This is a genomic window from bacterium, assembly GCA_026708055.1.
Taxonomy (GTDB): domain Bacteria; phylum Actinomycetota; class Acidimicrobiia; order Acidimicrobiales; family CATQHL01; genus VXNF01.
The window spans coordinates 1-43,440 of record JAPOVS010000057.1; the positions used below are offsets into that span (position 1 = coordinate 1).

The 43,440-nt window shown below is 70.2% G+C and carries 43 protein-coding genes; 8 read left to right on the forward strand and 35 right to left on the reverse strand.

The features are described 5' to 3' along the window. Nucleotides 1-28: 28 nt before the first annotated feature. From OXG55_12900 to OXG55_12910, 3 genes are read right to left on the reverse strand one after another with little or no spacing between them, the layout of a single operon-like run. Nucleotides 29-1,171 (reverse strand): PP2C family protein-serine/threonine phosphatase, encoded by a 1,143-nt coding sequence (locus tag OXG55_12900; protein ID MCY4104135.1) that lies wholly within the window; start codon nucleotides 1,169-1,171, stop codon nucleotides 29-31. A gap of 57 nt (nucleotides 1,172-1,228) precedes the next feature. Then, nucleotides 1,229-2,617 carry a ribosome biogenesis GTPase Der gene (gene der / locus OXG55_12905; protein MCY4104136.1) on the reverse strand — a complete coding sequence of 463 codons (1,389 nt, stop codon included), beginning with the start codon at nucleotides 2,615-2,617 and terminating at the stop codon, nucleotides 1,229-1,231. Then, nucleotides 2,607-4,016 carry a DUF512 domain-containing protein gene (locus OXG55_12910; protein ID MCY4104137.1) on the reverse strand — a complete coding sequence of 470 codons (1,410 nt, stop codon included), beginning with the start codon at nucleotides 4,014-4,016 and terminating at the stop codon, nucleotides 2,607-2,609. The genes der and OXG55_12910 overlap by 11 nt, the downstream gene beginning before the upstream one ends. A 192-nt stretch (nucleotides 4,017-4,208) precedes the next feature. Here OXG55_12910 and ispH point away from each other — a divergent pair, with 192 nt between their 5' ends. Next, nucleotides 4,209-5,228 (forward strand): 4-hydroxy-3-methylbut-2-enyl diphosphate reductase, encoded by a 1,020-nt coding sequence (gene ispH / locus OXG55_12915; protein MCY4104138.1) that lies wholly within the window; start codon nucleotides 4,209-4,211, stop codon nucleotides 5,226-5,228. 41 nt (nucleotides 5,229-5,269) lie between these two features. Here the strand turns inward: ispH and OXG55_12920 are convergent, their stop codons facing one another. The 8 genes from OXG55_12920 to OXG55_12955 form a co-directional block, all read right to left on the reverse strand. Then, the gene (locus OXG55_12920) at nucleotides 5,270-6,034 is read right to left on the reverse strand and encodes a lysophospholipid acyltransferase family protein (protein MCY4104139.1); all 765 of its coding nucleotides are present in this window, start codon (nucleotides 6,032-6,034) and stop codon (nucleotides 5,270-5,272) included. Between the two features lie 113 nt (nucleotides 6,035-6,147). Next, nucleotides 6,148-6,813, reverse strand: a complete 666-nt coding sequence (cmk, locus tag OXG55_12925; protein ID MCY4104140.1) for a (d)CMP kinase — start codon at nucleotides 6,811-6,813, stop codon at nucleotides 6,148-6,150. Beyond that, complete coding sequence (aroA, locus tag OXG55_12930; GenBank protein ID MCY4104141.1) at nucleotides 6,798-8,093, reverse strand: 3-phosphoshikimate 1-carboxyvinyltransferase; 1,296 nt, start codon at nucleotides 8,091-8,093, stop codon at nucleotides 6,798-6,800. The genes cmk and aroA overlap by 16 nt, the downstream gene beginning before the upstream one ends. A 2-nt stretch (nucleotides 8,094-8,095) precedes the next feature. Next, nucleotides 8,096-9,181 (reverse strand): prephenate dehydrogenase/arogenate dehydrogenase family protein, encoded by a 1,086-nt coding sequence (locus OXG55_12935; GenBank protein ID MCY4104142.1) that lies wholly within the window; start codon nucleotides 9,179-9,181, stop codon nucleotides 8,096-8,098. Nucleotides 9,182-9,187: 6 nt separating this feature from the next. Continuing rightward, a complete protein-coding gene (aroH, locus tag OXG55_12940) occupies nucleotides 9,188-9,559 on the reverse strand; it encodes a chorismate mutase (GenBank protein MCY4104143.1) in 372 nt (123 codons plus the stop codon). Nucleotides 9,560-9,611: 52 nt separating this feature from the next. Then, nucleotides 9,612-10,367 carry a pseudouridine synthase gene (locus OXG55_12945; GenBank protein MCY4104144.1) on the reverse strand — a complete coding sequence of 252 codons (756 nt, stop codon included), beginning with the start codon at nucleotides 10,365-10,367 and terminating at the stop codon, nucleotides 9,612-9,614. Continuing rightward, a complete protein-coding gene (scpB, locus tag OXG55_12950) occupies nucleotides 10,364-11,026 on the reverse strand; it encodes an SMC-Scp complex subunit ScpB (protein ID MCY4104145.1) in 663 nt (220 codons plus the stop codon). Before scpB ends, OXG55_12945 begins: the two co-directional genes overlap by 4 nt. Beyond that, nucleotides 11,026-11,796 carry a ScpA family protein gene (locus OXG55_12955; GenBank protein MCY4104146.1) on the reverse strand — a complete coding sequence of 257 codons (771 nt, stop codon included), beginning with the start codon at nucleotides 11,794-11,796 and terminating at the stop codon, nucleotides 11,026-11,028. The genes scpB and OXG55_12955 overlap by 1 nt, the downstream gene beginning before the upstream one ends. Before the next feature lie 137 nt (nucleotides 11,797-11,933). Between OXG55_12955 and trpS the strand changes: the two genes are divergently transcribed. Continuing rightward, nucleotides 11,934-12,917, forward strand: coding sequence for a tryptophan--tRNA ligase (trpS, locus tag OXG55_12960; GenBank protein ID MCY4104147.1), 984 nt, complete (start codon nucleotides 11,934-11,936; stop codon nucleotides 12,915-12,917). A gap of 43 nt (nucleotides 12,918-12,960) precedes the next feature. On the opposite strand, the gene OXG55_12965 is transcribed toward trpS, so the two are convergent. Continuing rightward, a complete protein-coding gene (locus tag OXG55_12965; protein MCY4104148.1) occupies nucleotides 12,961-13,902 on the reverse strand; it encodes a tyrosine recombinase in 942 nt (313 codons plus the stop codon). Next, the gene (locus tag OXG55_12970) at nucleotides 13,899-15,551 is read right to left on the reverse strand and encodes a CTP synthase (protein MCY4104149.1); all 1,653 of its coding nucleotides are present in this window, start codon (nucleotides 15,549-15,551) and stop codon (nucleotides 13,899-13,901) included. Before OXG55_12970 ends, OXG55_12965 begins: the two co-directional genes overlap by 4 nt. A gap of 192 nt (nucleotides 15,552-15,743) precedes the next feature. Here OXG55_12970 and OXG55_12975 point away from each other — a divergent pair, with 192 nt between their 5' ends. Next, entirely contained in the window at nucleotides 15,744-16,505 is a 762-nt protein-coding gene (locus OXG55_12975; protein ID MCY4104150.1) for a Uma2 family endonuclease, read from the forward strand. Between the two features lie 92 nt (nucleotides 16,506-16,597). Here OXG55_12975 and OXG55_12980 read toward each other — a convergent pair whose 3' ends face one another. The 8 genes from OXG55_12980 to OXG55_13015 all read right to left on the reverse strand — a co-directional run bounded on the left by OXG55_12980 (nucleotide 16,598) and on the right by OXG55_13015 (nucleotide 26,205). Beyond that, entirely contained in the window at nucleotides 16,598-18,199 is a 1,602-nt protein-coding gene (locus OXG55_12980; GenBank protein ID MCY4104151.1) for a DNA repair protein RecN, read from the reverse strand. Nucleotides 18,200-18,294: 95 nt separating this feature from the next. After that, nucleotides 18,295-19,152 (reverse strand): NAD(+)/NADH kinase, encoded by an 858-nt coding sequence (locus OXG55_12985; protein ID MCY4104152.1) that lies wholly within the window; start codon nucleotides 19,150-19,152, stop codon nucleotides 18,295-18,297. 50 nt (nucleotides 19,153-19,202) lie between these two features. Continuing rightward, nucleotides 19,203-20,051, reverse strand: coding sequence for a TlyA family RNA methyltransferase (locus tag OXG55_12990; GenBank protein ID MCY4104153.1), 849 nt, complete (start codon nucleotides 20,049-20,051; stop codon nucleotides 19,203-19,205). Nucleotides 20,052-20,155: 104 nt separating this feature from the next. Then, nucleotides 20,156-20,977, reverse strand: a complete 822-nt coding sequence (locus tag OXG55_12995; protein ID MCY4104154.1) for an HAD-IIA family hydrolase — start codon at nucleotides 20,975-20,977, stop codon at nucleotides 20,156-20,158. A gap of 134 nt (nucleotides 20,978-21,111) precedes the next feature. Next, nucleotides 21,112-22,140 carry a 2-oxoacid:ferredoxin oxidoreductase subunit beta gene (locus OXG55_13000; GenBank protein MCY4104155.1) on the reverse strand — a complete coding sequence of 343 codons (1,029 nt, stop codon included), beginning with the start codon at nucleotides 22,138-22,140 and terminating at the stop codon, nucleotides 21,112-21,114. Beyond that, on the reverse strand, nucleotides 22,130-24,016 hold the full coding sequence (locus tag OXG55_13005; protein ID MCY4104156.1) for a 2-oxoacid:acceptor oxidoreductase subunit alpha: 1,887 nt from the start codon (nucleotides 24,014-24,016) through the stop codon (nucleotides 22,130-22,132). Before OXG55_13005 ends, OXG55_13000 begins: the two co-directional genes overlap by 11 nt. 268 nt (nucleotides 24,017-24,284) lie before the next feature. Further along, a complete protein-coding gene (locus OXG55_13010) occupies nucleotides 24,285-25,337 on the reverse strand; it encodes a class I fructose-bisphosphate aldolase (GenBank protein MCY4104157.1) in 1,053 nt (350 codons plus the stop codon). A 226-nt stretch (nucleotides 25,338-25,563) separates the two neighbouring features. Continuing rightward, the gene (locus OXG55_13015; GenBank protein ID MCY4104158.1) at nucleotides 25,564-26,205 is read right to left on the reverse strand and encodes a hypothetical protein; all 642 of its coding nucleotides are present in this window, start codon (nucleotides 26,203-26,205) and stop codon (nucleotides 25,564-25,566) included. A 72-nt stretch (nucleotides 26,206-26,277) separates the two neighbouring features. On the opposite strand from OXG55_13015, the gene OXG55_13020 reads away from it, so the two are divergent. Then, on the forward strand, nucleotides 26,278-27,351 hold the full coding sequence (locus OXG55_13020) for an Ldh family oxidoreductase (GenBank protein MCY4104159.1): 1,074 nt from the start codon (nucleotides 26,278-26,280) through the stop codon (nucleotides 27,349-27,351). A gap of 192 nt (nucleotides 27,352-27,543) precedes the next feature. Continuing rightward, nucleotides 27,544-28,743: a sugar ABC transporter substrate-binding protein gene (locus OXG55_13025; protein ID MCY4104160.1), complete on the forward strand. Its 1,200-nt coding sequence runs from the start codon at nucleotides 27,544-27,546 to the stop codon at nucleotides 28,741-28,743. 147 nt (nucleotides 28,744-28,890) lie between these two features. Here the strand turns inward: OXG55_13025 and OXG55_13030 are convergent, their stop codons facing one another. Next, nucleotides 28,891-29,709, reverse strand: coding sequence for an ATP-binding cassette domain-containing protein (locus tag OXG55_13030; protein ID MCY4104161.1), 819 nt, complete (start codon nucleotides 29,707-29,709; stop codon nucleotides 28,891-28,893). 246 nt (nucleotides 29,710-29,955) lie between these two features. Here OXG55_13030 and OXG55_13035 point away from each other — a divergent pair, with 246 nt between their 5' ends. Together OXG55_13035 and OXG55_13040 are read left to right on the forward strand one after the other, a co-directional pair. Beyond that, nucleotides 29,956-31,044 carry an ABC transporter permease gene (locus OXG55_13035; protein MCY4104162.1) on the forward strand — a complete coding sequence of 363 codons (1,089 nt, stop codon included), beginning with the start codon at nucleotides 29,956-29,958 and terminating at the stop codon, nucleotides 31,042-31,044. Nucleotides 31,045-31,048: 4 nt separating this feature from the next. After that, entirely contained in the window at nucleotides 31,049-32,041 is a 993-nt protein-coding gene (locus tag OXG55_13040) for an LLM class flavin-dependent oxidoreductase (protein MCY4104163.1), read from the forward strand. A 50-nt stretch (nucleotides 32,042-32,091) separates the two neighbouring features. Here OXG55_13040 and OXG55_13045 read toward each other — a convergent pair whose 3' ends face one another. Together OXG55_13045 and OXG55_13050 are read right to left on the reverse strand one after the other, a co-directional pair. Beyond that, the gene (locus OXG55_13045; protein ID MCY4104164.1) at nucleotides 32,092-33,324 is read right to left on the reverse strand and encodes a cytochrome P450; all 1,233 of its coding nucleotides are present in this window, start codon (nucleotides 33,322-33,324) and stop codon (nucleotides 32,092-32,094) included. Between the two features lie 29 nt (nucleotides 33,325-33,353). After that, nucleotides 33,354-35,039 carry a CRTAC1 family protein gene (locus tag OXG55_13050; protein ID MCY4104165.1) on the reverse strand — a complete coding sequence of 562 codons (1,686 nt, stop codon included), beginning with the start codon at nucleotides 35,037-35,039 and terminating at the stop codon, nucleotides 33,354-33,356. A 235-nt stretch (nucleotides 35,040-35,274) separates the two neighbouring features. Here OXG55_13050 and OXG55_13055 point away from each other — a divergent pair, with 235 nt between their 5' ends. Continuing rightward, a complete protein-coding gene (locus OXG55_13055) occupies nucleotides 35,275-36,030 on the forward strand; it encodes a glucose 1-dehydrogenase (protein MCY4104166.1) in 756 nt (251 codons plus the stop codon). A gap of 134 nt (nucleotides 36,031-36,164) precedes the next feature. Here the strand turns inward: OXG55_13055 and OXG55_13060 are convergent, their stop codons facing one another. The 11 genes from OXG55_13060 to OXG55_13110 form a co-directional block, all read right to left on the reverse strand. Continuing rightward, nucleotides 36,165-36,962 (reverse strand): glucose 1-dehydrogenase, encoded by a 798-nt coding sequence (locus OXG55_13060; GenBank protein MCY4104167.1) that lies wholly within the window; start codon nucleotides 36,960-36,962, stop codon nucleotides 36,165-36,167. A gap of 88 nt (nucleotides 36,963-37,050) precedes the next feature. Beyond that, the gene (locus tag OXG55_13065) at nucleotides 37,051-37,479 is read right to left on the reverse strand and encodes a cupin domain-containing protein (protein ID MCY4104168.1); all 429 of its coding nucleotides are present in this window, start codon (nucleotides 37,477-37,479) and stop codon (nucleotides 37,051-37,053) included. 73 nt (nucleotides 37,480-37,552) lie between these two features. Further along, nucleotides 37,553-37,981, reverse strand: a complete 429-nt coding sequence (locus OXG55_13070) for a hypothetical protein (GenBank protein ID MCY4104169.1) — start codon at nucleotides 37,979-37,981, stop codon at nucleotides 37,553-37,555. Beyond that, nucleotides 37,959-38,195, reverse strand: a complete 237-nt coding sequence (locus OXG55_13075; GenBank protein MCY4104170.1) for a hypothetical protein — start codon at nucleotides 38,193-38,195, stop codon at nucleotides 37,959-37,961. Before OXG55_13075 ends, OXG55_13070 begins: the two co-directional genes overlap by 23 nt. Next, entirely contained in the window at nucleotides 38,192-38,422 is a 231-nt protein-coding gene (locus OXG55_13080) for a ferredoxin (protein MCY4104171.1), read from the reverse strand. Before OXG55_13080 ends, OXG55_13075 begins: the two co-directional genes overlap by 4 nt. 24 nt (nucleotides 38,423-38,446) lie before the next feature. Further along, the gene (locus OXG55_13085; protein MCY4104172.1) at nucleotides 38,447-38,941 is read right to left on the reverse strand and encodes a VOC family protein; all 495 of its coding nucleotides are present in this window, start codon (nucleotides 38,939-38,941) and stop codon (nucleotides 38,447-38,449) included. Beyond that, a complete protein-coding gene (locus tag OXG55_13090) occupies nucleotides 38,938-39,885 on the reverse strand; it encodes an SMP-30/gluconolactonase/LRE family protein (GenBank protein ID MCY4104173.1) in 948 nt (315 codons plus the stop codon). Before OXG55_13090 ends, OXG55_13085 begins: the two co-directional genes overlap by 4 nt. Before the next feature lie 29 nt (nucleotides 39,886-39,914). Next, nucleotides 39,915-40,205, reverse strand: a complete 291-nt coding sequence (locus tag OXG55_13095) for a putative quinol monooxygenase (GenBank protein ID MCY4104174.1) — start codon at nucleotides 40,203-40,205, stop codon at nucleotides 39,915-39,917. A 68-nt stretch (nucleotides 40,206-40,273) separates the two neighbouring features. Then, nucleotides 40,274-41,065, reverse strand: coding sequence for an ATP-binding cassette domain-containing protein (locus OXG55_13100; GenBank protein ID MCY4104175.1), 792 nt, complete (start codon nucleotides 41,063-41,065; stop codon nucleotides 40,274-40,276). Next, nucleotides 41,062-42,021 carry an ABC transporter permease gene (locus OXG55_13105; protein MCY4104176.1) on the reverse strand — a complete coding sequence of 320 codons (960 nt, stop codon included), beginning with the start codon at nucleotides 42,019-42,021 and terminating at the stop codon, nucleotides 41,062-41,064. The genes OXG55_13100 and OXG55_13105 overlap by 4 nt, the downstream gene beginning before the upstream one ends. A 177-nt stretch (nucleotides 42,022-42,198) precedes the next feature. Next, nucleotides 42,199-43,329, reverse strand: coding sequence for a substrate-binding domain-containing protein (locus tag OXG55_13110; protein ID MCY4104177.1), 1,131 nt, complete (start codon nucleotides 43,327-43,329; stop codon nucleotides 42,199-42,201). Nucleotides 43,330-43,440: the final 111 nt, after the last annotated feature.

Here is a 43,440-nt window from a genome sequence, read left to right on the forward strand (position 1 = left end):
CCAGGGCACGGGCGGCGCTCGGGCGGCTCTAAGTGCGGCGGACGGCCAGGATGGCCACGTCGTCGCCGAGGGGGGTGTCGCTGAAGTCGCGGGCCGCCTCCAGCAGGTGCCGGCACAGCTCGCTGGGATCCAGCAGCGGCTCGTGGCGCAACAGCATCGCCACGGCCTCCTCCCCGAATTGATCGTCGCCTCGGCGCGCCTCAATGAGGCCATCGGTGTAGAGGACCGCCATGTCGCCCCGCATCAGGGGGATCTCGCGGCTGAAGTAGCCGCTGGACTGCTCCAGCATGAGCAACGGTCCGGTGGCGCTGAGCGGCAGCACCTCGCGCTGGTGCCAGAGCCACGCCGTGGGGTGCCCGGCGGAGGCGTAGCGCAGCGTCCCGGCGCCCGTGTCGAAGACGATTACGACCAGGGAGATGAACTCCTCGCTGCGTTCGACGTTGAAAATCTGCCGGTTGAGCTCCTCCACGGCCTGGGCGGGGTCGCGGAACTGCCGCAGGAACACCCGCATGAGGTACTTCGCCTGGAAGGCCGTGATGGAGGACTCGATCCCCTTGCCGGCCACGTCGCCGATGACCGCAGCCAGGCGGCCCGGCGTGACCTCGAACACGTCGAAGAAGTCGCCCGCCATGAGGCCCGAACCCGCCAGGTAGACCTGCCCGACGGCGAACCCCTCGAAGCTGGCCAGATCCTCCGGGGCGAGCCGGCCCGCCCAGGCCCGTGGCGCCAGTTCCTCCTGCGCCAGCGCCTCCTGGGCGCGGCGCTCGATGTCGAAACGCTCCCGGGCCATGCGGAACTCGCTGCCCGACTTGCGCCCCCACATCATGGTCAGTGCCGCCGGCACCCCGACGACCAGCATGAGCACGGTCCAGAACTCGGTGTCGGTGGTGACCAGGAATATCGCGATGATCGCCAGCAGGAGATACAGCGAGGCGGCGTGCAGGTCCCGCAGGAAGCCGGACCGCGCCAGGGCCTCCGCGGCGTGGGTCTCCTCCTGGTCGGCGGCACCGTCGGGCTCGGTGGAGTCCTCGGACCCCTCGGCCTCGCGGCGGCTCGCCATGGCCACGCGGACCTGCTGGTAGAAGCGCCACCGGTAGCGGGCGATGCGTCCCCAGCTGAAGCTGGCCACGAAGCAGAGCGCCGCGGTGATGCCGAGGATGATCTCCTGCACGGACCCCGAATCTACTCGCCGCCTGTCACCGGGCCGTTCCCCGCCGGCTGAGCGTGCTCAGCGGAATCGCACGTGGAACTTGACCGGCACCGAGCCCAGGTCGAACGCCTCGGCGAGCCGCCGCTGCAGGTAGCGCAGGTAGGTGGGCGGCAAGCGCCGGTTCACGAAGAGGATGAAGGTGGGCGGATCGGTCGCCCCCTGGACGGCGTACAGCACGCGGGCGCCGCCGGGCGCGGCGTGCGCAGCCTGCGCCTCGCGAATCGCCCGGTTCACGGCCCGGGTGGGGATGCGCCGCCGGTACTGCTCCACGGTGCCGCCGAGGTTCTCCAGGATGCGGTTCACGCCCCGCCCGGTGTGGGCGGAGACGCCGAGCGTCGGCGAACCGCTGAGGAACCCCAGCCGGTCGCTCACCTGCTCGCGGATCGCACGCCGCTGGCTCTCCTCGAGCAGGTCCCACTTGTTCAGCAGCAGCAGGATGGGGCAGCCGGCGCCGTCGATCCGCTCGGCGAGACGCTGGTCCTGATGGGTCACCCCCTGAGTGGCGTCGACCATCAGCAGCACCACGTCAGCCCTGTCCACGGACCGCAGGGCGCGCAGCATGGCGTAGTACTCGGTGTCCTCGTCGATACGGCTGCGACGCCGCAGGCCGGCCGTGTCGACGAGGCGCAGCTGCCCCAGCGGTGTCTGCACCAGCGTGTCCACGGAGTCGCGGGTGGTGCCGGGCATGTCGTGGGTCACCGAGCGCTCCTCGCCGGCGAGGCGGTTGAACAGCGTGGACTTCCCGACATTGGGTCGCCCCACGATCGCCACCGACACGGCGGTGGTGTCGTCAGTGGGCGCGCCGGCCCTCTGATCGCCGCCTTCGGTGGCGGCGCCGGGGGTATCTGGCAGGCCCGCCACGACAGTGTCGAGCAGGTCGGCGCAGCCGCGCCCGTGCAGCGCGCTGATGGGGTGGGGGTCGCCCAGACCGAGCGTCACGAACTCCCAGATGAGAGGCTCTCGACCCTCGTCGTCCACCTTGTTGACCGCCACCAGCACCGACCCGCTGCGCTGCCACAGCAGTTGCGCGGTGGCCAGGTCGGGGTCGGTCACGCCGGTGGTCACGTCGGTCACCAGGACGGCCACGTCTGCCTCGAGCATGGCCCGGGCGCTCTGGGCGGACACTTTGCGATCCAGGGCGGCCGTTTCGCCGCCGCCCTCGGGCTGCCAACCGCCGGTGTCCACCACCACGAACGGCCGCCCCAGCCACGTCGCGGTCCATTCCTTGCGGTCGCGGGTCACCCCGGGACGCTCCTCCACGATGGCGTCGCGCCTGCCGATGATCCGGTTCACCAGCGTGGACTTGCCGACGTTGGGGCGTCCCACCACCGCCACCGTCGGCAGGGCCGAGCGCGCCCCGTCGCCGGCGGCGCCGGTCTCGACTGCGGTGGCGGGTTCATCGGGCATCCAGCGCGCTCCGCAAGGCGATGCCGTCGGTCTCGGTGATCTCCACCGCCCGGGGCAGGTCGGCGATCGAGAGCCCGTCCAGGAAAAGCCCGTTCGAGAGGCAGACATCGGGCAGCAGGTAGCGGCCGTCGGGCGGCTGCTCCGCCAGCACTCGGGCCACATCGGCGCCCACCATCAGCCCGGTGACGCCGATGTTGCCCCCGAAGAAGCGGTTCTCCACGGTGAGCAGCCGCACGTCGTCGTAGCCGGAGGAGGCCAGCATCGGCCCCAGCACCGCCGCCCCCAACTCGCCGGTCAGCACCGCCGTGGCCCCCCGGCGCCGCAACGCCACCGCTGTGGCGGTCGCCTGCCGCCCCGCCCCGTCACCGCCCGACTCTGCGGACGTCCCGTCGCAGCCGCGGCGCGGCGCCCGGTAGCCGGCCGCCGGTGCCCCGTCCACCCAGGCGAAGAAGCCGGACTGGACCCCGGTGGGCTCGCCGGCGCGCCCGGCGAACTCCTCGGTGAAATTGCGGGCGATGCCGATGCCGTCCTCGTGCATCTCGAAGCCCTCGTAGTGCTCCGCCGGTGGCAGCCGGCGCTCCGCCAGCAGGTAGTACTCGTCGGCCGCGAACACCATGCGGCGCCCCAGCACCGACCGGAAGACGTCCTGCCAGGCCTCGGTGGCGTCGAGCACCGCTTCGGCCTCGGCGACGGTGTGGGGGCGCAGCCTTCCGGTCGGGGCGTGGCGGCTCACCCCGAGGGGCACGACGCACAGGCCGCGCAACTCGGCGTAGGACTCCAGCACGCCGCAGAAGGTGTCCTCCAGCCAGGCGCCGTCGTTGACCCCCGGACACACCACCACCTGCCCGTACACCTCCACGCCGGCAGCGAGCAGCAGCCGCAGCCAGCGAAGGCTGGTGGCCCCCCGGCGGTTGCGCAGCATCTCGGCCCGCAGCTCACCGTCGGTGGCGTGGATGCTCACGAACAGCGGTGAGAGCCCCTCGGTGAGGACCCGCTCGAAGTCGGCCTCGGTGAAGCGGGTGAGCGTCGTGAAGTTCCCGTACAGGAACGACAGCCGGTAGTCGTCGTCCTTCAGGTACAGGCTGGTGCGCATGCCGGCCGGAAGCTGGTAGATGAAGCAGAACTCGCAGTGGTTGTCACAGGTGCGTACCTGGTCGAACAGAGCCGAGTGGACCTCCAGACCCAGCGGGGCTCCGGCCGCCTTGTCGATCTCCACGCTGAACTGCAGGCCGCCGCGATCAACCTCGACTTCAACGAGAGGTTCATCGGTGAGGCTGCGGTACTCCAGCACGTCACGGGGCGAGGTGCCGTTCAACGAGACCAGCTCGTCGCCGACGGCCAGCCCCGCCAGCGCCGCCGGGCCCGACGGTTCCAGAGCGACGACACGGGGGCGGGCCATCGCAGAATCCTACCGCCGCACCCCGTGGGGCCTTGACCGCCCAACCACCGCCATCCGGCTCGGTGGGCCCCTCCTCGTTCATTCCAACGCCCCTCCCCGTCATTCCGGCGAAGGCCGGAATCCAGAGCATCAGGGGGTCCGGGCAGAAGACGTCAGGGCAACGCGTCGGCTGCCGCGGGTAGCCTTGGGCCGATGGCTGTGGAGAAGGTCCTGCTGGCTTCACCGCGCGGCTTCTGCGCGGGTGTGGAGATGGCCATCAAGGCTCTGGCTGTCATGGTCAGCGCCTTCGAGCCGCCGGTCTACTGCTACCACGAGATCGTCCACAACAAGCTGGTCGTGAAGCAGTTCGAGGCGCTCGGGGTGATCTTCGTGGACGACATCGCGGAGGTTCCACCGGGTGCCCCGCTGATGCTGAGCGCCCACGGGTCAGCTCCCGAGGTCCAGGCCGCGGCCTACGAGCGCGGCGGCTACGTGGTGGATTCGGTCTGCCCGCTGGTGACCAAGGTGCACCACGAGGTGCGGGTGCGCGCCGGCAAGGGTTACCGCATCGTGTACGTCGGCCACGAGGGACACGAGGAGGCCGTGGGGACGATGGCGGTGGCGCCCGAGGCGATCCACCGCGTGGAGTCCGTCGAGGACGTGGCCGCGTTGGAGGACTTCGCCGAGCCGGTCGCCCTGCTGGCCCAGACCACCCTCAGCCACCGGGACTGGGCCGAGGTGGCCGACGCCGCACGGGAGCGCTTCCCCGACATGTGGACGCCCGGGCGCAGCGACCTCTGCTTCGCCACCACGAATCGTCAGGCCGCCCTCGCCGCCATCGCTGAGCGCTGCGACGCCTTCGTCATCGTGGGTTCGGCCAACTCCTCCAACACGCTGGCGCTCGAACGCGTGGCCAACGACATGGGATGTCCCCGTGTGCTGCGCGTCAACCGCGCCGCGGAGTTGCCCGACGATCTCGGCGGCACCGTCGGGCTCACCGCCGGCGCGTCGGCCCCCGAGGAGTTGGTCAACGAGGTGCTCGAGCGACTGGCGCCTCGCCACGGCACCGAGGAGATCAGCGTCACGACGGAGGACGAGTACTTCCCGCCTCCCCGCCAACTGCGTGAACTGCTGGGCGTCATCACCGGTTTCGCAGCCGCCAGCCTCGGCGCCGAACCACCCGACGGCATCGGCGCCGACCGACTCGTAGAGGCCAGCTCAGTCCTCCACTGACCCCCGCCGGACCGGCACGCGCCGGACCGCAGGGCCGGACGTCAGTCGTCGTCCGGCTGGTGAGGCGGGTTCGGCGTGCCGGCCCAGACTTGGGCCTCGTCGAAGAGTTGCTGGAGGATCGCCCGCAGTTCGGCGCTGGCCTCGGCTCGCTGGGCTGCGGTGACCGTGCGCCTTCCCTCGGCGGGTGCCGGCGGCGGTATCGGCTCACCGAAGATGAAGCGAACCCTCACGAAGCGCGGCAGCAGCGCCCCCTTGGGCATGGCGTGCTCCGATCCGCCGATGCCCACCGGCAGGATCGGCGCCCCGGTCATGACCGACAGCCACACAGGGCCGTCGAACAGCGGCTGCACCCGCGGTCCGGACTTGCGCTCGCCCTCGGGGAAGACCACGAGGGGCTCGCCCCGGCGCAGCACCTCCCGGGCGCAGCGCAGCGCCCGGCGGTCCACGCGGTCCCGCTCGGTCGGGAATCCGCCGATGGCGGTCAGCATCCATGTCCACGAGGGGCTCTTGAACAGCGAGCTCTTGGCCATGTAGTTGAGCCGCCGGGGCGCCACCGCCCCGATGAGAGGCGTGTCCAGGTTCGACCGGTGGCCGGCCGGCGCCAGGATCACCGGCCCATCGGGCATCCGCCGGTGGTTGCGCCGGCGCATCCGCAGGTAGGTCCTGCCGAACACGATCAGGGCGAACCTGAAGAAGTAGTACAGCAGGTTTCCCCACACCGACGGCTTCTTGCCGAACGCAATCCCCCCGTGGCGCGGGTCGTCCGACGGGACCGGCACGAACGGCTTCTCCGCGCCAGTGCTCACTGCTTACCTCCTCCTCGATGAGATGTGTCGCCCCGGGATGGACTCCGGCCCTGGATCGAGTCCAGGGCAGGCTTTCCGCCGGAATGACGGGGCTGGGGCGGGACGGGACGGGTTCATGGGATCGACTCGATCATGCCCATGATCTCGGTGACGACCTCTCCGACGGAGCGGTCTGTCGTGTCGATCTCGCGAACCCCCTCGGCGAGTTGCAACGGTGCGTAGGCGCGCGTGCTGTCCCGATGATCGCGCTCGCGGAGCGCTGCCTGCACGGCCGCCTCGCTGGCGCCGGACTCCCCCGATCTCCGCCGCGCCCGCACGGCTGCGTCGGCGTACAGGTAGACCCGCACGTCGGCCTCGGGCAGCACCACGGTGGTGATATCGCGCCCCTCCATGACGCAGCCGGCACGGGCTGCGGCCCAGGCCTGCTGGCGGGCCACCATGACGGCGCGCACTGCCGGGTTGGCGGCCACGGTGCTGACCGACTCGGTCACCGCCGTGCCTCTGATCTCCTCGCTGACGTCGCGCCCCCCGAGGCGCGCCGCACTGCCCGCGATCTCGATGCGGTCCACCACCTCGCGGGCCACCGCCGCCACCGCCTCGCCGGCGGCGGGGTCCACACCCCGCCGCAGCACCGCTGCCGCCACCGCCCGGTACATGGCGCCGGTGTCGAGACACTCCACCCCCAGGGCGTCGGCCACGGCCCGCGCCACCGACGTCTTGCCCGCCCCGCCGGGACCGTCGATCGCCACTCGGACCGGCCGGTTCACGACGCCCGGCACCTCGCCAGGTCCTCGACGAATCCGGGGTAGCTGGTGGCCACCGAGCGCCAGCCCGAAATGATCGTCTCCTCGCCGGCGGCGGCGAGTGCCCCGATGCAGAACGCCATGGCGATGCGGTGATCGCCGGCTGCGTCGACGCGACCGGCCCGCAGTTGCGCCCCGCCGTGCACGAGCAGCATGTCGCCATCCACCTCGGCGGGCGCACCGAGCGCCGCCAGACCCGCCAGCACGCTGCGCAGCCGGTCGCTCTCCTTGTGGCGCAGCTCGCCGGCTCCTTCGAAGCAACTCGGCCCGTCGGCGACGGCCGCCGCGACCGCCAGGACGGGGATCTCGTCGATCAGATCGGGCACCTCTGCCGCCGCCACGGTCACCCCCCGCAGGGGACCGGACCGGCACGTCAGGTGCACCCGCCGGTCGCCGGCAGGTACCGCCGAGAGGTCGGCGCCCATGCGCTGAAGCACCCGCAGGTAGCCGTCGCGGCCCTGCCCCCGGTACACGTCGCGCACGGTGATCTCGCTGCCGGGCACCAGCGCCGCGCCCACCATCCAGAACGCGGCCGCCGAGGGGTCGCCGGGCACGGCGAGGTCGAACGGCTCCGGCCGCGAGGCCCGCACGGCCACCTCGCCGCCGGCGACGCGCACATCGGCGCCGAACGCCGCCAGCATCTCCTCGGTGTGGGCACGGGTCGCGACGGGCTCGCGCACGACCGTCTCACCGTCGGCGAACAGCCCGGCCAACAGCACGGCCCCCTTCACTTGGGCGCTGGCGACCGGCGGCTGCCAGTTGATGCCGCGCAGCCCGCCGCCGGTGATGCGCAGCGGCGCCCGCCGCCCGCCGTCGGCGCCGGTCACCTCGGCGCCCATGAGCCGCAGCGGTTCGGTCACCCGATCCATGGGTCGCCGGTTCACCGAGGCGTCGCCGCCCAAGACGGTCGTGAACGGGCAACCGGCTGCGATGCCCGACAGCAGGCGGATCGAGGTCCCGGAATTCCCGACGTCGATCGGGCGCCGTGGCTCCCGCATCTCCCCGCCGTGCACCGACAGGACGTCGCCCGAGGATTCCACGGCCACCCCCAGATCCCGCACCGCCGCGGCGGTGGCGCCCACGTCGGCGCCGTCGGAGAGCCCGGCGATCGACGAGACGCCGTCGGCGAGGGCGGCCATCAGCAGCGCCCGGTGCGAGATGGACTTGTCCCCCGGCACACGCAGCTCGCCCCGCAGCGGTCCGCCGGCCCGCACGGCCAGAACGTCGCCGTCGCCGCTGAGGCCTACCGGGCCCACGCTCAGAAACCCAGGTGCCGCACCGAGGAGGGATACCCGTCAGCTGCCAGGGCGGTCTGCAACCGCTCGGCCAGGTCGGCGGCCACCACCATGATGAGCACACCCCGGTCACCCTCGGTCGAGTGGGCGATCTCCAGGTCGTAGATGTTCACGTCGACCTCGGTGGCGAGCGTGGCGATGCGGGCGACCTCGCCCGGCCGGTCCTTCACGGGCACCCGCAGAACGGCCAGCTCGACGTCGGCGGGGATCCCCGAGGGCAGGTTGACTCGTGCGACGCGGGCCCGCTCCAGCAACGTGCGAAGCGTCTCGCGGTCGCCGCGCTCGACCACGTCGCGCATCTCCCCCAGCGCGTCGATGAGGCGTTCCAGCGAAGCGCAGATGGCGAGGCGGTTGGCGTCGCAGATGTCCAGCCAGATGTCGGAACCGCCGGCAGCCACCCGGGTCATGTCACGGAAGCCGCCGGCGGCGAGACGCTGCAGGACGGCCCGCTCGGCGGTCCGTTCATCGGCCAGGCACATCAGGGTGGCGGCGGTGAGGTGCGGCACATGCGACACCACCGATACCAGCATGTCGTGCAGGTCCGGCGACATGGTGACAGCTTCGGCGCCCAACTCGGCCACCACGGCGCGCACCGCTGCATAGGTCTCGTCCAGGGTCGCCACCCCCGGGGTCAGCACCCACACGGCGCCGCCGAACATGTCGGGCCGGGCGCCGGCGATGCCCACCTGCTCACTGCCGGCCATGGGGTGTCCGCCCACGAACCGCGGATGCTCCACGGCCTCGCAGATCGGTCCCTTCACGCTGCCCACGTCTGTTACGACGCCGTTGCCGGACTCGAGGGCCTCCCGGGCCAGCCCGGGTATCGCCGCGGCCGGCGTGGCCACGAAGGTCACATCGGCGTGCGGGTTGTGTCCGACCTCGTTCACCGCTCCGAGGCGCAGCGCCTGGCGCGCCCGCAGTTCGTCGATGTCCGAACCCGTCACCCACCAGCCCGCGGCGCGCAGCCCCAGGCCGATGGATCCCCCGATGAGGCCGATCCCGTGAATCTGGACGCTGCCGGTGTCGGCGGCGGCCGCTCCCAGGCCCATGCGTGCTCAGACGTCCAGGTCGGGGCGCAGTGAGGTCGCCGACCCCAGGTAGACGTGCTGCACCTCGTGGCGCTCCCGATCGGTGTAGAAGTGGATCAGCGTCCGGATCACGCCGGGGAGGGCACCCTCCACGTGCAGTTCCCGGGCGCACAGCAGCGGCACGTCGGCCAGCCCCAGCCGCTCACGCGCCGCCTGCGCGGGAAACGCCGAGTGGATGTCGTCGGTGGCGGTGAAGAAGATGCTGACGAGATCCTCGTTGGCAACGCCGTTGCGGGCGAAGGCCTCGCGCAGCAGCGCTTCGACCTGCGAGGCCACCTCTTCGGGTGTGTCCTCCGTGATGGCGACCGCTCCTCGCAGAGCTCGCAGATGGCGAGGCACGGCGGTGAATTCTACTGAACGCGCCGGCGCGGGCTCGCAGGTGGCCGCGGATTCACCTCGGCGGCCCATCTCCCGGCGCCGGACCGACGAGCGAGGACTCCAGGGCACGCAACTCGGTCCGTGTGAGTTCCCGCCACTCGCCGGGCCCCAGTTGCGGGTCGCGCAACGGGCCGATACGGGTGCGGACCAGGCGCGTCACCGTGAGCCCCACGGCACCGCACATGCGGCGCACCTGGCGGTTGCGGCCCTCGGTCAGGACGATGCGCAGAAGCCCCCGCTGCGGGCTGGAGACCCGCGCCGGCGCGGTGAGGCCGTCGGAGAGTTCCACCCCGCTGCGCAGGGCGCGCAGCGCACCGGCACTGACGCGGCCCTCCACGGCCACGAGGTACTCCTTCTCGCATCCCGTCGAGGGGTGTATGACCCGCCGCGCCAGATCCCCGTCGTTGGTCAGCAGCAGCAGCCCCTCGCTGTCCATGTCCAGGCGACCCACCGGGTAGACGCGCGGTTCAGCGGGCAGTCCGTCCAGCACCGTCGGGCGCCCCTGAGGATCCGAGGCGGTACTCACCACGCCGACGGGCTTGTTCAGCAGGTAGTTCACCAGGTCGCTGCGCAGGGCGATCACCGCGCCGTCCACTTCGACGACATCGACGTCGGCCCGCACACGTTGGCCGATCCGGGCCATCCGGCCGTTGACGCGGATCCGCCCCGCCCGGATCATCTCCTCGACGTGGCGGCGACTGGCGACCCCCGCCGCTGCCAGCACCTTCTGCAGCCGCTCGCCGCTGCCACCCGGCGCGGCGTCGCTCACGCCGGGCGGTCGGGCGCCGGCTGCTCCTCCCCCGGCTCGCCCCCCGCCGGCTCCTTTCCGGGCTGCTCCGCCGCATCCTCCGGCGACCGGATGTGCCGGGGCCGCTCGCCGCCGCGCAGTGTGGCGTCGAGCGCTTCGGTGACCGCGGCATCGGGCACGAAGTCGCCCAGTGGCGGCAGGTCGGCCAGCGAGTCCAGCCCCAGGCTCTCCAGGAACAGTCCGGTGGTCCCGAAGAGCACCGCGTTGCCGGGCCCGGGGTCGCGAGCCACCTCGGTGGCGAGGCCCCGCCGCTGCAGCGTGCGCACGACACCGTCCACGTTCACCCCGCGAACGGCGGCGATCTGCGCCCGCGAGACGGGCTGCTTGTAGGCGATGATGCCGAGCGTCTCCAGGGCCGCGCCCGACAGCCGGGTCGGCTCGCGGGCCAGCACGAAACGCTCCACGTACGGGGCGCAGTCGGGGTGGCTGGCGAACCGGTAGCCGCCGGCCACCCGCTCCAGCACGAAGCCACGTTCCGCACACGACTCGGCCAGGTCGGCGAGGGCGTCCTCCACACCGGCCACCGAGATCTCCAGCAGTTGCGCCAAGAGTTGCGGCGGGACCGGCTCGGTGGTGACCATCAGCACCGCCTCCAGCGCCCGGCGGCGCTCGGCGTCCATCAGGTCACGGTTTCGAGCACTCGCGGGGCGGGCATCGCCGCCTGCTCGCGCCACTCCACCACGATTCGCCCCAAGGGGCCGTCCTGGTGGAGTTCCACCCTGTTCTGCTTGAAGAGCTCCAGCAGCGCCAGGAAGTGGACCACCACCTCGCGGCGCCCGGGCAGCGCCTGGGTCAACTCGCCGAAGGTGGTGCGGCGGTGCGAGGGCAACCGCATCGCCAGGTCGGCGACCACGTCGCTCACCTGCAGCGTGTCGGCGGCCATGTGCGACAAGTCCACGGCGGGCGGCTCGGTTGCCTGCATCGCCCGGACGCAGGCGGTCGCCACATCGGAGGGCTCCACGTCGGCGAGCAGGTCCGGCAGCAGGTTGAGGTAGCGCGCCTCGGGTCCCACGGTGCGCGGCGAAGACAGCGCCGCCACGTCCGCCAAGCGCTGCAGGGCGGCGCCGGCCCGCCGGAACGTCTCGCATTCCAGCATGCGCGCCAGCAGCCGGTCGCGGCCATCGAGCAGGTCGGCCTCCTCGTTGATGCCGTCGGTGGCGGGCTCGGGGAGCAGCTTGCGGCTCTTGAGGTCCACGAGGGTGGAGGCCGTCAGCAGGAACTCGCTGGCGGAGGGAAGGTCGAGGGCCTCCATGCGGGCCACCTCGTCGAGAAAGTCCCGCACGAGGGGCGCCAGCGGGATGTCGCAGACGTCGATCTCGTGGCGCAGGACGAGGTGCATCAACAACTCGAGGGGCCCTTCGAACTGCGCGGTGCGCACCATCACAGCCATGCTCGGATTCTAGATGGCGGGCCTCTGCGGGCAGGGGACCGAACCCGGTCGCCGATCCCGCTGATCCGGTCCTCCGGCGGTATGACGCATGAGCCCCTCAGGCCACGGAACCCGGCGGCGGGGTTAGCCTTCCCGGCGTGCAGCGCGTCCTCTCCGGCATCCAGCCCAGCGGTGACGTCCATCTCGGCAACCTGCTGGGTGCCCTGCAGAACTGGGTGGCCGACCAGCACACCCACGAGTCGTTCCACCCCATCGTGGACCTGCACGCCGTGACCGTGCCCCAGGACCCCGCCGAGTTGCCGGCGGCCACGCTGCGCCTGGCGCAGATGCTGATGGCCGCCGGCCTCGACCCGGACATCTGCGTGCTGTTCGTGCAGAGTCACGTGCCCGAGCACACGCAACTGGCCTGGGTGCTGGAGTGCACCGCCGGCTTCGGCGAGCTGCGCCGCATGCACCAGTTCAAGGACAAGTCGGCCGACATGGACTTCGTGTGCGCGGGACTGTTCACCTACCCGGTGCTGCAGGCCGCCGACATCGTGCTGTACGACACCGACGTGGTGCCGGTGGGCGACGACCAGCGCCAGCACATCGAGTTGACCCGCGACATCGCCCAGCGCTTCAACGCCCGCTACGGCGAGGTGCTGGTGGTGCCCGAGCACCGCATCCCGCCGGCAGGCGCCCGCGTGATGGACCTGCAGGAGCCCACCCGCAAGATGTCGAAGTCCGCCGGCGAGGCGCCCGGCACCATCTGGCTGCTGGACGAGCCCGATACCGTGCGCCGCAAGATCCGCAGGGCGGTCACCGACAGCGAGGCGGAGGTGCGCTTCGACCGGGAGGCCAAGCCGGGCGTGTCGAACCTGCTGGAGATCCTGGGGGCAGCCACGGCACGCAGCCCGCAGGAGGTCGCCGCCGGCTACGACCGCTACGGCCGGTTGAAGAACGACTGCGCCGAGGCGGTGGTGGCGTTGCTGGCGCCCATCCAGCAGCGTTTCGCCGAACTGAGCGCCGACCCCGGCGAGACCCGGGCGGCGCTGGCGGCCGGGGCCGAGACCGCCGGTGGGATCGCCGCGGCCACCATGGGCCGCGTGCGGGAGGCGATGGGGTTCCTCCCCCGCCGCTGAACCCGCGGCCCATCGGCACCCCGGCTCCGGCCGGGCGCCGCGCTCAGGCGGGCGACGGGGCGCCGAGGCGGGCCCGGGGGTGGGCCTCGGCGTAGACGCGGAATAGCCGCTCGCGGGACACCGAGGTGTAGATCTGGGTGGTCGTCACCTTGGCGTGGCCGAGCAACTCCTGCACAACGCGGATGTCGGCACCGTTGTCCAGCAGGTGGGTGGCGAAGCTGTGGCGCAGCACGTGCGGCGCGAGAGCCGAGGTGATCCCCGCCGCCTCGCCGTGGTGGCGAACCAGTTGGTACACCCCCTGGCGGCTGAGCCGGCCGCCGCGCCGGTTCAGGAACACCGCCTCGGAGTCGGCTCGGGACGCCCAGCGCTCCGGCTCCATCTCGCCGCGCCCCACCGGCTCCAACCACTCCTCGAGGGCCGCCCGAGCCAGGCGCCCCAGCGGCGCCACCCGCTCCTTGGATCCTTTGCCGAGCACGCGCAGCGACGCCGAGGCCAGATCCACGTCGCCCAGCGACAGCCCCACCAGCTCCGAGACCCGCACGCCGGTGCCGTAGAGCGTCTCCAGCACCGCCCGGTCGCGCCGCGCCAGCGGCCCCCCGCCCGCCGGGGCAGCCACCAGCGCGGCCGCCTCCTCCTGGCTCAACGCCTTCGGCAGCCCGCGCGGCACCCGCGGCAAGTCCACGTTGGCCGTCGGGTCGTCGGACCGCAGTTCCTCCAGCACCAGCCAGCGGTGGAAGGTGCGCACCGTGGTGAGGCCCCTCTTCACGGTGGAGGACGCCAGCCCCAGGCCGAGGCGGGCCCGCACCCACGCCAGCACCCCGGCGTCGGTCACGTTGCGGTGATCCCAGCCGGCATCGGTGCCGAAGGCCAGGTAGCCGGCGAGATCACGGCGGTAGGCGTCGATGGTGTTGGCCGCACGGCCCTTGCTGAGGACCAGCCAGTCCAGGAATTCCTCGGCGTCGACCGGCAGCCACGGAGGGCTCACACCACCTCCACGGCCACCGCGGCGTCGTGGCTGAACTGCAGGCGCGGGTTGCGGCCCTCGACGCGGTCCAGCGCCGCGTCCATCAGGGCGGCGAACAGGGGCGCCGGGCGGTTGGGGCGGCTCTGGAACTCGGGATGGGCCTGGGTGCCGACCCAGAACGGGTGCCCTTCCAGCTCCACGAACTCCACCAGCAGGCCGTCGGGCGAGAGGCCCGAGCAGACCAGCCCGGCCGACTCCACCTGCTCCCGGTAGCCGGGGTTGAACTCGTAGCGGTGCCGGTGACGCTCCGACACCACCTCGCTGCCGTAGAACTCGGCCACACGGCTGCCGGGGCGCAGCTTCGCGACGTAGGAGCCCAGCCGCATGGTGCCGCCCTTGTGCGTCACTTTCCGCTGCTCCTCCATGAGGCAGATCACCGGATGCGGCGTGCGGGAATCGAATTCGGTGGAGTGCGCCCCGGCCAGCCCCAGGACGTTGCGGGCGAACTCCACGGTCATGACCTGCATGCCCAGGCACAGCCCCAGACACGGGATGCCCCGTTCCCGGGCGTAGGAGGCGGCGGCGATCTTGCCCTCGATGCCCCGCGAGCCGAACCCGCCGGGGATGACGATGCCCTCCAGGTCCGCCAGGCGGCGCGAAGTCAGCAGGCCTTCCACCTCCTCGGCGGGGATCCAGTCGATCTCCACCCTGGCGCCCCGCGAGCAGGCGGCGTGGCGCAGCGCCTCGGCCACCGAGAGGTAGGCGTCGATGAGGCGCACGTACTTGCCCACGACCCCGATGCGCACCACGTTGGCGGCGTTGTGGGTGCGCTCGCTGAGCAACTGCCAACTGCTCAGGTCGGGCTCGCTGTCGAATCCCAGCAGATCGCCCACAACACCGTCGAGGTTCTCGTCGTGCAGCACTAGGGGCAGGTCGTAGATGCTGTCGGCGTCGGCGGCGTTCGCCACCGCCGATATCGGGACGTCGCACAGGTTGGAGATCTTGCGCTTCAAGTCGTCGGAGATGGGGGTGTCGCTGCGACAGACGATCACGTCGGGCTGGATGCCGCGGCTGCGCAGCTCGGTGACCGAGTGCTGGGTGGGCTTGGTCTTGTGCTCCCCGGTGGGGCCGATGAGCGGCACCAGGGTGACGTGCACGTAGCACACGTTGCGGCGGCCCACGTCGAGGCGGATCTGGCGGACGGCCTCCAGGAACGGGAGGATCTCGATGTCGCCGACGGTGCCGCCGATCTCGGTGATGGCCACGTCGGTGTCGGGGCGGGCCACCCCCAGAATGCGCCGCTTGATCTCGTCGGTGATGTGCGGGATGACCTGCACGGTGCCGCCGAGGTAGTCGCCGCGCCGCTCTGCCTCCAGCACCGCCGAGTAGATCGACCCGGTCGTGGCGTTGGAGTCCTGGGTGAGGTTCTCGTCGATGAACCGCTCGTAGTGGCCGAGATCCAGGTCGGTCTCGCCGCCGTCGGTGGTGACGAACACCTCACCGTGCTCGAAGGGGTTCATGGTGCCGGGATCCACGTTGATGTACGGATCCAGCTTCTGCATCGTCACCCGCAGGCCACGCGCCTTCAGCAGTGCACCCAGGGAGGAGGCGGTCAGACCCTTGCCGAGCGAACTCGCCACGCCGCCCGTCACGAAGATGTGCTTCGTCACGGGATGCCAGCTTACTTCAGACCCGGCCCCGATGGCGGCGCCGCCCGGCATCGATCTCCTGCGTGCAGGCCGGGAGGCAAGGGGAAGGGGGCGAATACTACGCTGGCGGAGACGCCCAGCGGCTATCAGCGTTGCCAGATATAAGGAAAGTGGCTAACATTGTCTGATAGCCAGAGACAGGATGTGATGTGTGTGACAGAAACACTCACCCACAACGACCTCGACGTCGACGACCTCGACGCGCTGTACCCCGCGGGCGAGCCATTGCCTGAATCCCGACCCCATCGACGCGTCCGTGACAACGCAGCATCTGTGCTGGAGCAGCGCTTCGACAGTCGCGGCGACATCCTCGTCGCTTCCAACCTCAACCTCTACTACCGCGAGGGCGACCCCGCCGCGGTGATCGAACCCGATGTGCTCGTCGTCGCCGGCGTCGCCGCGGCGCAACTCCAGGACATTCAGAGTTACCGCACCTTCCAGCACGGCGGCTCACTGCTGTTCGTCCTCGAAGTCGCCTCCAAGGACACCGCAAGCGCCGACCGGGGGCGCAAACGCGCCACCTACGCCTCCATCGGCGTCGCCGAGTACTGGCGCGTCGACCCCACCGGCGGCGAACTCCACCCCGAGATCCTCCAAGGCGAACGGCTGCACGACGGCCACTGGACGCCCATCGCCGTGACCGTCGACGGCGCCGGAACCGAGCGCGGCCACAGCACCGCCCTCGACCTCGACATCGCCTGGCGCGACGACGAGTTGCTCTTCCACCTCCCCGGCAGCGACCAACCACTCAACAACCTTGCCCGCGCCGAGACCGCCCGCCGGCGAGCCGAGGCCGAGGCAGCGGCGCAGGCGGCAGAGGCAGCGGCGCAGGCGGCAGAGGTCGCGCGGCTGAAGGAACTGCTGCGCCGCCACGGCTCCCCCGAGGCCGGCCGAGCCCCGGACCCACCCGGGTAGCAACAAGCAACACCGACCTGCCGCCAGGGGACGCGGAACATCTGGCCGTGGGGCGAGTCAGTTCGGCCGCCGGATTCCGGCCGGGTCGGTTGTCAGCCAGGGATCCTCTCGCGACGCTCGGTCGCCGCGCGGGCGAGCAGCTCGGCGGCGTGCTCGCGGGCCGAGCCGCTGTGGGGCGAGCCGGACAGCATGCGGGCCAACTCCACCAGCCGGCCGCCATCGTCGAGTGGCTGCGCCGTGATCCGCGCCTCGGAGCCGTCGTCGATCTTCTCGAGGCTCACATGGGCGTCGGCGTGGGCCGCCACCTGCGGCAGGTGGGTGACCACGAGGGTCTGGCGATCGGTCGCCAGCCTGGCGAGAGCGCGTCCCACCGCGGTGCCCGCCTCGCCGCCGATTCCGGCGTCCACCTCGTCCAGCAGCACCGTCGGCGGCGCGGCCAGCAGCACCACATGCAGCGCCAGCATCGCCCGGGAGAGTTCCCCTCCCGACGCCACCTGCGCCAGCGGGGCCGGCGAGGCGCCCGAGTTCACCGCCAGCAAGTAGTCGATGTCATCGCCGGGATCTGCGCCGACGCGTAGCTGCAAGGAGGCGTTGGGCATCGCCAGCTGCTGCAGCTCGGCGGTCACTGCCTGCGCCAATGCGGGGGCGGCACGGCGGCGGCCCTCTCCCAGACGTGCCGCCTCGGCGCGCTCTCGCTCCCGCGCTTCCTCCAGGTCGGCCCCCAGCCGTGCGGCAACTCCCTCGGCATCCTGCAAATCCTCCAGCCGGCGGCGCGCCTCGGCGGCGAAGGCCATCACGTCGGCCAGGGTGGCGCCGTAACGGCGGCGCAGCCCGGCGAGCAGGGCGCGGCGCTCGACGACCTCCGCCAGCCGCACCGGATCCTCTCTGACCTCCTCCGCCAGTCTGCGGAGTTCGGCGGCCACGTCGCCGGCCTCCTCGGCCAAGTGGCGGAGCCTGCCGGCCACGGTGTCCAACGGCTCGAAGCGGTCGATTTGACTCTGGGCCTCCCCCAGGGCCTCCCCGCCGGGGCCGTCGGCGCCGAGCAGGTAGGCGGCTCCCGCGGCGGCCTCGCGGATGGCCGCCGCTTCGGTCAGCAGCCGCTCGGTCGCTTCGAGGTGCTGCTCCTCGTCGGGGTCGCTGAGGCCGGCGGCGTCGAGGGTGGCCACCTGATGCTCCAAGACGTCCAGCTCGCGGGCGCGTGCCCGCTCGTCGCCGCCGAGCGCCGCCAGCCGTCCGCTCAGCTCGGCGCAGCGCCGACGCGCCTCGGCCAGCGGGGCTGTGTCGAGGTCGGCGAACCGGTCGAGCGCGTCGAGCCGCATCGCAGGGCGCAGCAGAGCTTGATGGTTGTGCTGGCTGCAGATGTCCACCCTGCCGCCGACGGCTTCCTGCAGGGCGCTCACCGAGGCCAGATGCCCGTCGAGGTAGGCGCGGGCGCGACCGCCCGTGGGCACAACCCTGCGCACCACCAACTCCGCACCGTCGCCGTCCACGAAGCGCCCCTCCACCTCCGCCTCGGTGGCGCCGCGGCGGACCAGCCCCGGACTTGCCCGCCCCCCTGCCAGCAGCCCGACCGCCTGGGTCAGCAGCGTCTTGCCGGCGCCGGTCTCGCCGGTGAGCACCGTCATGCCGCCCTCGAATTCGAGGGCCATCTCGTCGATCAGCACCATGTTGCGGACGACGAGGTCGGTCAGCATGCCGGGCCCCCGGTGCGGGCTGCGCCCCTCTTCCTCTGGTGCACGTGCTCTCCCCGCGGTCTCTTACGTCGCTGCGGGCGGTGCGCAGCGGCGGCTCAACGGTTTCCGAGGCCGAACTTGGCCTTCAGGATGTCATCGAAGTGACGGTGATCGAAGCTCACCAAGCGGGCCGGGCGGTCCGAGGCGGTGCACTCCACGGTGCCGCCGGGGTGCAGCACCCGGCAGACGTCGCCGTCGACCGACAGCGCAGCAGGGTGCTCGGACTCCACGTCGATGCGCAGCGTGGTGTCCGGCGGCAGCACCAGCGAGCGGTCGAACAGCGAGTGCGGCGACACGGGCGTCACGACGAGCGCCTGATGCGTGGGGGCCAGGATAGGGCCCCGCACGCTCAGCGAGTACGCCGTTGACCCTGTGGGCGACGCCACGATGAGGCCGTCGGCCCGGTAGGTGGTGAAGTGGCGGCCGTCGACGCTGAGGCTGAGACGCACGCTGCGCCCCCGGTCCAACTTCTCCACGACGGCCTCGTTCAGTGCCGCCAGCGGCGTCCCGGCGGCGTCGCTGCCTGCGGTGGACACCCGCACCGCCAGGCGCATCCGCTCGATGATGCCGAACTCTCCGGCCAGCCAGCGGTCGATGGCTGAGCGGGCGTCGCCGGGCTCTACCTCGGCCAGGTACGCGAGCTCCCCGAAGTTGACGCCCAGCACCGCCGCGCCGGCGTCGGCCGCCAGGCGGACCGCTCGCAGGATGCTGCCGTCGCCGCCGAGGCTCACCACCAGGTCCGCCTCGCCGACATCGGCGTCGGCGCAGGCCAGTTCGGGCAGGTCGGCCGAATGGGCGTCGGGGCCCGGCAGCCCCACCTCGTGACCCTCGGCCGCCAGCCAGCCGGCCAGCTCCTGCGCCAGCAGGCGCGCCGGGGGGCGCCGCGGATGCACGACGAGAGCGAAACGAGCCACATGCTCAGACTACGAGACTGCCGAGCAATGCTGCGGCCCGCCTACCTGAGTCACACCCCCTGCTCACTCCGGTCCAAAGCCTCCTGCACCACAGCGTCCACGGCACCGCCGAACGTCGGTGCCGACGCCGCCGCCGGCGGGGCGCTCTCGTCCACCGGCGGCTTGCGGCAATGCAGGAAGAACTCGGCGTTGCCCTCTGCGCCGGGAGGTTCGGCGAGCACCACCGCCCGGGGCAGCAGACCGGCGACGACGGCGGACTGTGCGACTTCGGTGAGCGTGCACCGCCACACCGCCGGGGAGCGAATCACGCCGCGGCCCTTCGACGCCTCCCGCCTGCCGGCTTCGAACTGCGGCTTCACCAGCATCAGCAGGTCGCCGCCCGGCGAGACGAGGGCGGCCAGCCGCTCCATCACAAGGCGCAGGCCGATGAACGACAGGTCCACGGTCACCAGTTCGGCCGGTCCGCCAGCGTCGCCGGGTCGGAGGTGGCGGACGTTGACGCCCTCCAGGTTGCGCACCTGCGGGGCCGACCGCAGCCGCTCGTGCAGCTGTGCCCGGCCGACGTCGACGGCCACGACATGCGCCGCGCCCCGCTGCAGGAGGCAGTCGGTGAACCCGCCGATGGAGGCCCCCACGTCGATACAGCGCTTCCCGGCGACCTCCAGCCCCAGCAACCCCAGTGCACCGTCGAGCTTCTCCCCGCCGCGGCTCACGAAGCGGCGGCGCCGCAACACCCCGAGGGCGTCGCCGGGGAGCACCGCCCGGGCGGCCCGCTCGGCCACCGCCCCGTTGACGGTGACGGCCCGTGCGTCGATGAGCCGGCGAGCCTCCTCGCGGCTCACCGCCAACTCGCGGCGCACCAGTTCGCTGTCGAGGCGGCGGCGCCTGCTGGAGTTCACCGCGCCGACCGGCTACTGGATTCCGGCCTCCGCCGGAATGACGGTAAGAGGCGCCGGAATGACGGTCAGAGGCGCCGGAATGACGGAAGGCACGACCTTCGGCACTAGCCGGCCACCTCCCCGAGCACGGCGTCGACTACGCCGGCGAGGTCCTCGGCGACGAGCCCCGGCGTCGGAGACACCGGCAGGTCGTCGTGCGAGGTGACGCCGGTCAGCACCAGGGCGAAGTCGAACCCCAGCGCCTCGGCGAGCAGACCGTCGCTGTCGGGCCGGTCACCGATCACGATGCCGGGCCCGGAGCCGAGGCGCTCCCGCACGGACGACACGGTGGCCTCGTTGGGCTTGCCGGCCAGCACCGGCTCGATCTCGGCCGCGGCGGCCACGGCCGCCAGGATCGCCCCGCCGCCGGCCTCGAGGCCGCCGGGTGTGGGATAGGTGGGATCGTGGTTCGTCCCGATGAGGCGCGCCCCGGCCCGCACCGCTCGCATCGCCCGCCCGCAGGCGGCATAGTCGAAGGTCGGATCCATCCCCACGACGACGGCGTCCACCACCCCCCCGGTCGGATCGCCCCCGCCGCCATCGTGAGCACCCGAGCCGTCCGAGGCGTAGCACGCCACGACGGCGCCGACACTCTCCACGGCCTCGGCAATGCCCTCGCCCCCGCAGACCATCACGCGATCATCCGGCGCCAGCAGCGACGCAGCCGCCACCGCCGAGGTCACGATCTCCACCGGCGGTCGCACCCCGCAGCGCACCAACCGCGCCCGCTGGCGCGCCACCGTGAGCCGCGACATGTTGGTCACGAACACGACACTGCACCCGGCGTCGACAAGCCGGTTCGCACCCTCCCCCGCTCCGGCGATGCAGTCATCACCGACCCACATGACCCCGTCCAGATCGATGACGAAGTTGCGTACAGCGGTCACGGGGGCAGCGGCTCAGACAGAAGCCGAGGGCGGGGTTGCCGGGGGCAAGCGCAGGCGTGCCATTTTCAGAGGCCGCCGGAGCGCCACCGGCGCCCCCGCCCGGACAGCCGCGAGATTGGCGCCCGATACTCGGCTCAGGCGACTTCCCAGGTGGCGCGGGAGCGGAGCAGGGCGTGCAGGTCGCCGGGCCCGCTGCGGTCCTGGGCGAACGCCAACTGCCGGGACACCTGCGAGGCGTACTCCGGCCCTTCGACCGCCCGGAACACCCCGATGGGCGTGGGCATGAACGCACCCGAGGAGAGGCGCGACAGGGCGAACGCTGGCGACGGGGTCTCCGCACGCTCGTCGTGTACCAGCAGGTTCTCCTCCCCCACGTCGGCCACCTCCACGATCTGCAGCTCGCCGCCGCGGTTCATGATCACGCCGCGTTCCCCCTCGGCGCCGAAGCGGATCGGCTCACCGTGCTGCAGCGGGATGAGCATGGAGGGGCGCTTGTCCTTCTTGGTGATCTCGGCGAACGCCCCGTCGTTGAACACGTTGCAGTTCTGGTAGACCTCCACGAAGGCGGCGCCGGCGTGCTCCCAGGCCCGCCGGAACATGTCCTGCATGTGGGTGCGGTCCATGTCGTGGGTGCGGGCCACGAAGGTGGCCTCGGCGCCGAGGGCCACGCTCAGGGGGTTGAGCGGCTCGTCCACCGAGCCGAGCGGTGTGGACTTGGTGACCTTGCCGATCTCGCTGGTCGGTGAGTACTGGCCCTTGGTGAGCCCGTAGATTTGATTGTTGAACAGCAGGATCTTGATGTTGACGTTGCGGCGCAGGCTGTGCAGCAGATGGTTGCCGCCGATCGACAGGATGTCGCCGTCGCCGCCGACGACCCACACGTCGAGGTCGGGGCGGCAGGTGGCCAGCCCGGTGGCCAGCGCCGGGGCACGCCCGTGAATGCCGTGCATGCCGTAGGTCTTCATGTAGTACGGGAAGCGGGCGGCGCAGCCGATGCCCGACACGAAGACCGTGTTCTCGGGACGAGCCCCCAACTGCGGCATCAGCAGCTGCATCGCCGACAGGATGGAGTAGTCCCCGCAGCCGGGACACCAGCGGGGTTCCTGGTCGCTGGTCCAGTCGGCTTTGGTCGTGGTCGGGCCGGTGGACATGTCAGTCGTCATCGACGGCTCCTGCGATGGCGGCGGCGATCTCGCTCGCCGTGAACGGCACACCCTCCACCTTGGTGATCGACTTCACGTCGATGAGGTAGCGGGATCGGACGATGGAGGCCAACTGCCCCAGGTTCATCTCCGGAACCAGCACGGTGCGATAGCGGCCCAGCAGGTCACCCAGGTCGGCGTGCAGCGGGTTGAGGTGCGTGAGGTGCAGGTGGTCGACGGCCGGGCCGCCGGCGCGCACTCGCCGCACCGCGCTGGTGACCGATCCCCACACCGACCCCCAGGACAGCACGGCCACGGTGGCCGGGCCGTCGCTGTCGAGCATCGTCGGGGGAATGTCCGCGGCGATGCCGTCCACCTTGGCGGCCCGCAATTCGGTCATGAGGCCGTGATTGGCGGGCGTGTAGGAGATGTTGCCCGTCACGTCCTCCTTCTCCAGGCCGCCGACGCGGTGCATGAGATCGGGCGTGCCGGGAACCGCCCACGGCCGGGCCAGGGTCTGAGGGTCGCGCTTGTACGGTTGGAAGACCGGGTTGCCCTCCTCGTCGGCGTCGTTGAACCGCGTGGTGAAATCGACGCTGATGTCGGGCAGGTCCTCGAGGTCGGGCAGGCGCCACGGCTCGGACCCGTTGGCCAGGTAGCCGTCGGAGAGCAGGATCACCGGGGTGCGGTACTTCAGGGCGATCCGCACCGCCTCGATGGCGGCGAAGAAGCACTGGGAGGGGCTGTAGGCGGCGACCACCGGCAGCGGGGCCTCGCCGTGGCGGCCGTACAGCGCCAGGTTGAGGTCCGAGGCCTCGGTCTTGGTGGGCAGGCCGGTGGAGGGGCCGCCGCGCTGGATGTCGATCACCAGGAGCGGCAGTTCGATGCTGAGGGCCAGGCCGATGGTCTCGGCCTTCAGCGCCAGGCCAGGGCCGCTGGTTGTGGTCACCCCGATGTGACCCCCGAACGACGCCCCCACCGCCGCGCAGGCCGCGGCGATCTCGTCCTCGGCCTGGAAGGTGCGCACGCCGAAGTTCTTGCGTCCCGAGAGCTCGTGCAGCACGTCGGAGGCCGGTGTGATGGGGTACGACGCCAGGAACAGGGGCAGCTTGGCCTGCTGGGCGGCGGCGATCAGTCCCCACGAGAGCGCCGTGTTGCCGTTGATGCTGGTGTAGGTGCCGGGCTCGAGTTCGGCGGGACGCACCTTGTAGGTGGCCTGGAACATCTCGGTGGTCTCGCCGAAGGCGTGGCCGGCCTTGAAGGCGGCCGCGTTCGCGGCCGCCACCAGGGGCCGCTTGCCGAACTTCACGTCGATCCAGTCCAGGGTGGGCTGCGTCGGCCGGTCGAAGAGCCAGCTCACCACGCCGAGCGCGAAGAAGTTCTTGCTGCGCTCGGCGTCGCGGGGCTTCACGCCGAGGTCCTTGCAGACCTGCTTGGTGAGACTGGTCATGGGGACCAGGTAGGTGGTGTAGTGGTCCAGCGTGCCGTCGCTGAGCGGGTCGTCGCTGTAGCCGGCCTTGTCGAGGTTGCGCTCCTGGAAGGCGTCGGAGTTGATGATGACGGTGCCGCCGATCTCGAGGCGGTCCAGCTCGCTGCGCAGCGCCGCCGGGTTCATGGCCACGAGCACCGTGGGAGCGTCGCCGGGAGTGGTGACGGTCTCGCTGGCGACCTGCACCTGGAACGCCGAGACGCCGTGCAGGGTGCCCGCCGGCGCCCTGATCTCGGCGGGAAAGTCCGGCAGCGTGGCGAGGTCGTTGCCGAACAGGGCGCTGGCACTGGTGAAGCGGTCGCCGGTGAGCTGCATGCCGTCGCCGGAGTCGCCGGCGAAACGGATGACCAGTCGATCCAGATCCTCGACGGTCCGCGGCGAAGGCTGTTGGGTGGCAGTGTCGGTCACGTGCGTTCCCTTGCGATTTGGGTCATCACCGGTCAGCGGCTGCGGGCGCGGCAGTGCGCCTGGCGACCGACCGGAATTGCAATCTAGTACCGCCTCGGCGGGGCCGGAGCCGGACCGCGGGCCTGTGAACGTGACGCGCAGTGTGACTTTGTTCACACAGACGGTTACCACCGGGTTGCACCGAGGTCACGTTAGGAGATGGGCACCGTCCGGAGAGGGATTCCCGGGGTCGCAGGCGGGGTCTTCGGCGGACTCGGTCCGGGGGGATTCAGGCCACGCCGACGGAGACGTCGAGGTAGACGTCCTGGATGGCGCCGAGCAGTTCGACGCCGTCGGCCATCGGGCGCTGGAAGGCCTTGCGCCCACTGATGAGCCCGGTGCCACCGGCCCGCTTGTTGATGACCGCCGTGCGCACGGCCTCGGCCAGGTCGTCGGCGCCCGAGCTGGCGCCACCGGAGTTGATGAGGCCCACCCGGCCCATGTAGCAGTTGGCCACCTGCCAGCGGGTGAGGTCGATGGGGTGGTCGGAGGTGAGGTCGCTGTACACCAGCGGGCTGGTGCGGCCGAAACCCACCGCCTGGTATCCGCCGTTGTTCTCGGGCAGCTTCTGCTTGACGATGTCGGCACCGATGGTGGCGCCGAGGTGGTTGGCCTGGCCGGTGAGGTCGGCAGCGCCGTGGTAGTCCACGCCGTCCACCTTGAAGGCGTTGCTGCGCAGGTAGCACCAGAGGACGCAGAACATGCCCAGCCGGTGCGCCTCCTCGAAGGCCTCGCTGATCTCGAGGATCTGGCGGCGCGACTCCTCCGAGCCGAAGTAGATGGTGGCGCCCACGCCGGCGGCCCCCAGCTCGAAGGCTCGCTCGACGCTGCCGAAGCCCACCTGGTCGTAGCTGTTGGGGTGGCTCAGCAGCTCGTTGTGGTTGATCTTCACGATGAACGGGATGCGGTGCGCCCAGCGGCGGGAAACCGCGCCGAGCACGCCGAAGGTGGACGCCACGGCGTTGCAGCCCCCCTCCACGGCGAGACGCACGATGTTCTCGGGGTCGAAATAGGCCGGGTTGGTGGCGAAGCTGGCGGCGCCGGAGTGCTCCACGCCCTGGTCGACCGGGAGGATCGACACGTAGCCGGTGCCGGCGAGTCGGCCGTGGCCGAACAGGGCCTGCAGGTTGCGCAGCACCTGCGGTGCGCGGTCGGTGGCGGCGGCGACCCGGTCGACGAAGTCCGGACCGGGCAGGTGGAGATCCTCGGCGGGTATGGCCTTGGCGGTGTGGCCGAGCAGGTAGTCGGCGTCGTCGCCCAAGAGAGCTGCGACGTCTCGCATCGAGCGGCTCCTGTGTGGTTCGGTGGGTGGGTTGGCGGGGCCTGCGGGCCGTCGGCGCCCCTCGCTGCGACCCTATCCCGGCAGAGCCCGCCGGCGGTGCCAATCGGGGGGCCTGGTAGCCGCAATCCGCCGTCCCCGGTGGCGTCTGCGGGCAGCGGGATCGAAACAGGCGCGCTGCCGCTGGATTCGGGACTCTTCGGGCGCCGGACGGTCCGACCCGCGCCGGTCAGGCCGAGAGGTCGGCGAGGCGGTCGGTGGCGTCGGCGTACCCGGGCGAGTGACGGTCGATCCAGGCGAACAGCCGCCGGGCAGCCGGCTGGTCGCCGCCGCGGTCATACAGGTCGGCCAGCGCGTAGGCACGGCGCAGGTGGAACTCCTGGGGGTTGCGGGGCGTGCGCCACCCTTCTGCCAGCAGCGCGACCCCCTCGGCCAGCCGGCCCCGGTCCGCCAGCGCCCCCGCGGCCACGATCCGGCCCTCGGTCACCAACTCGGCCGACGGGCTCTCGTGACGCAACTCCTCCCAGAGTTCCTCCACCTCGTCCCAACGCTGCAGCGCCCGGTAACAGTCGGCCAGCACCGGCGCCTGCTCGCAGCTGCGGGTGAGGGTGGCGAAGGCTTCGAGCTCCCGGGCCGCCGCCCGCCAGCGGCGCAACCGGTAGAGGATCAGCCCGTGCAGTTCCCGCACCTCGGGCACGTCGGCGGCCTCGGTGTCCATCACCGGCTTCAGTTGCGCCAGCGCGTCCTCGTGGTACTCCGAGGAGAAGGCATCGGCGGCCACCATCACCCGCCGCAGCGCCCAGCGGCCCTGCTCGGCCCCCAGCTTCTGGCGTAGCACCCTCGCCAGGTCAGGCTCGTTCCCGCCGCTCACCGCCCCAGCCTACGAGCGGCATCAGCCGCGGGCGGTAGTGTCGAACGCCACCGATCTCGGGGAGCAGCGCGGATGCCATCAGAATCGAACAGCGGGCGCACCGTGGCGGTAGGTGACGCAAGGGCGTTCGTCGGTCGAGCGGCCCGCTATGGCGGAATGCCGGATGACGACGTCATTCGATTCGTCGACGGCCTCGTCGAAGCCGACCTCCGAGGGCACTGGTCACACGGCGTGGTGCGGGTGCCCCCGTACGTACGGGCACTCGCTGCCGGCGTGGTCAATCCGGCGCCCCGCGTCGAGGCGGTGCGCCAATTCGGCGCAACCGCTCTCCTCGACGGCGACAACGGTCACGGGGTGGTGATCGGCCAGATCGCAGCCGACCGGGCTGTGGACCTCGCCGGCGAGCACGGCGTCGGCATCGTCGCCGTCCGCAACAGCAACCACACGGGAATGCTGGCCACCCACGTGCTCCGTGTCGCCGACGAGGGGATGGTCGGTTACTTCACCAGCAACGGTCCGGCGATCATGGCGCCGCACGGCGGCCGTGAACCGCGTATGGGCAATGCGCCGTTCGCCTATGCGATCCCGAGGCGGGGCGGCGATCCGATCGTTCTGGACATGGCATCCTCACAGGTCGCCCGCGGCAGGGTCCGGATGCACGCGGACCGCGGCGAACCGATCCCGGAGGGCTGGGCGATCGACGAGCGCGGCGTCCCGACCACCGATGCCGCCGCCGCTATGCGGGGCTCGGTGGTGCCGATGGCCGGTTACAAGGGCTACGGCATCGCTCTCGTGACCGAGATCCTGGCCTCCGTTCTGCCGGGAGCGAGCCTGTCGGTGGAGATGCCGAGAGCATTCCTCGAGGCAGGCTCCTCCATGCTCGACTCGTGGGGATCAGGCCATCTGGCGCTGGCCATCAACCTGGAGGCGTTCGCCGACCCCGAGGAGTTCGCGACGGAGGTGGACCGCCTGGTGAGCTACATGAAGGAGACCCCCCTCGCGAAGGGGGCAGACTCGATCCTCGTACCGGGCGAACCCGAATGGAATACACGGCGCCACCGCATCCGCAACGGGATCCCTCTCAACGCAGCCGTGGCGTCCCAACTCGACGCGTTCGCACAGGAGATCGGGATCAAGCGCATCTGAGAGGGTCGCGCGCCACCGATCGCGGGACCAGGGCCCGTCCTTTTCCGGGAACCTCCCGAGCCTCTCCAGCACCGGCCCCTGTTGACCGCCGTCGAACCGCAAGATTATGCTCTGACGTGCGGGGAGGGCGAGGAAAGCCGCCTCGTTCGGGCGTGCCGTTCAGTGGTACGCCACCATCGAGGGGGGGTCCTCATGAGAGCACGAAGTCTGCTCTTGTCGTTGTTCGTGATCGTTCTCGTGGCCGCAGCGTGCGGCGAGGATGACGACGCTGCCGCGCCCGCGCCGGCACCCGCGGAGGCACCAGCACCGCCCCCGCCGGAACCACCGCCTGAGCCCCCGCCGGCACCCGACTCGGGCGTACCGACGCCCAACAACGGTGAGCAGTTCGTGGTCGCCTGGACGCCGTACAGCGACCCGACCAACGACCTGAACGTGGCCTTCGACAACCAGGTCAAGAACGTGATCGAAGGCGCCGGCATGAAGCACGTCTACTGCAGTGGCAAGGCCGAGGCCACAGCCCAGGCGAACTGCATCGATCAGTTCATCGCCCAGGACGTGGACATCATCCTCATCTACCCCGCTGACGTCGATTCGATGGCCGAGACGATCAAGGTCGCCAACGCAGCAGGAACCCCCGTCGCGTCGTTCTTCGGCAACATTCCCGACGTCGGCCAGGAGCAGCTCTACACGCTGACCATTCCGGTCTATGACGCCGGCGTCCTCAACGGGCACAAGCTCGTGGAGTACCTCACCGAGAAGAACGGTGGGCCCCAGGGCACGGTCCTGGAGATCACCGGTCTGATGACCACCAGCCAGGCGCAGGACCGCAACGCCGGGTTCCACTCCGTCGTGGACGAGTATCCCGACATCGAGGTGACGATCCGCAACGGCGACTACGACACCGCCAAGGCGGGAACGATCACCACCGACTGGTTCACGGCGAACCCCGACACGGACGCGATCTACATCCACTCGAACTGCGACTACACCCCATCGGTGCGGTCGGCGCTGGAGGCGCTGGATCTCTACGTCCCGAAGGACGATCCGGGGCACATCGGGATCTTCGGAACCGACGGCTGCAACTCCTCGCTGCACGAGGTCCGCTGCGGCTTCCAGGACTACGGGACGACGTACCCGACCGACCTGGCGGGCTCCCAGATGGCCGAGATCGCCGTGCACTACCTCCAGACGGGCGAATCGCCGCAGCCCGGAGAGGTCCTCAACATCCCGGGGCTCGAGGGAGGCACCACTGCCATGGTGGACGGAAGTGCCGGACCGATCTACTTCATGGAGTTGTTCGAGTACACGCAGGACACGGCCAACGATCCGACCCTGTTCGGTAACAGCTTCATGAGCGAGCCCAACGGCCTGACGTCATGTGACGATCGGTAGATCCGACACATAGCACGAGTCCTTGCGGGCGGCCCGGCGGCCGCCCGCAAGCGCGTCCGACCGCCGGCGACGCAGGCCGAGTCGCTGAACAGCGGATCCCGGCCTGCGCCGGGATGACGATGGCGAGGGCCGGCGCGCGGTCGGGCGCTAGCTGCTCCCGCCGAGGCTGGCGCCGGTGATGAGGTCCACCAGGTCGCGCGGCTCGACGTCGGCGGTGGCGACGTCCCCGGCCATCTGCCCCTGGTAGAGCACCACGGCGCGGTGGCAGACCTCCATCACGTGCTGCATGTTGTGGCTGATGCAGACGACGGCCATGCCCTCATCGCCCAGCGTCCTGATGAGATTCAGCACCGACTGCGTCTGCGTCACGCCGAGCGCAGCGACCGGCTCGTCCATCAGGACCACGTGGCGCCCCCAGGCCACCGCCCTGCTCACCGCCACCGACTGGCGTTGCCCGCCCGACAGGTCCTCGACCGGCAGCCCCAGCGACGGGATCCGGATGTGGAGGCGTGAGACGATTTCCCCCGCCTCCCGCAGCATCTGCTTCTTGTTCATGACGCGCATCCACCGCAGGCCGGGTGGCAGCTTGCGGTAGATCTCCCGGTTCAGGAACAGATTCGCCGGCACGTCGAGCACTTCGACGAGCTGCAGATCCTGGTAGACGGTCTCGATGCCGAGTTCCCGTGCCGCCTGGGGATTCCGGACCTGCACCTCTCTCCCCGCCATGCGGATGTGTCCCGAGTCGGGCTGGAACGTGCCGGACATGCACTTGATGAGGGTCGACTTCCCGGCTCCGTTGTCCCCCAGGAGCCCGACCACCTCGCCCGCACGCAGTTCGAGGCTCACATCGCGCAGCGCGCGGACCGGCCCGAACGACTTGCTTATCCCGACCACCTCCAGCACCGGCGGATCCTCGAGCGTGGCAACTCCTCCAGCACCGTCAGCAGAGCCAGTTGGATCGGTCATTCGGTACCCCCGTGCTGCCCCTCTGGTGGATGACTGCGTCAGAGTCGCACTGCCGGAAACCTTACAACGTAAGGAGTGCCTGCGCCGTGCCGTCGTAAGCCCTTCCGGCACGCTCCGGGCTCAGCAGCCCCTCGGGGGATGGACATATACTGGCGCCAATCCACGGCAGTCCCGGCCGGCGCGCGAGCCTCGGGGAACGCCATGGAGGTCCGGTTGCGATACCGGATGCGATAGGGGGGGTCATCGATGGCCATCGATCAGGGGCCGGCGCCGGGGGCCGCAGGACTCAGCGACGAGAGTTACGTCGAACTCACTCCGGGTCGACGGATTCTGAGGTTCCTGGACAGGAACTCCGTGTGGGTCCTGCTGGCGATCGCGGTCCTCGCCGCGTCGCTGCTGACCCAGTTCGAGATCCCCCAGAACATCCTCAACCTCGGCGCGGCGGTCTCCTCGCTGGGCATGCTCGTCCTGGCGCAGACCGTGGTGCTGCTGACCCGGAACTTCGACTTGAGCACCGAAGCCAACATGGTCTTCGGCGCGGTGCTGGCGGGCGTCCTGATCTCGCCGGTGACGATCCTCGGCGAGGGCACGGCCGATCAGTTGAACCTCGGGGGACGGGGGTGGTCCACGGGCGCCGTCCTGCCGATCCTGCTCATCGTCTGCACCGCGGTGGGTCTGGCCAACGGCCTGCTCATCGTGAAGCTGCGAATGAACAACTTCATGGTGACCCTCGGCATGTCCATCCTGCTGTACGGTCTCACGCTCGTCGTGGGCGTCGGGCGGCAGCTCACGACCATCCCCGAGGCCTTCCGCTGGTTGGGCAAGACCCGGATCGGCATCGGCGAGGATCTGAAGTTCCCGATCTCGGCGATCTTCCTCGTCCTCGTCTTCCTCGTCTTCCACTATGTCCTCACGCATACCGTGTACGGACGGCGTATCTATGCCGTCGGCAGCAACCGCAACGCGGCTCGGGCCGCCGGCATCAACGACGGCAACGTCATCATCGGCGCCTACGTCGTATCGGGGCTGCTGTGCGGGGTCGCGGCCTGGCTGCTGGTCGGAAGGATCGGCGCCGCTCAGGCCGGGATTGCCGCCGATGAATTGTTCACCTCCTTCGCAGCGGCCGTGATCGGTGGCGTCTCATTGGCCGGCGGCAGGGGGAAGATCTTCGGTGTGTTCGGCGGGCTGCTGCTGATGGGCACCATCACGAACGCCCTCAACATCTCCAACGTCGAAGGCAAGTGGATCCCGGTGGCCAACGGCCTCGTCATCCTGTTCGCGATCTTCATCGACGGCCTACGGAACATTCGTGCAGCCCGGCTGACCGGCGCCTGATCCCGTGGCGGGAGCCGCCACCCCACCGCCACCCTGGCAGGACCCCGAGCGGGTGCTGCTGGGCGTCAACCTGTGGAGCATGCACACGACCTGGGCCGATCTGCTCGAGGCGGCGGTCCGTGCGGATGACCTGGGCTACGACACGCTCTCGACGTCGGATCACGTGCTGGCGTGCGTCGGCGAGCAGGGCCCGGTATTCGAGGGCTACCTGAGCCTTGCCGCCTGGGCGCAGGCGACATCCCGGGTCCGGCTCGGGCTGCTGGCGACGGCCAACACGTTCCGGGAGCCGACGCTCCTCGCCAAGATGATCACCACGCTGGACCACATCAGCGGTGGACGGGCCTTTCTCGGCATTGGCGCCGGCTGGTTCGAGGAAGAGCACACCGGCTATGGGTTCGAGTTCGGGGCCGGCCCCGGCGAGCGGCTTCGCTGGTTGGGCGAGGCGCTGCCGCTGCTCCGTTCCATGCTCGGAGGCGATCCTGCGACCGCCGCCGTCGGCCGCTACCGGCCCGCGGCTGCCCGCAACGATCCCGGAGCCATCCAGGAGCGAATCCCCATCATCGTGGCCGGCGACGGCGAGCGCGTGACCTTGAGGCTCGTCGCCACCTACGGCGACGCCTGCAACTTCGGATTCCACCACGGGGCGGACGCCCTGGCGCGCAAGGAAAGGATCCTGCGGGCGCACTGCGCGGACGTGGGTCGCGACGAGAGCGAGATCGCCCGGACCGCCGAGATCCGGGTCGTGATCATCCGCGACACGCGTCGCGAGGCCGACCGCGTCTACGCCGAACTGCGGAGACTGAACGGTGACGCCCCGGTCTGGCCGGAGCAGCCGGTGGGAACGCCCGACGACGTGTCCGAGAAGCTCGAACCGCTCGTGGCGCTGGGGTTCCGCCACATCATCTGCGGATTCCCCCACCCCCACGACGCCGAGTCGATGGTGCGGCTACGGCGCGAGGTGCTGCCCCGACTGCAGGCGGTCGCCGGCGGCGGGTGATCAGTTCAGTCGGGACCCCGCCGACTCACCAGCGCGGGATATCCCCGGGCTCAGAGTAGGCGCGGTGTCGGATCGAATGTGAGCGGCAGTGACGTGAACCCGCGCGGGCCCACGCTCGGTAGGCGCACCGGCTCCCCCGCCAGACGGACGTTCGGGAGCCGTTGGATCAACCTCTCGAAAGAGACCTGCAACTCGGATCGCGCCAGCACCTGACCGACGCAGTAGTGCGTCCCGAAACCGAACCCGAGATGGCGGATGTGGCCGCGCCTGATGTCGATGCTGTCCGGGTTCTCGAACTGCTCCGGGTCTCGGTTCGCCGCGCCGAGGATGAGGCGGACCACCTGTCCCTCGGGGATCACCGTGCCGTCGATCTCGACGTCGGTGGTCGTCAGCCGGAACACCATCTGGAACGGGCATTCGTATCTGACGAGTTCCTCGACGGCGTTCTTCATCAGGCTCGGGTCGTCGCGCAGCAGGTCCAGCTGATCCGGATGCTCGAGCAGCGCCATCATGCCGTTGCCGAGCATGTTCGTCGTCGTGTCGTCTCCGCCGGTCACGAGATCCACGCACGTGGAGAGCAACTCGTCGGTGCTCATCACGTCCCCCGCCTCGTCGGCCGCGACCAGGCTGGACAGCACATCGCCGGCGGGGTTGGCCCTGCGGTCCTCGAGAAGGTCACCCAGCCAGCCGCGCAGAGACATCAAGCCCGCCTGGCTCCGGCGCATGACGTCCACGTCGAGGCCGCCCGGGCCGAGGAACTCCAGGTACTGGTTCGTCCACTCCCTGAACTGCACCCTCTCGGTGGCAGGCAACCCCACCAACTCGCTGACCGCGATGGCGGGCAGAGGCACGGCGAAGTCGGGCGGCAGGTCGGTGCGCCCGCTCTCGGTGACCTCGTCGAGCAGGGAGTCGGCGAGCGCTTCGACGCGCCGGCGGATGGCGGCGAGGGCGTCGGGAGTCAGGGCCTTCGACACGACGCGACGGATCCGGGTGTGGTCGGGCGGGTCCGCCTGGCTGAAGCCGCTGGTCGTCCAGTAGTCCACGAACGACGACAGCTCCTCGCGGTGCTCGGTGGGGATCTTCTCCATCCACGTGGCATAGACCCGGTTCCGGAAGCCGGCCGGGTTGCGAATGACCGCATCCACGTGCGCGAACCGGGTCAGCAGCCAGCAGTCCCACGCATCGCTCCAGTACACCGGCGCCTCTTCCTGCAGCCGCCGGTAGACCGGGTACGGGTCCTCCATGAATTGCCGCGAGACCAGCTGGTCATCGATCGATGCCACGATCGGCTCCTCGTGGTCTGCTCGGCGACTCAGCCGGGTGAGACGGTCAGCGTCTGGTTGGCGTCGATGTCGCTCATGATCGTCACCGACCCGTCGGGCCACTCGACCCGCACCTCGTCGACCGTCTCCTCCGAGCCCAGGCCGAAGTGCGCCGAGATCTCGCTGCTGGTCAGGTAGTGCGCGCACGACATGATCCAGCGGTGTAACTCGAGGTCGCCGGCCGTCACCGTCACCCGACTGCCCAGCCCGTGCGGCGCTATGCCGTCAGTGCCCGTCGTGTCCAGGAACACCCGAAGCCAGTTGGCCGCCTCGCCGCTGAGGTCGTTCCGGTAGAGGCGGAAGTCGCCGGCCGGCGAGGTGAGGGCCACGTCCTGGTCGCCGTCGCCGTCGAAGTCGAAGTGCAGGAGCCCCAGGCCCTGGATGTCGTAGGTGAGTTCGGCGGATGTGGCCACGTCCGTGAACGTACCGTCCCCCATATTGATCCAGAGCTTGGCGCGCTCCCCCTGGTACTCCTCGCGCATCCAGCCGTTGGTCTCGATGATGTCGACCATGCCGTCGTGGTTGAGGTCCAAGCCGGCGGTCCCCCACCCCCATCCGCCGTCGTTCACGCCGGCCGACGCCGCGGACTCCTCGAACAGTCCGGAGCCCTGGTTCAGGTACAGCTTGTTGCCGTCCCCGTAGCCCAGGCCGTGCTCGTCGAAGATGGCGGTCACGTACCAGTCCAGCCAGCCGTCCCCGTCGAAGTCGGCCACTGTGCCGCCCATTCCCGCCCACGTCTCATCGGTGCCGGACGCCGCGGTCCGCTCCGTGAAGGTTCCGTCGCCGTTGTTGACGAAATACCTGCTCGTCCCGAAGTCGGCGGCGATGAGGGCCTCCGGGTAGCGGTCGCCCGTCATGTCGGCGAGGCAGGGCGCGAAGCCGCGGACGCCGTCGTCGGTGAGCCCGGCGGCCTCGGTCACGTCGCTGAACGTGCCGTCGCCGTTGTTGATGAACAGCCGGTTGCCGAGCGAGCCCTCCTGCCAGCCCGTGACCAGCAGATCCAGGTCGCCGTCGAGGTCGACGTCGCCGAAGGCCGAACCGAAACCGTCCCCCATCGTCGAGCTGGTCGTCGCCACGCCGGCCCGACCGGCGATCTCCTCGAACGTGCCGTCGCCGCGATTGCGGTACAGCAGGTGGTGTCCTGGGGCCGCGGCCTCACCCGAACCGTGGCTGGTGACATGCAGGTCGGTCCACCCGTCACCGTCGAAATCGGCGGCCGCCGCGCCGGAGCCGAGATGCTCCAGGGCCACCCCCGCCTGCGCCCCCACCTCCGAGAAGGTCCCGTCGCCGTTGTTCCGGTACAGGCGGTCGGGGCCTGAGTCGGCGCCGACCACGAAGAGGTCCAGCCAACCGTCCCGGTCGAAGTCGAGCACGGCCGCTCCTCCCCGCATCGCCAGAGTCGCCTTGGCGTTGACGGCGGGATCCATGAGATCCGGCATGCCCTGCGGTTCGGAAGGTGTCCCCTCGGCGCCTTCGGGCGGCGCCGGCGGGGGCGGCAGTTCGCGGTCCAATTCGATGCCCGCGGTCGCCGCGACGTTGGAGAAGGCCAGCAGGTTGCCCGCCGGGTCCTCCCAGCCGCGTGCAGGCACCGCGTCGCTGCCGTCGTCGTCCGAGCAGGCCGCGGCGACGAGCGCCACCGTCAGTGCCAGAGCCAGGATCACCCGGCGCAGAGTCATAGCCCTATGACCCTCCCCCCTTCGCCCCCCGGCACGACGGTCTCAATGCCGCGGGCGCACCAAACACTATCCCTCTTCGCCTGCCCGCCGCCAGCGCTTCGCCGGCGCGGCGCACGCCGGCTGCCTCTTGCCTCGGACGGCTGCGGAGGCCCCCGAACTGCGACAACGCGCACGGCTATCGTGGGGACGGCGTCCATCGCCGCGGGTGGGTCTACCCGAACGAGAGGCTCTCCGAATGGCCGATTTCACTGGGAAAGTCGCTCTCGTGACCGGAGCCGGGCTCGGTATCGGGCAGGCCAGCGCGCTCGCTTTCGCCGCTGCGGGAGCCCGCGTGGCCGTCGTGGACATCGACGGGCCCTCCGCCGCCCGCACCGTCGAGATGGTCGAGCAACGGGGCGCCGACGCATTGCTGATCGAAGCCGACGTGACGAACTCGGCCGACGTCGAGCAGATGGTCGCCACGACCGTCGAAACGTTCGGCGGGCTGGACTTCGCGCACAACAACGTGGGCAATCTGGGTACTCGAGCGCTGATCCACGAGTACCCGGAGGACGTCTTCGAGAGAGTCACGAGCGTGACGCAGGCTTCGATGTTCCTGTGCATGAAGTACGAGTTGCGTCACATGGTGCAGCAGGGTGCGGGCGCGATCGTCAACACCTCGTCCGTGGCGGGCTTCATCGCGCTACCCGGCGAATCGGCCTACGTGGCGGCCAAACACGCGGTGATCGGATTGACCAAGACGGCAGCCCTCGAGTACTCCGATCACGGCATCCGGATCAACGCGGTGTGCCCCGGTGTGATCCGCACTCCGATGACCGAGTTCTTCCTCGACGGGGACCCCGAGGCCGAGCGGGCCGCGGTTGCCCGGCATCCCATGGGGAGGCTCGGCGAGCCGGCGGAGATCGCAGACGCCGTCGTCTGGTTGTGCTCGGAGGGGGCGTCCTTCGTGACGGGACATCCTTTAGTCGTCGACGGGGGCCACCTGCTCTAGGAAGTCGCCGTGGGACCGGTGCGAGACGCCGTCCGACCCGCTGGACCATGGATTCCGGCCTCCGCCGGAGTGACGGTGGGCGTGGCCCGCAGCACGACCTGGCAGTTTCCTCGGCGGCACCGGTGCTCCGGCGGCTACCAGAAGAACGCTCCCCCGTTCGCGTCGAAGGCCTGTCCCACGGAATAGTCGGCATCCGCGGAGGCCAGGAAGGCGACCATCTTCGCCACGTCGTCGGGCGTCTGGTATCGCCCGACGGGGATCAGGTCGAGCACCCGCCGGCGCACGTCCTCGTACGTCTCACCGGTGTCGGCGGCGACGTCTCGGTGTATGGCGCGCAGCATGTCCGTGTCCACGATGCCGGGGAACACGGCGTTCATGAGAATGCCGTGCGGGGCGATCTCCTGACCCATCTGCTTGATGAGCCCCATGGCGGCGTGCTTGCTGGCCACGTAGGAGGCGACATAGGTGTCACGGAACGACGGGAGAACGCCGGCTGTGGAGACGATGGTGATGATCCTGCCCCCGTGGCCCTGGTCGATCATCTGATGCGCGGCGGCCTGCGAGCAGAACAGCACCCCCTTGGTGTTGACCGCGAAATGGCGATCCCAGTCGTCCTCGGTGATGTCAATGGCCGGAGCGGTGCTCAGCACACCGGAGTTGTTGACCATGACGTCCAGAGAGCCGAAGGCCGCGACCGTCCGCTCGACCATCCGATCCACCTGCGACCTGTCGGTGACGTCGGTCGTCACGGAGATCGCCCGGCCGCCACCGTCCCGGATCTCGGCGGCCACCGCCTCCCCGGCGGCGGCGTCGATGTCGGCCACCGCCACCGCCGCGCCCTCCGCTGCGAGACGGTGTGCGATCCCGCGGCCGATGTTGCGGCCGCCACCGGTCACGATGGCGCCCTTGCCGTCCAGTTCGTAGCTGGGCATTGCTAGAAGTGTGCCGGGTCGTCCGTCGGGGGCTCGGATCGGGCCACTGGACGGCGGGTTCCGGCCTTCGCCGGACTGACGAGTGGGCTCAGCCGAGGTGCCAGCCTGTTGTGCCGTCCACCTCGACCCAGTCCCCGACCTCCTCCTTGATGTCGGCCAAGTCGGTCGACCACTCGCCGGCGATCAGCCAGAAGATGTGCAGCATCTCGTCGCCCGTGTAGAAGGTGTGCTCGGTGCCCGCGGGGCAATAGACCGTGTCCCCCGGTTCGACATCGATGAGTTCGCCGTCGGCGTAGTACTGGGCGTGTCCCGAGATGATGTAGAACGCCTCGTCCTGGTCGTGCACGTCCACGTGGCCCTCGGTGTTGCCGGGTGCGAGCCACACCTGACCTGCGGAGATCTTGGTGCCCGGGCCGAACGTCTCGTCGGTGATCTGGAAGACGTCACGGAACTTGCCGTTCGCCATCTCCAGCATCGGGACATCGGTCACCTTCATGACCAGATTCTGCTTTGACATCGTGGACCTCCGTGTTTCCCCACCGGGAGCATCCTCGTGAGTCCGAACGACTCAAACCCCCGCCTCGGTAGTTCTACCACGTCCCGAGGATCTCCTTCGCGGCGGCGGCGATGTGCCGCGGCGTCAATCCGTGCTGCTCCAAGAGCGCTTCATTGGGTGCCGACTCGATGTTGACGTCACGCACGCCGATCCGGCGCATGAGCGTGGGTCGCCGCTCGGCGAGGACCTCGGCCACCGCCCCGCCGAGGCCGCCGATGATCGAGTGGTCCTCGCAGGTCACCACGGCACCGGTTGCGGCGGCCTCGATGACGGCCGCCTCGTCGAGGGGCTTGACGGTGTGCAGGTGGAGGTGATGCACGCTCACGCCCTCGGCCTCCAGCAGATCGGCGGCTCGGACCGTGCGGGTCGTCTGCACGCCGGTGCTGATGAGGGCCACATCGGATCCCCGTCGCATCACGACGCCACGGCCGACGTGGAACTCACCGTCGTCGCCGAACAGCACGGGGCTGGCACGGAACCGCCGGATCGATCCGGAGTTCGTGGAAGTAGAGCACGGCGAGCAGGTCGGTCGCCGACAGCGGGCCGCCGACGTGACCGGCGCCGGCGTGGTGGACGGCGCTGATCACGGACCGCCGTACCGCGGTCGCCACGCGGCGCAGGTGTTCGAAGTCGGGAGGGGCCTTCGGGTCGAAGTCGGGACGGGCCTTCGGCGTCACGGGTAGAGCCGCGCGCCGGTGGCGGCATCGGCGATCGAGATCGCCCGAACCGGGCAGTTGGCGGCCGCCTCCAGGACGAGCTCGGCGGCGTCGCCCTGCGGGTCGGTCACCGTTGCCTTGTGGGCCTCATCGATATCGAAGGTGTGCGGCGCGATCAGGCCGCACATGGCGTTGCCGTCGCACACCGACCGGTCGATGGTGATGCGAAGCTGGGGGCCATCGGGCACCGGTCCTCGCCCGCTGCGATCCACTCAAGAGGGAGGCGCCGGTTGGATGAACTCGATCGTCGCTCCGTCGATCGTGCGCATGTAGACGATCCTGGCGCCCTTGGCGGGACCGGTCGGAACCTCGACCGGCGCGCCGCTGACGGGGCGTGCGCCCAGCGCCACGGCACGCTCCCAGATGGCGTCCATGTCCTCGACCTCCATGCAGAAGTGGACGTTGCCCTCGTTGATGGTGTCGTCGTCGACAGGTGTGCCGTCGCGGTTGAGGTAGTGCACCAGTTCCAGCACGGCGTCGCTGCCCGGTACGTCGATCCAGGCGGCGTCGATGGCCACGCCGGGATGGCCCACGATCGAACCGATGTGCGGCTGGTCCAAGAGGCGCCGGGAGTTCGCGGTGACGCCGAACAACTGCTCCCAGAATCGGAGCGATTCCTCGAGGTCGCCGACGGTCAGACCGATGTGATGGAGCCGCTGGGCGTCGGCGCCGCTCGCCGCCTCGTCGGATCGCATGGTGGATGTCATGTGCCCCCCTCGTCCGGGTGAACGTGGTATCCGGGAACGTTCACCCTGGTCCTGTAGAGCATATGTCCCGCCGTCACGTAGAGCGTGCGCTTCTCGCTCCCGCCGAAGCAGCAGTTGGTGATCACGTCGGTGGGGATGGGGATCCGCTCGAGGAGTTCGCCCGACGGTGTGATCACGTAGACGCCCGGCGGGTTCACTGTGGTCTCCCCCGGACCCCGCTGGGTCAGGATCCCGGCGCAGACGTACAGGTTGCCGGCCACGTCGAGTTCCATCCCGTCGCCCCCGCGGCCGGGTGCGAAGTCGTAGACGATCCGGCGGTCGACGGCGTTGCCGCCGGCGTCGAGGGCGAAGGCCCAGACCTTCCGATTCCCGCCCATCAGATGGTTCGAGTCGATGACATAGAGAACCCGGTCGTCGGGCGTGACCGCCAGGCCGTTGGGCCTCTCGACGTCGGGCTGTCCGATGATCCGGGTGACGGTTCCGTCGGGGTCGATGCGGTAGACGCCTTCGACGTCCATCTCGAGGTCGGACCGGTCGGCGTCGTAGCGGGGATCCGTGAAGTAGAGCCGGCCCTGCGTGTCGACCGTCACGTCGTTGGGGCTGTTGAGGCGCCTCCCCTCGTACCGGTCCGCCAGCACCTCGATCTCGCCGGTGGCGATGTCGGTGCGGGTGACGCGCCGACGGCCTCGCGGGCCGTGCTCGGCTCCCTCGCACGTGACGAGGCGGCCCTGGCGATCGAACACGTTGCCGTTCGCCCGTCCCGCGTCCTCCCGGAAGATCCCGAGCTCGCCGTCGGCGGTCAGTGTCATGATCCGGTTCGCCCGGAGGTCGGAGAAGTACACCGTGCCGTGCGCATCCACCGCCGGACCCTCGAGGAACGCCACGAAGGTCGCAGCCTCGACCGCTGCGCCGGTGAGGGGCCCCGCAGAGCTATCCGGGGTCATACGGTGGGCGGCGGCCCGAACGGGGCGACTCAGTCGAGCGGCTCGTAGATCGCCTTCTGCGAGTTCGCCAGCAGGTCCAATGCGGCACCCCGGATCAGCCGGTCGAAGTGCGGGGTCTCGAGGTGCGCGTCGAACGCCGCCTCGTCGTCGTATTCCTCGTAGAGGAAGAACACGTCCGGATCGTCGCCCGACCGGCTGACGAAGAACTTCCGGCAACCGGGCTCCTGGCGAGCCAACGGAGCGAACTCCCGCTGGATCTCGGCTATCCGATCGCCTTGACCCGCTTTGGCGGTCCACTCAACGGCGAGGACATATCCCATCGCTCCTCCTCAAGCCTCGGCTCACTACGGCGGCGTCCGCCCGGACGCCGCCGCGAGCAACGGTCCGATCATCCGCCTTCCTCCGTCTCTTGTGCAATTGTCCCGGTGATGTAGCCGACCACCTCTGCCGCGGACGTCTCCGAACCGGCCAACTCCGCGGTGACCTCGCCCTGACGCAGCACGACGACCCTGTCGGCCACTTTCAGGACCTCGGCGATGTCATGGCTCACGACGATGATCGGGACGTTCTCCTCCTTCGCGATCTTCATGATCAGATGACCCACCTCAGCGGTCGCTTCGACGCCGAGCGCCGCCGTGGGCTCGTCGAGGAGAAGCAGCTCGCGTTTCCAGAACGCCGCCCTGGCGATGGCAACGGCCTGGCGTTGACCTCCGGACAGACTGTTCACCTTCTGGGCCACCGAGCCAGGAATCGTGATGTGGAGCCGGGCGATGGCGTCACGCGCCTGCACGTGCATGGCGCGCTTGTTGAGGAACGCCAGCGGGCTGCGATGGTCTCGCAGACGGAGCTCACGGCCCAGGAAGAAGTTCCCCGCGACGTCCAGGTTCCCCACGAGCCCGAGATCCTGATAGACGGCCTCGATGCCCGCCTGCCGCTGCTGGGCCGGATTACCGAATTCGAGGTGCGCGCCATTGAGCTTCACCGAGCCCGAGGTCGGATCCAGGGCGCCCGAGATGATCTTCAGAAGAGTCGATTTCCCGGCACCGTTGTCACCGACGAGCCCGAGGATCTCGCCGGGGCCCAGTGTGAACGAGACACCCTTGAGCGCTTCGATGGCGCCGAACCGCTTGACGACGTTCTCGATCTCCAGGACGGGCACGGGGACGGATGCGCCTGTCATCGTCGCCGCTCGATCCTGCGAAGCATGCCGTCGAACACGACCGCGATGATGAGCGCGATGCCCAGCGCGATCGTCTGGACGGAGGAGGGGAGCAGCAGCAGCGAGAAGCCGTTCTGCAGCACACCCAGAATCGCGACCGCCAGCAACGTGCCGATGATCGACCCCCGGCCCCCGGTGAGACTGGCGCCCCCGAGAATGACCGCCGTGACCACCGAGAGCAGGAACGTATCGCCGACCCGCGGCGACGCGGACTGCAGGATCCCGGTCAGCAGCACACCACCGACGGAGGCCGACAGCCCCGACGCTATGTAGAGCGAGTACTGCACGCGCCGGATGGGGAGCCCCGCCAGCCGGGCGGCTTCTGCGTTGCCGCCGATGGCGTAGACCCAACGGCCCAGCACAGTCGTGCGCTCCAGCACAATGCTGATCGCGTAGACCCCGATGAACATGAACACGAGCACCGACACGGGCCCCACCTGCGTCTTGGTGATCCACCGCAGAAAGTCGTTACGCACGACCTCGGTCTGTCCCGACGACAGGAAATGGGCGAGCCCGGTGAAGATCGACATCGTGCCGAGGGTCGCTATCAGGGGATTCACCCTCAAGAGCACGACGAGTGTGGCGTTCGCCGCGCCGACCGCGAGTCCGATGAACAGGACCACCACGATTGCGGCCGCCATGGGGACGCCGGCCGCCAGGAGGAGTCCGAGCGACACGGTGCTGATCGCGATGGTTGCACCGACCGAGACGTCGAATCCCCCGGAGACGATCAGGAACGTCTGCGGTGCAGCCATGATCGCGAGCACCGTCGAACTCGCGGCCACGTTGAGGAGGTTGGAGGTGGCCCAGAAGAACGGGCTCTTGAGGCTGAAGAAAATCATCAGCCCGGCCAGGATCAGGAGCAGCCCCTGGCTCTGCAGAACACCGGCGTCGGTCCAGCGGCGCGGCGCGGACACGTCGGTTTCCCGCTCGGCGCCGGCGGCGGAGCGAGAAACCGAACGTGAATTCCCGGCTTTGAACACGGATTCCCTCAGGAGAAGCCGATCACTGGCTTGACTACGCGCGCGACCGAGTCACCTGCCGGCAGACGGCCATCAGTCCGATGGGCGTGCGATCAACGATCTCCCGCACGACTAGCACGCAGACTCCGGATAGAAGTCCCCGAGGTTCTCGGCGCTCAGCACCTCGGTGGGCAGCTCGATGAAGCCCGGCAGATCGGCGCCGTGGATCAACCCGATCAGTGCAGGTATGGCGTACTTGCCGTAGTTCTCGGGGAAGTACGCGACGCTCGCGTAGAGACTGCCCTCGCAGATCGCCTCGAGCTGGCTTGCGCCCTGGCCGACGGACACCATGTCGTCGTCGCTGCGACCGGCCGTGCGGAGCGCCTCGAGCATCCCCAGCGTCAGTTCGTCGTTGACCGAGGCGACGAGGATCTTGGCACCCTCCGGGATCCTGGCCACGATGGCCGCGGTGTTGGCGTTGGCGGTCGGCGGGTCGGCGGCTGTGGCGATGAGGATGACCTCGGCGTCGGGAACGGCCGCCGTGACGCCTTCCACGATCCCGTCGGTCAGGTCGATCGTCGTCTGCCCTGCCTCGTCGAAGGTGCCGACGATGAGGACGATCTCCTCGCCCGACCAGCGCTCGACCGCCTGCGCGCCGAGCGTCTGACCCGACTTCAAGCCGGCGTTGCCCAGGTCGACCTCGATAAGGGCGATGTCCGGCGCGGGCACGAAGATCGCCAGCCCCGGGAGGTCGTTGCTCTGGAGGACGTCGACGATGCCGGGCTGCGCAGCCTCGATCACGTTGGCGATGATGACGCCGTCCTTGCCCTGCTCGGCGAAGATCCTCACGTTCTCGACGGCCGTGAGCGGGTCGGCGTTGTCGGAGACGACGTCGATGCTCACACAGCCCATCTCGTCGGCCACGGCCTGGAAGCCCTCGACGGTGAGGAGCGCGAACGACTCGGTGTCGGAGAAGATGTCGAATCCGAAGTCGTAGGTCTCACCTGCGCATTGATCCGGGCTCGGGCTGCCCAGGAACTGCTCATAGTCGGGTGCCGCCGCCGGCTCGGGCGGGGGCGCCGGTGCCGGCTCGGGCGGAGGTGCCGGCGCCGGCTCGGGCGGGGGCGCGGGAGCGGGCTCGGGCGGAGGCGCCGGGGCGGCGTCGCCGCTGTCATCGCCGGCGCAGGCGGCCATGACGAGCGCCAGCGCGACACCCAACGAGATCAGGACGCGGAACTTTGACTTGGCGGAATTCATTGCCATTTCCCCTCTCCTGTTCGACGAGTTCGTCGAACGTTCAATGGCCGGAAACCCTACCCCACCACCGCCGAGCGCGTCAGGGGCGGCTTCCGCGATAGGCGCAGCAAGACCGGC

Bases quoted from the DNA above. Each gene is read 5' to 3' on its own strand.
- der (MCY4104136.1), bottom strand. From the start codon at position 2,617: ATGCCCGATGAACCCGCCACCGCAGTCGAGACCGGCGCCGCCGGCGAC.
- OXG55_12910 (MCY4104137.1), bottom strand. From the start codon at position 4,016: ATGGCCCGCCCCCGTGTCGTCGCTCTGGAACCGTCGGGCCCGGCGGCG.
- ispH (MCY4104138.1), top strand. From the start codon at position 4,209: ATGGCTGTGGAGAAGGTCCTGCTGGCTTCACCGCGCGGCTTCTGCGCG.
- OXG55_12935 (MCY4104142.1), bottom strand. From the start codon at position 9,181: ATGGGCCTGGGAGCGGCCGCCGCCGACACCGGCAGCGTCCAGATTCAC.
- scpB (MCY4104145.1), bottom strand. From the start codon at position 11,026: ATGGACGCCGAGCGCCGCCGGGCGCTGGAGGCGGTGCTGATGGTCACC.
- OXG55_12955 (MCY4104146.1), bottom strand. From the start codon at position 11,796: ATGGCTGTGATGGTGCGCACCGCGCAGTTCGAAGGGCCCCTCGAGTTG.
- OXG55_12980 (MCY4104151.1), bottom strand. From the start codon at position 18,199: ATGCTGACCGACCTCGTCGTCCGCAACATGGTGCTGATCGACGAGATG.
- OXG55_13000 (MCY4104155.1), bottom strand. From the start codon at position 22,140: ATGACGACTGACATGTCCACCGGCCCGACCACGACCAAAGCCGACTGG.
- OXG55_13010 (MCY4104157.1), bottom strand. From the start codon at position 25,337: ATGCGAGACGTCGCAGCTCTCTTGGGCGACGACGCCGACTACCTGCTC.
- OXG55_13020 (MCY4104159.1), top strand. From the start codon at position 26,278: ATGCCATCAGAATCGAACAGCGGGCGCACCGTGGCGGTAGGTGACGCA.
- OXG55_13025 (MCY4104160.1), top strand. From the start codon at position 27,544: ATGAGAGCACGAAGTCTGCTCTTGTCGTTGTTCGTGATCGTTCTCGTG.
- OXG55_13030 (MCY4104161.1), bottom strand. From the start codon at position 29,709: ATGACCGATCCAACTGGCTCTGCTGACGGTGCTGGAGGAGTTGCCACG.
- OXG55_13035 (MCY4104162.1), top strand. From the start codon at position 29,956: ATGGCCATCGATCAGGGGCCGGCGCCGGGGGCCGCAGGACTCAGCGAC.
- OXG55_13050 (MCY4104165.1), bottom strand. From the start codon at position 35,039: ATGACTCTGCGCCGGGTGATCCTGGCTCTGGCACTGACGGTGGCGCTC.
- OXG55_13055 (MCY4104166.1), top strand. From the start codon at position 35,275: ATGGCCGATTTCACTGGGAAAGTCGCTCTCGTGACCGGAGCCGGGCTC.
- OXG55_13060 (MCY4104167.1), bottom strand. From the start codon at position 36,962: ATGCCCAGCTACGAACTGGACGGCAAGGGCGCCATCGTGACCGGTGGC.
- OXG55_13065 (MCY4104168.1), bottom strand. From the start codon at position 37,479: ATGTCAAAGCAGAATCTGGTCATGAAGGTGACCGATGTCCCGATGCTG.
- OXG55_13085 (MCY4104172.1), bottom strand. From the start codon at position 38,941: ATGACATCCACCATGCGATCCGACGAGGCGGCGAGCGGCGCCGACGCC.
- OXG55_13090 (MCY4104173.1), bottom strand. From the start codon at position 39,885: ATGACCCCGGATAGCTCTGCGGGGCCCCTCACCGGCGCAGCGGTCGAG.
- OXG55_13095 (MCY4104174.1), bottom strand. From the start codon at position 40,205: ATGGGATATGTCCTCGCCGTTGAGTGGACCGCCAAAGCGGGTCAAGGC.
- OXG55_13100 (MCY4104175.1), bottom strand. From the start codon at position 41,065: ATGACAGGCGCATCCGTCCCCGTGCCCGTCCTGGAGATCGAGAACGTC.
- OXG55_13110 (MCY4104177.1), bottom strand. From the start codon at position 43,329: ATGGCAATGAATTCCGCCAAGTCAAAGTTCCGCGTCCTGATCTCGTTG.